Source organism: Rhodococcus sp. 06-1474-1B (genome assembly GCF_002258885.1).
Taxonomy (GTDB): domain Bacteria; phylum Actinomycetota; class Actinomycetes; order Mycobacteriales; family Mycobacteriaceae; genus Rhodococcoides; species Rhodococcoides fascians.
The window spans coordinates 1-57671 of sequence record NZ_NOYR01000027.1 but is presented as its reverse complement, the minus strand read 5'-3'; the positions used below and the strand labels follow the sequence as shown (position 1 = coordinate 57671).

Genomic DNA, 57671 nt, shown 5'->3' with positions numbered 1-57671 from the left:
ACCCGAGACCTGGTGCTCGACGCGGTGCGCGGAACGGCGGAGCCGATGTCGGCCGGAGAAGTCGCTGCAGCCATCGGCATTTCGCGAGCGACGGCCCAGCGGTATCTGGCCACCCTGGTGTCCAAGGGGCGGTTGCGAATGCAACTGCGGTACGGATCGACCGGGCGTCCCGAGCAGGAGTACTCGCTACCGCCGGGTGCGTGACATCGCCACGACCGCAGCTCCGACGAGTGAAATGGCCGCGGTGAGCAGAGCCGCGGTGTTCCACCCCGTGACCAGAGCGGCCGCGGCATGATCGCCGGCCGGCACGGCAACCACAGCAACGACGGTGACGCCGACAGCGGATCCGACGTAGCGCGCGGTGTTGTTGGCCCCGCTGCCCATACCGCCGCGTCCGGGCGGGACGCTGGCCACGGCCTCGCGTCCCAGCGCGGCGTTGAGGACGCCAGTGGCGACGCCCGCCACGAGCAGTCCCGGCAGCAGCCGAGGCCAGCCGGCGTCCGCGGCGAGGCCCGTCAACATCACCATGCCCAATGCCACTCCGATCAGTCCGGCGGCGAGCTGGGTGCGGCCGCTGACGGCGGCCGGGATTCGCCGAGCCAGCAGGGCGGTGACGACCGAGGTCGCAGACCACGCGAACAGCAGAATCGCTGCCCCGAGCGCATCGATGCCCAGAGCGGTGCCCACGAACCCGGCCATGTACGACATCAGTGCGATGATCCCGCCGCCCGTGGCCAGGGCGGCGACCGTGGCGGCGAGAAACGGTGGATGCCGAAACAACATGAGATCGAGCATCGGGCTCGCACTGCGTAATTCGAGCGCGACGAAGGCCAGCAGCAGGAGGGCGGCGAGAACGAACAACACGATGGGAGTCACGGCGGTCCACCCCTGCCGTCCCTCGACCAGCGCGGCCAGCAGTGCGCCGATGCCCGTGGCCAACAGCACCGCACCGAGGGGATCGAGCCCACGCGGGGCGTCGGACATGGATTCTTCGACGCGCAGCTGCGCGACGACGGCGAGCACGAGAGTGGCGATCGCGAGGACCACGTACGCCTCACGCCAGCTGGCCCACCGGTCGAGGAGCGCGGCGAGCAGCGGGCCGAGCGCGATACCGGCCCCCACGCTGGCACCCCAAACTCCGCTGGCCTTGGCGCGCACCGGCCCGGCGGGGTGCGTGTGCGCGATGATGCCGAGGCTCGATGCGACGACCGCCGCGCCGCCGAGGCCCTGCAGGATGCGGGCCAGTACGAAGATGAGGGTGTTGGGAGAGACGGCACAAACGATGGCGCCGACGGCCAGAACGACTGCTCCGAGTACGAACGTGCGGCGACGACCGAAGTCGTCTGCGACGGTCCCGGTGGTGAGCAACGCGGCGGCGAGACCGATGCTCATCGAGCTCAGAATCCAGGTCCGTCCCGCTGCGTCCGACATCAGGTCCAGCGCGGTGCTGTTGATCGTCGCGAGCGGAGCGGTGAACGCCATCAGCGTCAACAAGGTGCCGGATGCGGCGACGGCCAGTGCGCGGGTGCCGTTCGTGGTGCCGGCGGGCGTGGGTGCAGTGTCGGTCATCGTCGTCTCTCTGGTCTGGTGATCGAACTGTAAACGGCCAACTTGGTTCGGTCAACAGACTGTACGATCGGCGCATGGCACTCGGAACCGACTACGCCCGCCAGGACTGCCCCTTGGCCCGCGCGCTCGAACTCGTCGGCGAGCGCTGGACCATGCTCATCGTGCGCGACAGCTTCTTCGGGGTCCGACGCTTCGGCGACTTCCAGGTCCACCTCGACATTTCCAAGGCAGTCCTGGCTCAACGGCTCGGCACCCTGGTCGATGCCGGATTGCTCGACCGGCAAGCCCGAGCCCACGGCGGCGGCCACGACGACTACGTCCCGACGCACGCCCTCGAAGGACTGTGGCCGGCCGTCTACGCCCTGAGCTACTGGGGCGAGGAACAGAACCCGAAGCCCACGGGCACACGTCGCCGATTCCTGCATGCGACCTGCGGGACAGATCTGGGACCGCTCGGACTGTGCCCCGAGTGTGGCGTCGCACCCGGCCCACGCGACATCGATACCGACATCGGACCGGGTTACGACCCGGACAACCGATCCGACGCGGTATCGACGCAGCTACGAACGCGCCGACGGCTGCTGACGCCCCTGCGCTGAGCGAGGCGCATCAGTTAGGGACGTGAGCCTCGTGCCCGAGGTGGCGTAGCGCTGCTCGAAGCTTGTCGGCAGCCTCGTCCTGTGACTCCGCGGACGGGTTCGGATCCGCACCGGAGATATCGAAATTGCCCATGTCGTACGCCGGAAACACGTGCAGATGCAGGTGCGGCACCTCGAGACCGGCGATCAACAGCCCGGCCCTGGGCGCGTCGAACGCCGTCCTGACAGCCTGACCGATGATCTGCGCGACGGCAGTGATCTTGGCGAACACGGCACCGTCGACGTCCTGCCACTGATCGATCTCCTCACGCGGAACCACCAACGTGTGTCCCTGAGTGACGGGGGCAATCGTCAGAAACGCGACGACGTCGTCGTCCTGCCAGACGAACCGTCCGGGAATCTCACCTGCGATGATCTTGCTGAAAATAGAAGCCATGGGAACAGAATGCCCTACGAGCTCGTCTCCCAGGTGATTGCCAGGTTCGTCGCAGCGTGGGTCCAGCTGCGCGCACGAGGGTTGCCTCATGACAACGAACTACCTCGCCCGAGCAGCAGGCCACCGGCCCGGCTCGAACGCAACGGCCACGCTCGAGGTGGTCATCCCGGTGTACAACGAAGAGGCGGATCTCGAGCAGTGCATTCGTCGACTGCACGAGCATCTCGAGGAAAGGATCCCGTTTCGGTCGCGGATCACCATCGCCGACAACGCAAGTACCGACGGCACCCTCACGGTGGCGCATCGGCTCGCCGACGAGATCGACGGAGTTCGGGTTCATCATCTCGACGAGAAGGGACGCGGGCGGGCGCTCAAAGCGGTGTGGCTCGTGTCCGACGCCGACGTCGTTGCCTACATGGATGTCGATCTGTCCACCGACCTCAACGCCCTCATGCCGCTCGTCGCTCCACCGCTGTCGGGTCACTCAGACCTCGCTATCGGCTCTCGGCTGAACCGGTCGTCACGGGTCGTTCGGGGGGTGAAGCGCGAATTCATCTCGCGCAGTTACAATCTCATCCTGCGTACCTCGTTGCGCACCCGCTTCTCCGACGCCCAGTGCGGGTTCAAGGCGATGCGCACCGACGTCGCTCGACAACTGCTCCCTCTCGTCGAAGACACCGGATGGTTCTTCGACACCGAACTGCTCGTCATCGCCGAGAAGGTCGGCCTACGGATTCACGAGGTGCCGGTCGATTGGGTCGACGACCCCGACAGCAGCGTCCACCTCCTCGATACTGCCGTCAAGGATCTGCGGGGATGCTGGCGCGTCGGTCGTGCCCTCGCGACCGGAATGCTCCCCGTCGCCGAACTGCGTCGAAGCCTGGGACGGGAGCCGCTCGTGGCCGGTGTACCGCACGGAATGATCGGCCAGCTGGTGCGATTCGGCATCATCGGTGTCGCGAGCACCGTGGCCTACGCACTGCTGTATCTGGTGCTGCATCCCATGATCGGGGCACAGGCCGCGAACTTCGCCGGACTGCTCATCACCGCGGTACTGAACACAGCGGCCAACCGTGCCTTCACTTTCGGCGTCCGAGGGCCCGCGAGCGCGGGTAAGCACCAGCTGCAGGGTCTGGCGATCTTCGGTGTCGCGCTGCTGATGACCAGCGGCTCGCTCGCGGTACTGCACGCCTGGTCCCCGGACGTGTCGCGGCACATCGAACTCGCCGTTCTCGTCGTCGCCAATCTCGTTGCCACCGTGTGCCGATTCGTCGCACTGCGGTGGGTCTTCCGTAATCCGGAGTCCGATCTTTCGGAGTCCGATCTTTCGGTGTCCGATCCTTTGGGGGAGAACCGATGACCACGACGATCGAACGGCCGTCCGCGGCCGCGCCGACCGAGCCGGCGACCTCCCGGCGGTGGGAACTCCTCGGGTTGACCGCTCTGCTGATCGGCACCGGCGTGGCATACATCTGGGGACTCGGTGCCTCGGGTTGGGCCAACTCCTTCTATTCCGCAGCGATACAAGCAGGTTCGGTGTCGTGGAAGGCCTTCTTCTTCGGATCCTCCGACGCGGCCAACTCCATCACCGTCGACAAGCCGCCGATGTCACTGTGGCTGATGTCGTTGTCGGTGCGGGTGTTCGGGCTCAACACCTGGGCGATGCAGGTGCCGCAGGCGCTCCTCGGAGTCGCGTCCGTTGCGCTGCTGCGAGCCGTCGTCGTCCGCCGATTCGGTGCGTCCGCCGGGCTGCTCGCCGGACTGGTGCTGGCGCTGACTCCCGTTGCCGCACTGATGTTTCGGTTCAACAATCCCGACGCGTTGCTGGTGCTACTGATGATCGCCGCCGTCTGGGCCATGTTGCGAGGCGTCGAATCGGGACAGACCAAGTGGCTGTTGATCACCGGTATGTTCGTCGGATTCGGCTTTCTCACCAAGCAGCTTCAGGTGATGCTCGTCGTACCGCCGCTGGCGTTGACGTACCTGATCGCCGGGCCGCCCAAACTCGGCACTCGAGTGCTGCAACTGTTCGCCGCACTCGGAGCCATGATCGTCTCGGCCGGCTGGTGGTTGCTGATCGTCGAATTCTGGCCGGCATCCTCGCGGCCGTGGGTCGGTGGCTCGCAGAACAACTCGATTCTGGAACTGACTCTCGGCTACAACGGGTTGGGCCGACTCAGCGGCAACGAGACAGGAAGCGTCACCCCGGGCGGTGGTGGTGGCGGGTCGATGTGGGGCGAGACCGGCATCCTCCGCATGTTCGACGCCTCCCAGGGCGGTCAGATCGCCTGGCTCGTACCTGCCGCATTGTTTTTGCTGGTGACGGGGCTGGTGTTGCGAGGCAAAGCCCCTCGCACCGATGCGCAACGCGCGTCGTTGATCGTATGGGGCGCATGGCTGCTCGTCACCGGTCTGACGTTCAGTTTCATGGCCGGCATCTTCCACTCGTATTACACGGTCGCACTCTCGCCTGCCGTCGCTGCGCTCGTGGGTATCGGCAGTGTGATGCTGTGGCGCGAACGACAGCGGTTGTGGGTCCGGATCGCGATGGCGCTCGCGGTGGCGTCGACCGTCGCACTGGCGTGGGTGCTGCTCGGCCGTAGCGCGAGCTTCGTGCCGCGGCTGAAGTGGGCGATCCTGGTCGTCGGTGTGGTGGCGGTGGTGGCTCTGCTGATTCCGGCGCTCACTCGCGGCAGGCTCGCCGTGGTCGCGATTCTCGCGGTGATGTTCGCCGGATTGGCCGGGCCGACGGCGTACGCGGTGGACACGATCGGCACCCCGCACACCGGATCGATCGTGTCCGCCGGGCCGAACACCGGTATGCGCGGATTCGGCGGCATGGGTGAGGGCCGACGCGGGCAGGGTGGTCTGCCGGGTGGAATGCAGCTGCCTCCCGGTGCGCAGATGCCGGCCGGAATGCAGCCACCGGCGGGACTCACGAGTCAGGCCGGCCAGCTGCCGGGCGGCGCCGAGATGGGCGGCATGGGTGGCGGTATGGGTGGCCTGCTCGAGGGCAGTACCCCGACCGCTGCGGTGACCGCGATGCTCGAACAGGACGCCGGTTCGTACACCTGGGTCGCGGCGGCCATCGGTGCCAACACCGCGGCGGGTTATCAACTGGCCACCGAGGATCCCGTCATGCCCGTCGGCGGCTTCAACGGAACCGACCCGTCGCCGACCCTCGCCGAGTTTCAGCAGTACGTGGCCGACGGCCGAATCCACTACTTCATCGGAGGCGGCGGTATGGGTGGCAGGGAGTCGGGTTCCTCGGCCGAAATCTCGGCGTGGGTGACCGAGAACTTCACCGCGACCACCGTCGACAACGTCACGCTGTACGACCTGACACAGTAATCTCGCCATCCCCGACGGGCCCCGCATCACGACAGGTGCGGGGCCCGACGGCGTCGAGCAGATAGTCTGATGCACTGTGCGCGTACTCGTCATAGGTTCCGGTGCTCGTGAGCACGCCCTTCTACTTTCGTTGAAGGCCGACCCGTCGGTCGACAAACTGTTCGTGGCTCCCGGCAATGCGGGCACGGCCACGCTCGCCGAACAGCACGCCGTCGACGTGGCATCCGGTGAGGCGGTGACAGCACTGGCCACGAAGCTCGAGGTGGATCTCGTCGTCATCGGGCCGGAGGTGCCCCTGGTTCTCGGAGTGGCCGATTCTCTGCGCGAGGCCGGCATCGCCACGTTCGGCCCGTCGGCCGACGCCGCACGCATCGAAGGATCCAAGGCGTTCGCCAAAGACGTCATGGCAAAGGCAGGCGTGCGGACCGCACACAGCGAAATAGTCGACTCGCCCGCACTGCTCGATGCCGCCCTCGACCGATTCGGCCCCAACTGGGTCGTCAAGGACGACGGACTCGCAGCAGGCAAAGGCGTCGTCGTCACCACCGACCGCCTCGTCGCCCGCGACCACGCCGCCGAACTCCTCGAAAACGGTCACCCGGTACTGCTCGAGTCGTTCCTCGACGGCCCCGAGGTGTCCCTGTTCTGCCTCGTCGACGGCGAGACCGTGGTTCCGCTGCTGCCCGCGCAGGACCACAAACGCGTCGGCGACGGAGATACCGGCCCCAACACCGGTGGCATGGGCGCGTACACCCCACTCCCGTGGTTGCCCGAAGGTGCCGTCGACGAGATCGTCCGTGACGTGGTGAAACCCGTTGCGGCCGAGATGGTGAAGCGTGGAGTGCCGTTCTCGGGTCTGCTGTACGCCGGCCTCGCGATGGGTGCCGACGGGCCGGCCGTCGTCGAATTCAACTGTCGCTTCGGCGATCCCGAGACACAGGCGGTGCTGGCCTTGCTGGAGTCACCGCTCGGCGAGGCGCTGAACGCGACGGCAACCGGCACGCTGGCGTCACTGGCACCCTTGAGCTGGAAGGACGGCGCGGCCGTCACCGTCGTCATCGCCGCCGAGAACTACCCCGGTCGCCCCCGCACCGGTGACGAGATCCTCGGCTCCGAGGGCGAAGGCGTCCTGCATGCCGGTACTGCTGTGAAGGACGGCGCGGTCGTCTCCGCGGGTGGACGCGTGCTGAGCGTCGTCGGTACAGGATTCGACCTCACCGCCGCCCGAGATGACGCCTATTCGCGTATCGCGGGAATCCGATTGCCGGGCAGTCACTTCCGCACCGACATCGGCCTCGCTGCCGTGGAGGGTCGCATCTCGCTGTAGGTCGATGCACGCGAAGCAGGTGTGCTGAGTGTCCACTGTTTGCCGTCGTGCACGGGATCCCGATCGTCGGGGCTGAAAGTGGACGCTGAGCCCAGTTGCCAGCGGTAGGTGTGTTGAGTGTCCGCTATGTGGCATAGCACACGGGATCCCGATCGCCGGGGCGGAAAGTGGACACTGAGCCCGGTTGTCCACAGGCATTCGCGTTGTCCACATTTCTCGGATCGGGCTCCCGCGAACAGTTCTCGAGCACAAAGCTGTTCGACCATGGGGGTATTCACGAGGCAGCAACTACTCGACAGTGGCGTCAGCGCAGGGGCAATCGACTATCGGGCAAGGGTCGGCACACTGACCCGGCTGTTGCCGGGCGTCTACTGCACTGGAGAGCCGTCGTTCCGCGACCGATGCGTCGCCGCGACGTTATGGCAACCGGATGCAGTGCTCAGCCACCTGACTGCGGCGTGGTGGTGGAACCTGATCGATGACGAACCCGAACAGGTGCACATCACCGTGCCCCGCAGCACGCGAGCGCGGTGCCCTTCGTGGCTGCGCGCGTATCGTCGAACCATTCGGGAGACGAGTTTCGTCGACACCCTCCCTGTCGTGACGATCGAGCAGTGCATCGTCGACGTGTCGGCGTCACTCGGTGGGGCAGCCCTGGAACCGTTCGTCGACGCAGCGCTCAGCGGGTCCGTCAGCAAACGCGGATTGGCGGCGCAATGCGCGAAGTCGGCCGGAATGGCAGGAGTCACCGAAGCGAAGAAGCAGCTGCGACAGTGCTGCCCACGCACGCTCTCCGAACCGGAACGACTGGTGGCCCGCGCACTCACCGCGGCAGGCTACTTTCTCGAGATCAACGCGGCGGTGGGGCAGTACTTCGCCGATCTGTTGGACCGTCGAGCCCGGGTGATCATCGAGATCGACGGCCGTGAATTCCACAGCGCGCCGGGGGTGTTCACCAACGACCGAGTGCGCCAGAACGCACTGCAGCTCAAGGGGTGGCTCGTGCTGCGATACTCGGCCGCGCTGGTGATGACCGACCTCGACGCCGTGGTGCGCCAGATCATCGAGACCGTGCGACGTCGCCGGAAGGCACTGAGCTGAGTGTCCACTATGTGTGGCCGGAGGCGGGATGCCGTGCCTGGCGTGGAATTGTGGACACCCAGCTCACCTGTTCGGCCCGCACGATCCCATGCCTGCCGCGGAATTGTGGACACTCTAGTCAGTAGTGTCGATGGAATGCACAGTGAATCGCAGCGATCGAAGGTCGAGCCGTTCCACGTGATGGATGTGTTCGCCGCGGCGGCCGAGCGGGCGCGTACTCACGGTGATGTGCTGTCGCTTGCCGCAGGTCAGCCGTCGACCAGGGCACCCGAGCCGGTGTTGCGCGCCACCCGAGACGCTTTGGATGCGCATCTGCTCGGGTACACCGAAACGCTGGGCATTCTGCCGCTACGGCAAGCGATCGCGAAGTATCACAGCACGCGGTACGGCATCACCGTCGAGGCCGGCGACGTGGTGATCACCACCGGGTCGTCGGGCGCATTCACGTTGCTGTTCCTCGCGGCGTTCGACGCGGGGGATACCGTCGTCATGGCCAGGCCCGGGTACCCGGCGTATCGAAACACGTTGGCGGCGTTGGGCTGTCGAGTCGTCGAACTGGATTGTGTGGAGGAGACACGGTTCCAGCCCACCGTCGCGATGCTCGAGGAACTACCGAAGCCGCCTGCCGGGCTCATCGTCGCCAGTCCGGCCAATCCCACCGGCACGATCATCGACCCCGACGAGCTGGCCGCCATCGCACGCTGGTGCGACGAGCACGGAACCCTGTTGATTTCCGACGAGATCTATCACGGCATCTCCTACGGCGACGCGCGCACGTCCAGCGCCTGGGAGACGTCGAAGGAATCCGTGGCCATCGGGTCGGTGTCCAAGTACTTCTCGATGACGGGGTGGCGCATGGGCTGGATGCTGCTACCGGCCCGATTGCGCAGGGCCGTCGAAAGATTGGCGTCGAACATGACGGTCTGCCCGCCGGCGATCTCGCAGGTGGCAGCCATTGCGGCGTTCACCGAAGAGTCGCGCCGCGAGCTGGATTCGCATGTCGAGCGGTACGCCGTCAACCGCAGGATCCTGCTCGACGGTTTGCCTGCGTTGGGTATCACCGATCTGGCTCCGGCCGACGGTGCCTTCTACGTCTACGCCGACATCGCGCATCTCACCGACGACTCTCGTAGTTGGTGCGCCCGCGTGCTGGCCGAGACCGGTGTCGCGTTGGCACCCGGCGTCGACTTCGACACCGTCCGCGGGAACCACACGGTGCGATTCTCGTTCGCGGGCACCACCGCGGACGTCGAAGAAGCGTTGGAGCGACTACGTCGCATGTGAATGGAAACTCGTAGCAGGCTACGAGGCATGAGTGGAGCCTGCGGAACGACAGGAAAGCGCTGCGCTCACATGCGGCGCAACCGCTCCAACACCTCGTCGATGTCGGCGGCGGACACGTCGCGATGCGTCACGAAGCGCACCTTGCCGGCGACGGTGACGGCCGCGATTCCCAGATCGGCCAGCTCGGTCACCGTCCGAACAGGATCGGCGACGGCGGCGAGCACGATGTTCGTCTGGGGTTCTGCGACCTCCCAGCCCCGTTCACGAAGGCCGCGTGCCAGCGTCGAGGCATTTGCGTGATCCTTGGCGAGATCGCCGATTCGATCCAGGGCGACGAGCCCCGCCGCAGCGAGCACGCCACCCTGACGCACGCCGCCGCCCAACATCTTTCGCACACGCCGGGCCTCATGGATTCGCGCCGCATCGGAGACGAGCATCGAGCCGACGGGTGCGCCGAGCCCCTTGCTCAGGCATACCTGCACCGTGTCTGCGCCGGTGGTCAACGACGCGATCGGAACATCGAGTGCCACAGCGGCATTCCACAGCCGAGCCCCGTCGAGGTGAATTCTCAATCCCGAGTCACGTCCGGCCGCAACGAGTTCCGCCCACTCGTCCGGTCTCAACACGGCACCGCCGGCGAAATTGTGTGTGTTCTCGAGCGAGAGCAATGTGGTCCGCAGGGCGAAGTACGGCCCGACGCCGCCGGCTGCCGCACGCACCGTCGACGCAAGGGGGCGTCCGGGGCCACCGTCGTGGGGAAGTGCCTCGGGCATTCCGCCCGCCAACCAGGCTGCGGTGCCGAGCTCGGAGCCCAGGACGTGCGCGTGCTCCGGGGCCAGGAATCGATCGCCGCGCTGCAGATGGAGCATCAGCGCGATGATGTTGCCCATCGAACCGGACGGCACCCACAGCGCCGCCTCGAAGCCGAGCAGATCCGCCACTCTTTCCTCGAGCGCCGCCATCGTCGGATCGTGGTCGAGGACGTCGTCACCCACTTCGGCGTCGGCCATTGCTTGTCGCATGATCGAATCTGGTCGGGTGATGGTGTCGGAGCGAAGGTCGATAGGTCGATGAGCCACGAACACTGACAATTCCATAGCGCGAAAGCAGTCCGACGAACGGCTGCGAGCTGGCACGATGACTGGAATGTCCGCAGGTCCGACCGAGTCGCAGCACAAGGTGTCGGGTGCGACTCCGAAGGGAGTGCGCCGCCGCCACGCTCTGGCGTCGGCGGCTGCAGACCTGCTGGTCGAGGGTGGATTCGACGCGGTTCGGCACCGGTCGGTTGCCGCTCGCGCCGGACTGCCGTTGGCGTCGACCACCTACTATTTCGAGTCGCTCGGCGACTTGGTGGCCGCCGCGGTCGACGTCGTCGGGACCCGCGAGATCGACGTCATGCGCGGACGTATCGACGACGAGGGCAAGTGCTCGCAGAAGATGGAGTCGACCGTCGACCTCATCGTCGATCTGCTGATCGGCCCGCAGGGCGGTCACGAGCAACTGGTCGCGAGATACGAGCGGTTCATCGCGTCGGCTCGGCATCCCGAACTGCGCGAGGTGCAGTTGAGGCTGCGCGCCCAGATCGACGACCTGCTCACCGACGTGCTCCGCAGATCCGGCCGAACGGTGCAGGAAGAGCAGTTACGACGACTCGTGGCAGTGGTCGACGGTGCAGTGGTGGGCGCGCTCAGCGAGGTGGATCCCGATCCGCGCGAAATGGCGCGCAGCATGCTGTTGGCCGTCATCGACATCGTGGCACCGGCGGAACAGGTGTCGGCCGATTGACTCAGGCCCCCTCAGGCCGGCGTGTTCAGCCCGAAGTCGTTCTCGCCCGAGTCTGCGTCTCGGATCGGCGGCACCTCGCACACACCGTCCTCGCAGACGGGGCCGCGGTCGTCGCCGACCATTTCCAAAGGGCCGCTCATGCGCCGGCCGCGGCCTTCTGCAGGACGTCGGCGAACACCGACGGTTCCTGCGCGCCCGACACACCGAGGCGACCGTCGATCACGAAGAACGGCACACCACTGATTCCGTAGGCGATGGCCTGCTCCTTATCCGCGCGCACGGCGGGCAGGAACTCCTCGGACTTCAGCGCCTCGACCACCTCGTCACGATCGAGACCGATCTCCGCGGCCAGGTCGGCGAGGTCGTCGACGCGTCCGACGTGGCGGCCCTCCTCGAAGTAGGCCGCCAGCAGCCGTTCCTTCATCTCGACCTGCTTGCCCTTCGACTTGGCGAAGTGCAGGAGTTCGTGCGCCTTGACGGTGTTGGTGTGCTGCACGGCGTCGAAGTCGTACGCGAGCCCCTCGCCTGCGGCCAGCTCGGTCATCTGCCCCAACATCTGCGTGACCTGGGCGGCCGGCATGCCTTTGTGGGAGACGAGGAAGTCGACTTCGGTGCCGTCGAAGTCGACCGGTGTGTCGGGTGCCAGCTCGAACGAGTGGAACTCCACCTCGAGCGCCCCGCCATCGGCGATGAACTCCGCAGCACCTGCCTCGAAACGGCGCTTACCGACGAAGCACCACGGGCACGCGATGTCGGACCAGATGTCGACCTTCACTGTTCGGCTCACGGCGGCTGCAACATCGGAATGCGGTGCGGTTATTCCACGCTGCGGCGATGCTCGGTCCGACGGCCGAATTCGAGTCCGACCTCATCCGAGACCGACAACTGCGCCACGTAAGCTGGATGCTCGTGAGCATCCCGAATGTCCTGGCCACCCGTTACGCAAGCCCCGAACTGGTGGAGCTGTGGTCTCCGGAATACAAGATCACGCTCGAACGGCAACTGTGGATTGCCGTGCTGCGCGCACAGTCCTCGCTCGGAGTGGACGTGCCCAACGCGGCGATCGCCGATTACGAAGCTGTCGCCGACCAGGTCGACCTGGCATCGATCGCCGAGCGGGAACGCGTCACCAGGCACGACGTGAAGGCCCGCATCGAGGAGTTCAACGCCCTCGCCGGTCACGAGCACATCCACAAGGGACTCACCAGCCGCGACCTGACCGAGAACGTCGAGCAGCTGCAGATTCTGCGTTCGCTCGAACACGTCCACACGCACGGTGTCGCCGTGGCGAAGCGGTTGGCCGAACGCGCCGCCGAATACTCCTCCCTCGTCATGGCCGGCCGTAGCCACAACGTCGCCGCCCAGGCCACCACGCTGGGCAAGCGCTTCGCGTCGGCCGCCGACGAGCTGCTGCTCGCACTGTCCCGGCTGCAGGAACTGATCGCGCGTTACCCACTGCGCGGTATCAAGGGCCCGATGGGCACCTCGCAGGACATGCTCGACCTGTTCGGCGGAGACTCGGCGAAGCTCGTCGCACTCGAACGCATCGTCGCCGATCATCTCGGCTTCCGGCACACGCTCACCAGCGTCGGCCAGGTGTATCCACGCTCCCTCGATCACGAGGTCGTGTCCGCGCTGGTCCAGGTGGGTGCCGGGCCGTCGTCGTTCGCACACACCGTCCGCCTGATGGCGGGCCACGAGCTGGTCACCGAGGGCTTCCAGCCCGGCCAGGTCGGGTCGTCGGCGATGCCGCACAAGATGAACACGCGCTCGTGCGAACGCGTCAACGGCCTGCAGGTGGTGCTTCGCGGCTACGGATCTATGGCCGCCGAGCTCGCCGGAGCTCAGTGGAACGAGGGCGACGTCTTCTGTTCCGTCGTGCGTCGCGTCGCGCTGCCCGACGCGTTCTTCGCCATCGACGGTCTCATCGAGACCTTCCTGACCGTGCTCGACGAGTTCGGGGCGTACCCCGCCGTCATCGCCAAGGAACTGGATCGCTACCTGCCGTTCCTCGCGACGACCAAGGTGCTCATGGCCGCCGTACGTGCAGGCGTCGGCCGAGAGACCGCGCACGAGGCGATCAAGGAACACGCCGTCGCCGTCGCGCTGGCCATGCGTGAGCAGGGACTCGAGCCCGACCTGCTGGATCGCCTGGCTGCCGACGACCGCCTACCGCTCGACCGCGCTGCACTCGATGCGGCGCTGGCCGACAAGACGGCCTTCGTCGGTGCAGCGGACGCACAGGTCAGTGCGGTCGTCTCGGCCGTGGAGCGGCTGATCGCGAAGTTCCCAGCCGGTGCGGCCTACAGCCCGTCGCCGATTCTCTGAGTTCTCTGTTGTGAGTGGAAACTCGTAGTGGGCTACGAGTTTCCACTCACATCAGGACGTCGGGCAGGTCTGCGACGGAATCGATCACGTGATCGGGTTCCATCGCGAATTCGTCGGTGATGCGTCGATCGAGCACGTCCTGACGGAACTTTCCGGTGCGCACCAGAACACCGGTCATGCCGACGACCTGGGCGGCGAGGACGTCGTTGTCGAGGTCGTCGCCGACCATGACGACGTCGTCCGGGTCGACGCCCATCCGCTCGGACGCCGTGCGGAAGCCCAGGGGAGCGGGCTTGCCGATGGCTTTCGCGGCGTGTCCGGACGCTTGCTCCATCCCGGCGAGGTACATGCCTGTGTCGATGCGCAACCCGCCACCGGTACTCCACATCAACGATCGATGCATCGCGACGACGGGAATGCCGCGACACAGCCAGTCGTAGACGCGACTGAGCCGCTCGTGCGTGAATTCCGGGCCGGCACCGCCGACGACCACGACATCCGGATCCCCGGACGACTCGTCGACGAATTCGATGCCCGGCATATCGGCCGCGATCTCGCCGTTGTTGATCATGACCACCCGGGCATCCGGGTAGTTCTCGCGTAGATGATCCGCGGTGAGCGACGCGGCGGTGACGATCTCGTCGGAATGGACGTCGAGTCCGACGTCGCGCAATGCCGCCGCTATCTGCTCGCGCGTCTTCGAGGTGGTGTTGGTCAGGAACGCGCGTGCAATGTCGTTGTTGTCCAGGTACTTCAGCGTCGCGGCTGCTCCGGGTACCGCCTGCCACGACGTGACGAGTACGCCGTCGATGTCGAAGAGAACCCCGCCGATGCTCATCGGCAAACAGTAGTCGGGTCGAGTGAGTCGTGCATTTTCAGCGGTCGCGGTGTCGTTCGTGCAGTCTGCGCTCACGCCTAGGCTCGATGCCGTGAACCCCTACACGATTTTCTCCGAGATCATTGCTGGGACCGCCGAGGCGTCGCGCGTCCACGAGGACGACACCGCGATCGCGTTCATGGACATCAGGCCTCTCACCACCGGGCATGTGCTCGTGGTGCCCAAGCAGCAGTATCGGACGCTGGCCGAGTTGCCGCCCGAGATCGGTGCGCATCTGTTCGTTATCGGGCAGAAGGTGGCTGCCGCTGTGCGAGCGAGCAATCCGCGCGTCGCCGGGGTGAACCTGTTCCTCGCCGACGGCACGGTGGCAGGTCAGGAGATCTTTCACGTGCATCTGCACGTCATCCCGCGCATGATCGGCGACGGATTCGGCCTGCGGGCTCGGCCGTCGTCGCCGCATCGATCCGAACTCGACCGACTGGCGGCGGAGATCGCGGCCGCGCTTACTCGGCAGTGACCTTCTGTGCCTTGGACAGTGCATCGGCGTAGACGTTGATGGTGTTGGTGTAGCGGCTGTAGCTCTTGTTGGCGCCGTAGTCCCACAGCACCATCTGCTGCTGCTCGACGGCGGAGATGGTGTCGAAGCCGGGGTAACGGCTCGGGATGTCGGCAAGCTTCACGTCGGATGCGTTGGCAACGTCGTGGTAGACGAACGCGACATCGGCATCGACACTCGAGACGTTCTCCCAGGAGACCTTCTTCCAGTAACCGTCGTCGGTGCCGTCGGGTGTGTACATCTTCAGGCCCCAGCTTTCGTAGTCGCTGAAGTCGGGATCCGCCGACGGGTCGAGTACGTAGGCGACGTCGAGGGGCCAGACTCCCACTCCGGTGAGGTCCTGACGTTCGGACGCAACCTTCTTGAAGTTGGTGACAGCAGCGTCGTAGTCGGACTTGATGTCTGCCAGTTGTGGGGTGTCGAGGTCGACGCCGAGCGACGACGCCAACCCGGCGTAGTTCTCGATGGTCTTCGCGGTCGACGTCGTGTCCAAGGTGACCCCCAGGGTGGGAGCGATCCGATCGATCGTGTCGGCCTTGGACGAATCGGCCGTCGTGGTCAACTTGCCGAACTGGCCGAATCTCGGGTTGAACTCACCGATGACGAGATCCGGGTCCAGGCTGGCGGCTTTCTCGAAATCGAAGGTGCCCCAGGTCTCGCCGACCGATTCGATGCCCGTCAGATCGGAGCAACTCAGAATCGGGCTGGTGCCCATCGGCGTCGTCGACCAGATGGCGATCGGCTTGATTCCGTACGACATCAGCGCAGCGGCGGATTCCTCGTCGGCGATGATTCTGGTCGGTTGTGCATCGAGGGACACGGTCCGTCCGCGGCCGTCGGTGTACGTGAACGGTCCGGACGCTCGGTCGACCGAGTCGACGCGGTCGTTCGCACTGCACGCGGCAGGGTTCGCGTTCAGGTCGACGGCCTGGGTGCCGGCGTCGTCGCTGTCGGTGGTGCCGCTGCTGCACGCGGCAGCAGCGAGAAGCACGAGAACCGCTATGCCTCCGGTGAGGGCGCGGGGTGCGGAGCCGAATCTGCTCGAAGTCGGTGTCACGTGTCTGCTTTCGTCGAGGCCGAGATGGCCGATGTCGAGTGGAGCGCCGTACTTCCTGGTGTCGAGGTAGGGGCCGAGGGCACCCTCCTCGCGGTGGCCCACAGATGCTAGCCTCCTCAGGGTCGACTAAGCGAGGGTAGCCTTTCCTTATGGACGGGCTCTGGATATCGCCTGGTCGCGCGCATACGCAACACAGTCGATCGAAGGGGACTCACCGGATGGATCAGCGGGGAATCGGACGGGACGAACTGCGGGCGGTGGTTGCAGAACTGATCGGTGCGGAACCCGGGGCTGTGGCGATGGACGCGGATCTGTTCGAGCTGGGTCTCGAATCGATCGTTCTGATGCGGTTGGTCGGGAGATTCCGCAAGCAGGGGTCGACGGTGACGTTTGCCGAGCTCGCTGCGCAGCCGAACATTTCTGCCTGGTCCGAACTGATCGGTGGTTCGGCCGAATCGAGTTCCCGAAACCCCGAGCGGCAATCGACTCTGGTCGAACCGGACACGTCGGAGTTCGATCTCGCACTGTTGCAGCACGCCTACTGGATCGGGCGCAGTGCCGAGCAGCGGTTCGGCGGGGTCGCACCGCATCTCTACACCGAATTCGACGGCGAGGCAGTGGATCCCGATCGACTACGTGCGGCGCTCGATGCCGTCGCACAACGGCACGAGATGTTGCGGGCCCGGATTTCGGACAACGGACAGCAGCGCATCGAACCGACCTCGGGGTGGCGCGGGTTGACGGTCCGCGACCTACGATCCGAGTCCGACCCGACCGACCGCCTCGAAGAAACGCGGCTCCGTCTGACCCACCAGATGCTCGATATCGAAGCGGGCGAGATGTTCTCGGCCGATCTGTCGCTCCTGCCGAACGGTCGCACGCGTCTGCACCTGGACATCGACATGATCGCCGGCGACGCAGCGAGTTTTCGTATTCTGGTTGCAGACCTGGCGCGGGCCTACGACGGCGATCCCCTCCGGGCAATCGAGTACAGCTATTCGCGGTACCTTGCCGATCGCCCGCTCGATCGACGCAGCGCCCGTGCTCAGGCCGAACGCTACTGGTCCGAGCGCCTCGACTCACTGCCCGGAGCGCCCACCCTTCCTCTGCTGGAACACGATTCGGGTGCCCCGGTAGCATTGCGTCGGGCATTTCATCTCGACTCCGCGGCATACGGTGATCTCCAGACGCACGCCAGAGCCCACGGAGTCACCCCGGCGGTGGCGGTGGCCACGGCGTTCGCCGAGGTGATCGGTGCCTGGTCCCGCGAACAACGGTTTCTGCTCAACGTGCCCATGTTCGATCGCGCTCCGACGCATCCCGACGTCGAGAATCTCATCGGTGACTTCTCGTCGTCGGTCATGCTGGAAGTCGATCTGAGCGAGCCGCTCTCGTTCGTCGAACGTTCCCGTCGGATCCGGTCCCGACTGCACGAAGACGCCTCGCACGCCGACTATTCCGGGGTCGAGGTGCTGCGCGACCTCGGCCGCCGTCGAGGAGAGCCGGTGCTGGCTCCCGTCGTCTTCACGAGCGCGCTCGGTTTGGGCGAGTTGTTCGACGCTCGCGCGCGGCAGGTCTTCGGTGATCCGGTGTGGATCATGTCGCAGGGGCCGCAGGTGGTTCTCGACGCGCAGATCACCGAACTCGACGGTGGCGTGTTGGTCAACTGGGACATACGCGAGAACGAGTTCCTCCCAGGAGTTCCCGACGCGATGTTCGACGCGTTCGAGACGCTGGTTCGCGCACTCGTGGTCGACGGTGACTCCGTGTGGGCGGAGCCTGTGGGTCAGCTGGTTCCACCGCATCAGCTGATGTCGCGAACTCCGGCAGCCGATGTACCCCGAACGGACGCGTCGCAGTCGGCCGGGAACGAGACTCTGCACCGCGCCTTCTTCGATCGCGCGTCGCAGCATCCCGACGCGCTGGCGCTCGAGTGGGGCGAGAACGAGTCGATGACGTACGGAGACTTACGAGATCGTGCTCTGAAAGTAGCTGCTGCGCTGACCGATCGCGGCGTGGGGGTGGGCGACACGGTGGGCGTGACCTTGCCCAAAGGGCCCGATCAGGTGATCGCGATCCTGGGTGTTCTGGCCGCGGGCGGGGTGTACGTACCGATCGGCGTCGACCAACCGTCGAGCCGTGCTGCGCTGATCGCCCGAAAAGCGGGGTTCACGGTGACGATCGGCGGATCGGGCGACGACGGTCTCGCGGTGTCCCACGCGATCCTGAGTGAGCCGCGGCCCGCCCCGCACCTCGGCCCCGACACCGCGCCCGCATACATGATCTTCACCTCCGGCTCCACGGGTGAACCGAAAGGTGTTGTGGTCTCGCATCGCGCCGCGATGAACACGATCATGGATCTGGTCGAACGTTTCGACCTGAACGAGGGCTACCGTCCATTGTGCCTGTCCGAGTTGGACTTCGACCTGTGCACGTTCGACCTGTTCTCGGTGTTCGCGGCCGGCGGTACGGCCGTGCTAATCCAGGAACACGAGCGCAAGGATCCGCAGCGCTGGGCCGCTCTGATTCGTGCGCACCGCGTCACGGTGATCAGCTGCGTGCCCCCGCTGCTGGACATGATCCTCTCCACCGGTGACGATGTGGGCGGTTCGCTCGAGGTCGTCATGCTCGGCGGCGACAAGGTGGGTATCGACCTTTACCGGCGGCTGACGGCGGCGGTTCCCGGATGTCGGTTCGCCGGACTCGGTGGCGCTACGGAAACCGCGATCCACAACAGCATCTGTGAGGTCGTGGACGTCGATCCGAACTGGCGCACGGTCCCGTTCGGGGTGCCGCTCGCGTCGATGGCGCTTCGGGTGGTCGATGCGCGTGGGAACCAGGTGCCGGACTGGGTGCCCGGTGAGTTGTGGGTCGCGGGCGTCGGTCTCGCCGACGGCTATCTGGGCGATCCCGAGCGTACGAACGAGCGCTTCGTCGAGGCCGACGGCTACCGCTGGTACCGCACCGGAGACCTGGTTCGGTACTGCCCCGGCTCGATGGCCGAGACCGGCTCCATGGTCGAATTCGTGGGCCGTGTGGACAACCAGATCAAGATCAACGGATTTCGGATCGAACTCGGAGAGATCGAAGCGGCTCTCACCGCGGATCACGAGGTGGCCACTGCCGCAGCCGTTGTCGACCGCACCGCAGCTCCGATCCTGCTGTCCGCCGTGGTGCCGACCGATCGAGACGCGGATCCCCGTGAGACGGTAGCGGCCGTGAGGGCCAGGGCCGCCGAGCGTCTCCCAGCGCACATGGTGCCGGAGCAGATCGTGACGGTCTCCGCGCTGCCGCTGACCGTCAACGGCAAGATCGACTCCGCTGCCGTCGTCCGGCTGTGTCGCGCAGCGGGAGAAAGCGAACGGGTCGATGCCCGGATTGCGCCCAGAACTCACCTCGAAAGCGCCCTCGCCCTGATCTGGCAGAAGGTACTCGGGGTCGACGGCATCGGTGTGACGGACACGCTCTTCGCGCTCGGCGGCGATTCCGTCCTGGCGACGACCATCGTCGCCCGCATTCGCGAGTCCTTCGACATCACGTCGGTCACCGTGCGCATGATGTTCGCGGCACCCACCGTGGCCGGGCTCGCGGACCGGATGATCGACGCAGAAGGTGACGCAGAATTCCTCGAAGCCACCGCCGAGATCTTCCTGTCGGTCGAAGCGATGTCGGAGGACGAACTGTCGGCCGCGCTCGAACACCATTCCTGACCCGCTTCGCATTCCCGGAGGACGAGAATCCATGGTGCAGAACATGACCGAACTTGCCGAGCCGGACGCCGACGTCGACGCTTTCGTACCGTTCGGCGACGAGCGTGCCCGCAGGTACCTCGACGCCGGGTTGTGGCGAGGTGAAGCCCTTCCAGAGGTGTTCGCAACGTGGGCGACGCAGTTCGGCCCTTCGAGGGCGGTCGTCGACGATCGCACGGAGCTGACGTACGACGAGCTGCTTCGACGAGTGCGGAGCGTCGCAGCCGGATTCGCCGATCGCGGCATCGAACCGGGCGACCGGGTGGTCGTGCAATTGCCGAACTCCGTGAACTTTGCGGTCGTGCTGTTCGCCTTGCTCGAATGCGGAGCAGTTCCGGTGCTGACGCTGCCTGCACATCGCCGACGTGAGATCACCCATCTCGCCGCCACCGCAGCGGCGGTGGCGTACGTGATCTCCGATCGGGACGGCGACTTCGACTATTGCGAACTCGCCGATGAGGTCCTCGCGTCGGTGACGAGTGTTCGGCACGTCTTCGTCGACAGTTCCGGACCCGAATCGAACGGCGGCGGGTCCCATACCTCTCTGTCCGCGGTGGCCGGGGTGCCCCGACAGTTTCCGCGCGCCCGGCCGACCGATCCTGCCTTACTGCTGGTCTCCGGTGGCACGACGGGATTGCCCAAGCTGATTGCCCGTACGCACAACGATTACGAATACAACGCCAGGGCCAGTGCGGAGGTCTGCGCTCTCGGTCCCGAGGACGTGTATCTCGCCGTTCTCCCTGCCGCACACAACTTTCCGCTCGCATGCCCCGGGCTGCTCGGTGCCCTCGGGGTAGGGGCAACGGTGGTGTTCTCCGGCAGTGCCAGCCCAGACCACGCCTTCGCTCTGATCGAGAGGTATCGCGTGACGATCACGGCGCTGGTTCCGACGTTGACTCATCTGTGGTGCGAGGCAACGGAATGGGAGGATGCAGACCTGTCCAGCTTGCGGTTGCTGCAGGTCGGGGGAGCGAAGCTGGCACCGGAGGTCGCCAAGCTGGTCGAGCCCGCGCTCGGATGCCGGCTGCAGCAGGTGTTCGGCATGGCCGAAGGACTACTGAACTACACCCGAGCCGAGGACGGCGCGGAACTGGTGATCGGAACGCAAGGCAGGCCGTTGTCCCATCTGGACGAGGTGCGCGTCGTCGATGCGGACGGAAACGATGTATCTCCCGGGGAAGTCGGTGAATTGCTGACGCGGGGCCCCTACACCATCAATGGCTATTATTCTGCGGCAGAACATAATACGACTGCCATCACCCCTGATGGGTTCTATCGCAGTGGGGATCAGGTGCGCGAGCTCGAGTCGGGCCATCTCGTCGTCACCGGTCGCATCAAGGACGTGATCACCCGAAACGGCGAGAACGTCGCGGCCGACGAGCTCGAAGACCTGCTGCTCACCCATCCTGCAGTAGCGCGGGTCGCGGTGATCGGGGTGCCCGATGCCGCTGTGGGCGAAAGCGTCTGCGCAGTCGTGGTGCCGAACGGAAGTGGTCCGACCGTCGCCGACGTGCGGGCCTTCCTGACGGCGGCCGGCTGCGCCGGATTCAAACTGCCCGATCGCGTGGTGACACGAACATCGCTGCCCGTCACCGCCATCGGCAAAGTGGACAAGTCCTTGCTCGTCACACAGTGCACGCAACAGCAGCCGACTCGATGAAGGAACCCATGGATCTCGACGACGTCAGACGTAGGTTGGTGCAGGAGCGGTTGCGGCGTGCCCGAGGCGACGAGGCCGCACCCGAGGCGAGCCGCGGCCCACTCGCAGACGTCGAGTCCGCCGAATTCGATTCGTTGAGGGAGCAATTCGGATCCATCGACGACGTCTGGCCACTGTCACCACTGCAGCTCGGGCTCGTCTTCCAGGTAGGTGTCGACGCCGATGCCACCGAGCTGTACACCGTCCGCACCGTCGTCGAGGTCGGCCGCGTCCTCGACGACGACAGGATCAGGCGAGCTCTGCAATCGGTCGTCGATACCACCGCGGCGATGCGGACGGCCTTCGTGACGCCGGACGACACCGCGCCGGCCCAGGTCGTACTCTCTGCGGTGCAGGCACCGTTGACGGTGGTGGATCTCCGTGCGTGCCCGGCGAGCGAGGTGGACGATCGATGGAGCCGGATTCTCGCGGACGACCGGGCGCTCTCGTTCGACATCGCTGCGCCGCCACTGTTTCGGGTCACCCTGGTGCACCTTCCCGGAGGGGTCGACCGACTGTTGACCACCTACTGGTTCGGGTGCTTCGACGGCGGATCCTCGGCACTGCTCGTGGCTCGGGTCCTGGAGCAGCACGACGAGAACGGCACGCCCGTTCCGCCGGACCACGGCTACCGTGAGTATCTGCGTTGGCTGGCTTCTCGCGACCGTGCCGCGTCCGAGCAGGCGTGGCAGCGGTACTTCGGCGATATCGACAGCCCGACCTCGGTGGCCACGGAGGCCACCCGCGGGGACGGTTCACCCCGCAGGATCGAACGCAGAGTGACGGCAGCGGTGTCCGACGCGCTGGATCTGCACGCACGTCGATCCGGTTCGACTCTGTTCACGGTTCTCGCAGCGGCCTGGGCGAGTGTGTTGATGCGTGTGGTGGGGCGGTCCGATGTGGTGTTCGGTACCGCCGTCGCCGGTCGGCCCATGGATGTGGCCGGTTCCGACACCGCGATCGGCGCGTTCATCAGCACGGTGCCGATCCGGGTGACGGCAGGTGGATTCGATTCGGTCACCGATGTGGCTGCGCGCGTGCAGGATCAGCGTCTCGACCTGATGCCGCACGACACCCTCGGTCTCGGTGGAATTCAGCAGGCCATCGGTGCGGGGGCTCTGTTCGACACCCTGCTCGTCCTGCGTAACGCTGCCGGGCCTGCGGGACGACAAGAATCGACGTCGGCGGGGAACGAGCGCCGCGTGCGACACATCTCGACCGTCGATGGGTCCGAGTTCCCGGTGTCCATCGCAGTGGATCCCGGCGATGAACTGAACCTGTCGGTGACGTATCTACCCGATTCTGTGGACGACGAGCGTGCCCGATCGCTGCTCGACTCGTTCGCATCGGCACTCGATACCGTTGCAGCGCAGCCCGATCTGCCGATCTCGCGCTGGCCGTCTGCCCCGGGCGACATGCCGAGTGTCGTCGAGAACGAGTTCGACGGCCGATCGGAACGACTGCAGGACAACACGATCGCCGAATTGCTCGCCGCACGCGCCGCGGCCGTTCCCGACGACATCGCGTTGGTGTTCGGAGACCGGCGGCTGACCTTCGGCGACCTCGACCGGCGGGTGAACGCCTGCACACTGGCGCTGCTTCGCCGGGGTGCCGCTCCCGAACGCATCGTGGCCCTCGCTCTGCCGAGATCGGTGGAGATGGTGGTGGCCCTGTTCGCGGTGCTGCGTACCGGTGCCGCGTACCTGCCCCTCGAACTCGACTATCCGACAGAGCGTCTCGACGTCATGTTGGCCGACGCGCAACCGGCCGTTCTGGTGTCGACGGTGGACACGGAGAGTCGGGGATTGGCCACCACCGCCACACGGATGGTCGTCGACTCCCCTGAGGTCGCAACAGAGTTGGCGTACGACATCGACGCGTCGGAAGTCGAGGCGGCCACAGCGTCGGTCGGTTTTGCGTCCGGCACCGTCGGCCGACTCGAGCACCCCGCCTACGTCATCTACACCTCCGGCTCGACCGGAACACCGAAGGGCGTCGTCACTCCGTATCGCGGTCTGACGAACATGCAGATCAATCACCGGAACGAGATCTTCGCTCCCACCGTCGCCGCGGCAGGAGACCGCACCCTGCGGATCGCACACACGGTGTCGTTCTCCTTCGACATGTCGTGGGAGGAGTTGCTGTGGCTCGTCGAAGGTCACGAGGTACACATCTGCGACGAGGAATTACGCCGCGACGGTGAGGCATTGGCTCACTACTGCGAGCAGAACAGAATCGACGTGGTCAACGTGACGCCCACGTATGCCGGACATCTGCTCGATCTCGGACTGTTGGACGAACGCGACGGACATCGAATTCCCCTGGTCTTGCTGGGTGGTGAGGCGGTACCGGATGCACTGTGGAGTCGGCTCGACGGCATCGGCTACAACCTGTACGGGCCTACCGAGTACACGATCAACGCGCTCGGTACCGGAACAAGGGACAGCGTCGGGCCGTCCATCGGATCACCGATTCTGGGCACACGTGCGTCCGTCCTGGACCAGTGGCTACGGCCGGTCCCGATCGGTTCGGTGGGGGAGTTGTACCTCTCCGGTGTCGGTCTTGCGCGCGGCTATGTGAACCGATTCGGCGACACGGCAACGAGATTCGTAGCCGACCCCTTGACTCCGGGCGGACGGATGTACCGCACCGGTGATCTGGTTCGCATTCGAGCCGACGGTCTGTTCGACTACCTCGGTCGCGCGGACGACCAGGTGAAGATTCGCGGCTATCGAGTGGAGACCGCAGAGGTCGAACGCGCCGTGGCCGCATGCGAGGGTGTGATGGGCGCGGTGGTGCGTACGGTGCAGATCGGGAGTGGTACTCGCGCTTTGGCCGCATACGTCGTTCCTCGCGACGGCGGTACGACCGACACGTCCGTGCTGTTCGGTTCCATTCGAGACCGGCTGGCAGCGACGTTGCCGGAGTACATGGTGCCGACGTTGTTCGCTGCCCTGGAACGCATTCCGATGACGATCAACGGCAAGCTCGATGTGCGGGCTCTTCCGACCGTCGACGCCGTGGGCGGAGGCACGTTCGTACCGGCCCGAACGCCGGTGGAAACGATGTTGTGCGAGATCGTCGCGGCGGTTCTGGGTGTCGGACGCGTGGGGATCGACGACGACTTCTTCGCGCTGGGCGGCGACAGCATCACCTGCCTGGCCGTGGCATCGCGGGCGCGAAAGGCCTCGATTCCGCTGGCACCGCGTGCGGTGATGCGCAAGCGGACGGTGCGAATGTTCGGGGCGGAGCTCACACCGGACGCCGACGCACGCCCCGCTGTCCACGCCGCCGCCACGGTGGAACTGTCCCAGGACGAGCTCGACGAATTCGAAAGCAGTATGTGAGCAGACATGACGACCGATACCGCGGCCACGTCGCAGTCCAAGATCGCCGCCGTACTCCCACTCACCGCACTGCAGGTCGGGATGTACCTGCAATCGACGCTCGCCGAGCGAGCGCAGGATCCGTACCTGTCACAGACGGTGCTCGACCTGTCCGCCGCGGTGGATCGCGGCCGGCTCGATCGTGCCCTCGAACTGCTGTTGGATCGCTACCCGAACATCAGAGCGCTGCTGCGGCAACGCCGTAACGGTGATCTGGTCTGGGTGGTACCGCGCGCGTCGACGCCGGTCGTCACGGCCGTCGACGACGAGTGGGATGATCATCTCCGACGAGACCGCTCGGCCGGGTTCGCGTTCTTCGAGCAGCCGCTGATTCGCTTCTCCTGCTCCACTTCTGCGCGCGCCCCGCGAGTTCTGATCACCTACCATCACGCGCTGATGGACGGGTGGTCCGAGGCCATCTTCGTCAGGGAGCTGATCGCTCTCTACGAATCGGGCGAGGGGGCGCAGTTGCCGCCTGCACCCGACTTCGGCGAATATCTCGCGTGGACAGCGTTGCAGGACAACGACACTGCGCGTCAGCGGTGGGCCGACTACCTCGACGGGTTCGAGTCCGCGACTCTCGTTGCCGGGGACCGAACGAATGGGTCCAGCGCGGGCACGCGCTCGCGCCTGGACGTCGATATCGACGATGCGTTGGCCCAGCGGGTGTCCGAATACGCGCGTCGTACCGGCGTGACCACGAACGTCGTCGTGCAGACAGCCTGGGCGGCGATGCTGTCGGCGAGAACCGGTTCCGACGATGTGGCCTTCGGGATGGCGACGTCGCTGAGGCCGTTCGATCTCGATGGTGCCGAGGCGATGGTGGGTTTGCTGCTCAACACCGTGCCTGTCCGCCTGCGGTGGAACTCGGCTGCAACGGCGACCGAGATGCTCGCACGCGTGCAGGCAGACCACCTCGACCTGGACGAGTATCGGTTCCTCGGGCTGTCCGACATCGCCGGAACAGTCGGCGGCGGAGAGCTGTTCGACACCATAGTCGTATACCAGAACTATCCCGCACCGATACCCGAGACGAGCGGGACCGTCGACGAGATCACGGTGCTGGGTGCGCACATGAGCTTCCCGATGGCGTTGATCGTGGGCCCCGATCCTGCTCTGTGGGCGTTCGTACTGCACGACGAGGCCACTGTCGGCCGGCGGCAGGCCGCCATGTACGCCGAGACGTTCGTCGAGATGCTCGATCGGATGACGACAGTGTCGGACATCGACGTCACTCGACTGGTGGCCGCCCCACATGGCCAGGGGCGCAGCGTCGGACCGGACCGAACCGTGGTGCCGATCGAGACCGCTCTGGCAGCGCGTTTCGAGCAGTCCCGCGATGACGTGGCACTGCTGATCGGCGGCGAGCACATCACGTTCGGGCAGTTGTCCACGCGGGTCGGACGGGTGTCCGCACTGCTGCGTGTGCACCACATCGGTGTCGAAAGCCGCGTCGCTGTTGCGGTGAGCAGAGGTCTCGACATGGTGGCGGCGCTGTTGGCGACCATCGACGTCGGCGCAGCGTTCGTACCCGTCGACATTCGCTACCCGCGTGAGCGGATCGAACTGATCCTGTCCGATTCCGGGCACGACCTGCTGTTGATCGACGATGCGACCCCCGCGGCACTGACGGATATGGAGACTGCGGTCCGTGTCGATACCGTTGTACGACAACAGGACTGGACGCCGCCGTTCGGTCGCAGCGTCCCGGGTGAGTGCGCGGCCTATCTCGTGTACACGTCGGGTTCGACCGGAACGCCCAAGGGTGTGGTCGGCACCAGGAACGCGTTGGCCAACCGGCTGCAGTGGGCGGTGACGCGGTGGGGCAGACCGGGCAGCCGAGTTGCCAAGAGTTCGCTGGCGTTCATCGACGGCGCGACGGAGTTGCTCACCGGCATTCTCGCGGGCCAACGTGTGGTACTCGCGCAGGATCACCAGTACGGCGATTCGGGTGCCGTGGCCTCGCTCATCGGACGGTCCGGTGCCGAACAGGTCACCGCCATCGGTTCTCTGGCTGCCGCGCTGGCCGCTGCGGCGCCGTCGGCCTGCGCTTCGGTGACCGGTTGGATACTCAGCGGAGAACCGTTGACCGACCACATGATCGACGTGATCCGAGCGGTGACGCCGGACGCCACGATCGACAATTCCTACGGATCCTCCGAAGTCGCAGGCGACGTCGCCGTCCAGCGGGTCGACGGCGACCCTGCGGTCATCGGAACCTCGGTGGACAACACCACACTGCGGCTGCTCGACTCTCGGCTACGCCCGGTTCGGAACGCCGTTCCTGCCGACCTGTACGTGTCGGGCGTGCAGCTCGCCCGCGGATACTCCGGGAAACCGGCCGAGACCGCGACTCGCTTCGTCGCAGATCCCGGCGGCGATGGCGCGCGAATGTACCGCACCGGGGACCGTGCCCGTCTCGTCGACGGCGTCCTGGTATTTCTGGGTCGAGACGATCGTCAGGTCAAGATCAGAGGCCATCGCGTCGAACTGGGTGAGGTCGAAAGTTGGACGGCCAGTGACCCTTCGGTCGACGAGTGCGCCGTGGTCGCTGTGTCCGACGGTGACGGCGTCGGTGTGCTGGTGGCCTACGTGACTCCCGACTCGGTCGACACCGCGTCGGTGCGGGAGGCGCTTCGTCGCCGGGTTCCCGACTATCTGGTGCCCGCATTCTGGGTGGCCGTCGACAGTATTCCCAGAACCCCCAACGGCAAGGCCGATCGAAAAGTTCTGCAGGAGCGCGGAATACCCGACGGTGGTCCCAGCCGATCGCGACCGGCTGCATCCGAGGACGAGCGAGCGCTCGCGGCGCTGTTCGCAGACACCACCCGTGCGGAGAGCGCCCAGTCCATCGGCGTCGACGACGACTTCTTCTCGCTCGGCGGCGACAGCATCACCGCCATCACCCTCGTCCATCACGCGCGCACCGCCGGACTTCCGATCACCACCGCAGACGTCTTCGAGTGTCGAACGGTCGCAGGGCTGGTGGAGCGGGGCCGAAGCGCCCGGGCCGTTGCGATCGTCGACCGGCCCGACAGTTCGGTAGCGCTGCTGACCGATGCCGATGTAGCCGAATTGCGCTCTCGTGGAATCGATCCAGAGGCAGCTCGCCCGGCCACTCCGCTGCAGCGGGGTTTGGCATTCCAGTCCGTAGCCTCGGGCGACGGAGTGGAGGAAATCTACGTCATCGCCACCGAATTCGAGGTGCAGGGGCTGCTGGATCCGCGACGTCTCGAGGGCGCACTCGATGCGCTCCTCGACCGTCATCCAGCGCTGCGCTCGCGCTTTCTGACGTTGAGCACCGGGGCGACCGTCGCGATCCGCGATACGGGTCGAGTCGTACTCCGTCGTCATGTCGTCGACGATCCGACATCGCCTACCGCCCGTGACCTGATCGACCAGGACAGGCGTGCGTTCGACATAGAGCAGGACTCGCTCGTCCGAATTCTGCTGCTGGACTGCGGGAACGATCGTCACCGGGTGGTGCTGACCGTCCACCATCTTCTCGTGGACGGGTGGTCCATGGGCACTGTGGGTACCGAGCTGTTCAAGCTCTACCGAGGCCTGGCACTGCCGGAACCTGCGCGGTTCGACGACTACCTGCGGTGGCTCGCGGGCCGCGACGACTCGTCCGTCGACGCGTGGCGTCGCGCGCTCGGCGCGGACGTGGCACCGACGATGGTGGCAGCGTCGGCATCGGCATCGTCGTCGGCATCGGCATCGTCGCTGGTACGTTCCGAGGCGCACGAGATCGACCTCGAGTGGAGTGCGCAGGACACCGCTCGGCTCATCGAGTCGGCGCGTCGTCGATCGTCGACGCTGAGCGAACTGGTCGATGCAGCATGGGCCGTGGTGCTCTCGGCATTCACGGATTCCCCGTCGGTCGTGTTCGGCTCGACGGTCTCGGGGCGTCCCACCGACCTCGATCGCGTCGCAGACATGGTCGGACTGTTCATCAACACCGTTCCCGTCCGTGTCGACGTCGGACCCGATGCACGTCTGTCGACCGTGCTCGCTGGTCTGCGGGACTTCTCGATCGCCGTGGCTCCGCATCATCACGTGGGCCTGGCAGACATTCAGAAGGCCGTCGGGCGGGGAACGCTGTTCGACACACTCGTGGTGTTCGAGAACTTCGCTGCTGCAGACACTTCGGGTGTCGATGCCGAGAACTTCTCGGTGTCGGTCGCCGAATTCCACACAGTGACGCACTACCCGCTCGTGTTGACGGTCCATCCGGGCGAACGGATGCGGCTGGTGGTCGAATACCGCAGCGACTCGGTGCCCGTGGCTCGCGCCCGCGCAGTGGCGTCCGCACTGACCTCGGTGTTGGGTGCGTTCGCCGACGAAGGCGACCCGCCGATCGCCGCACTGTCTCTCGTCGACGAGACGACGACTCGGATTCTCCGCACCGAGTACGCCGGCTCGCAGCGTCGGTATCCGGACGGGACGATGGTGGACCTGTTCGCCGACCGCGTCGCGTTGCAACCGGACACCGTTGCTGTTGCAGACGCCGCCACGGCTCTGACGTTCGCCGAGCTCGATCGCGTCTCCAATCGAATTGCGCGATGGCTCCTCGGTTTCGGTGTCGGCGCGGAAGATATCGTGGCCGTCCAGGCCCCACGAACCGTGACGACGATGGCGACGATCCTCGGGGTCATGAAGTCCGGGGCCGCCTACCTCCCGATCGACCCGAACTGGCCCACCGAACGCGCGCGGCAGATTCTCGACGATGCGCAGCCGGTGATCACGGTGACGGCATCGGCGGTCGAGGCCCTGACGCCGTCGTCGATGGACAGGATTGCCGTCACCGATTCCGAGCGTCGGTCCGCATTGCATCCCGACCACCCGGTGTACTTCATCTACACCTCCGGTACGACCGGTGTGCCCAAGGGAGTCTCGGTACCGCACCGAGGACTGGCGAATCTCTATCACTCCCATCGCGAGAGCGTGCATCTGCCGACGGCGGCGCGCGCGGGCACGGACACTCTGAACGTGGCGCATGCCTGGTCGATGGCCTTCGACGCATCCTGGCAACCGCAGTTGTGGATGTTCGGCGGGCACACAGTACATCTCATCGATCCCGAGGTCGTTCTCGATCCGAGAGAACTCACCGAGCGACTGCGAACGCTGTCGGTGGATTTCATCGAGGTCGTACCCTCGTTGCTCGAACAGATGATGCGGTCGGGATCGATCGACACACTCACGTCGGTCGGGGTCGGCGGCGAGGCGGTATCGGTCGACTTGTGGAGCAGGTTGCGCGCGAACGAATCTGTGGTCGCCTACAACTTCTACGGACCCACCGAGGCCACCGTCGATGCGGTGTTCACATCGACGGATCTGTCGCCCGAGCCCGTGATCGGTAGGCCGGTGACCAACCTGAAGGCATACGTGTTGGACGCCTGTCTTCGGCTCGCGCCTCCCGGGGCGCTCGGCGAGCTCTATCTGGCCGGGCCGGGCGTGGTGCGCGGGTATCGCAACGCGCCGGGGCGCACCGCGCACCGCTTCGTTGCCGATCCCTTCGCCGCGGACGGTACTCGGCTCTATCGGACCGGGGATCTCGTGTCGTGGACCGAATCCGGCACATTGAGGTATGCCGGTCGCGCGGACGACCAGGTCAAGATCCGCGGGCATCGCGTCGAAGTGGGGGAAGTCGAAAGTCGATTGCGAGAGATCGATGCCGTCGCAGACGCGCGGGTGCTGGTGCATACGTCGGGTATCGCTACCGGGCAGGCGACCCTCGCTGGATACGTCGTTGCTGCGCCGGGACGGACGATCGACGTGAGCGCCGTGCGCGCGGGTCTGGGCGAACTCCTTCCGTCGTACATGGTTCCATCGTCGGTGACCGTGCTCGATGCGTTCCCTGTGCTGCCGAACGGAAAGCTCGACGCGGCCGCGTTACCCGACCCCGTCCTGACTCTCGGTTCCGGGCGCGCGCCGCGCACCGACGTCGAGCGGGAGATATGCCGCGCAGTAGCCGCCGTGCTGCATGTGCCGGAGGTCTCCGCGGACGACGACTTCTTCGATCTCGGGGGCGACAGCATCATGGCCATGGAGTTGTCGGCGCGGCTGCGGACGGTGGGCATGGCGGTCTCGCCCCGTCACATCGTCGCTCGGCGCACGCCGGAAGCACTTGCTCAGCAAGCGGAGTCGGCGCAACCGATGGCCTCCGGCGTCGAGGAACTGTCGCCGTACGGAGAAGTCCCGTTGACACCGATCCTCCGCTGGATGGACAGCCTCGATGGGTCCGTCGACGAGATCTCGCAGGCGGTGTTGCTGGAGGCTCCCGCCGATCTGACCGAGAACTCGCTGATCGAGCTTCTCGATCTCGTGGTGGCCAGGCACCCCATCCTGCATTCGAGTTTCGAGCGTCGTCCCGGCTCCGAGTCCGTGTTCACCGTGTTGCCGGACGGTACTGCCGACGTGGCCGAGTGGGTCCGTACCGAGTATGTGGACGGGCTCACCGAATCGCTGCTCGCAGAACGTGTTGCCGCCCAGTCACGCGCGGCACGTGGTCGGCTCGATCCCCGGATCGGCCGGATGGTCGATGTGGTGTGGCTGCGCCACCACGGTGACACCGACTCCTCGGGTGAGCTCCTGATCACGCTGCATCACCTCGTGGTCGACGGGGTCAGCTGGCGAATACTGCTGCCGGACATCACGACTGCGTGGCAGCAGCGGTTGTCGGCGGATCGCGGCCCGATCGGGCCCTCCATGCGGCAGTGGGCGCACGAGATCCACCGCCTCGCCGGCTCTGCCGAGGTGCTCGCCGATCTGGAGTACTGGACACGCGTCGGCGACGGGGCTGGACGGGTTCCGTTGGTGCGTCCGGTCGATCCGTCGGTCGATACCGGTGCAGGCGTACGCACCACCACGTTCGCGCTCTCCCCTCAGGAAAGCGCGCGGATTCTCGCCGCAGCCCGCCCGCGGCTCGGGGTGTCCGTCGAACATCTGTTGTTGGGAACGTTCGCGGCCGCGACAGTCGAATGGATGGACAGCGGTGCGGCGGGTCCGCAGTCGTTCGTCGTCGACGTGGAGGGGCACGGGCGGTCCGGAATCGCGTCCGATCGGGTGGACGGCTCTTCCGTGGTCGGATGGCTCACGGCTGTGTTCCCGCTCCGCCTGACCGCTGACGCGACCGACCGTCGAGCCCTGATGTCGCACCGGTCCGATCCTGTTGCCGCAGAATCGGTTCTGCGTACGATCGCGACGGACGCGGCTAGGTCGAGGGATTCGGTGCCGGGAGACGGGTCGACGTACGGCATGCTGCGGTGGTGCAGCGGCGAGGCGGGTGCGGTGCTGCGGCACATGCCCACGGCCGACATCGAATTCAATTATCTGGGCCGTTTCGACACCGCGGCAGGCGGTCCGTTCGGGGCCAGCCGACTGCGTAGCAGTCTCGACACCACGCCCGGCACCGAGACGCCCTGCGGCTATGCGTTGGTCGTCGACAGCTACGTGCACGAACAGGACGGGGCGTCGGTACTCGGTGTGACGTACACGTGGCCGGCAGGAGTGCTCGACGGTGTGGAGGAACTGGCCGGGCTCTGGCGGGAGGCCCTGTCGGCCGCGTGTCGAATCGTGGAGGACAGGGAGTCCGAGGACGGGCTAATGAGGCAAGGGTAACCTCATTAGTGCTACCTTGTCAGTCGCCTCGCCCGGTCGGGTGTGGACGCAGTCAGTGCGTGGTCGAGTCGAGAGGTTCCGAGGAACGATGAAGGTTCGTACGAAGTGGATGAGGAGCGCCGCGTCGATCGCGCTCGCCGGAGGGCTGACCATCGCCCTCGCCGCCGGATGCAGCAGCGACACCGAGGAGACGCCTGCCGCCGACTCCACGACGTCTGCGCAGGAGTCCGCATTTCCGGTCACGATCGACTCGGCACTCGGATCCGCGACGATCCCCGAGGCACCGAAGCGGATCGCGACCTGGGGATGGTCGAACCAGGACGCGATTCTCGCCCTCGGAGTCGTACCCGTTGCGATGCCTACATTCGACGGTGCCCAGTACGGTGCGGACGAACGCGGCGTTCTGCCGTGGGATGCGGAGGCTCTCGCCGACCTGGGCGGCGACGCGCCGACACTGCTCTCCGGTGACGGCACCGGAGCGGTTCCGGTCGAGCAGTTCGCTGCCGCCGCACCGGATCTGATCTTCGCGCCGTACTCGGGGTTGAGCCAGGAGGAGTTCGACAAGCTCTCCGACATCGCGCCCGTCGTCGCGTACCCGGACAAGCAGTGGACCACGTCGTGGGAGGACCAGCTGACCATCGCGGGCAAGGCGCTGGGCAAGGAGAAGGAGGCCGCCGACCTGGTTTCCGGAGTCGAGGGCTCGATTGCCGATGCGGCGACGAAGTACTCTGCGCTGCAAGGCAAGACGGTCACCGTCGCGCTGCCCAACGCACCCGGCACTTTCGCCGTCAGCAAGGACAACGACGTACGAGTCGAGTTCCTCGAGCAGCTCGGTCTCGTCAACGAGCCCACCATCCAACAGGCCGACCCGGCCAAGGACCCCGACGCCGTGTACTTCGAGCTCAGCCTCGAACAGGCGTCGTTGCTGAAGTCCGACGTGCTGTTCGTCGTGGCGTACGACAAGGAATCTCTCGCCGGGTTCCTGGCCGAACCCGCCGTGGCCTCGCAGCCCGTACTTTCGCAGGGGCGTACCGCCTCCACCGAGGCCCTCAGCGCCGACAAGAACTTCGCGTTCGGTGGCCTGACGGTGCTGACGATCCCGTACATCCTCGACGACGTGGCCTCGGCGCTGAACACTGCCGCCGAGAACGTTCAGGGCTGACAACACTCGGGCGGCCCACTCGACGCGAGCACAGGCGTATTCACTTTCGACGACAGGAGCGTGTTCCACCGTGGCAAGGTCCCATCGACTTCAGGTCGTCTTTCCCGAAGTCCTGCGCACGGCAACGGTGATCGAAACACGTCAGCTGGGTTCGGGTATGCGCCGAATCGTGTTGGGTGGGCCGCAGCTGCGCGAGTTCTCGCGCGGCGACTACCGGTTCCCGGCGTTGCGCAGCGAAGGATTCGACGACTTCGTTCGGTTGTTCTTCCCGGCGGAGACCGACGGCACGGTGGTGCTTCCGATCCAGCACGAGCGCACCGTCGAATGGCCGCGTGATCCGCGTCCGGTGACCCGCAACTACACCGTGCGCAGCGTCGATCCCGAGACCGCGCAGGTGACTCTCGACTTCGTCACCCACGACACCGGCATCGCGTCGACGTGGGGTCGGCGTTGCCGCGTCGGCGATTCCATCACCCTGCTCGGACCGGTGCGGTCGGGCCATGCTCCGGCCGATGTCGACTGGGTGTTGCTCGTCGGCGACGAGACCGCGTTACCTGCCATCGCTCGGTATCTCGAAGAGGCATTGCCGGGCCGGCGAATTCGGGTGTTCGTCGAGGTCGCCGACGTCGAGCGAGAGTTGCCGTTGCCGACGGCCGCCGACGCCGAGATCACGTGGGTCCACCGTGACGGCGTCACCGCCGGCACCGGCGACTTGCTCGACAGTGCGGTGCGGGCGGCACCCTGGTGGGACGGAACGGTGTTTGCCTGGGTGGCAGGGGAAGCGACCGCTCTCAAGGGAATCCGTCGGTATCTGCGCGAGGACCGCGGCCTGCCGCCGGAGATGGTCGACGTAACCGGGTACTGGCGTCGCGCCGAGGTTCTGACCCGCGCCGACGATCCCGAGGTGCCCGACCTCAGCGGCGGTGAGTCCGAGCCGTTCGACAGGCTCGCCGAACGTGCGGAAATACTGTCGCCCTTCGCTTTCAGGGCGGCCAACACGTTACGTATCCCGTTGCACGTGTCCCGAGGGGCGTGCTCCGTCGAATCGCTGGCGGAAGCCACCGAGACGGACGCGCGCGCCCTCGCGAAATTCGTGCGCTATCTGCGTGCCGTCGACGTCCTCGCCGAGAACTCCACCGGTGATCTGATTCTCGGCGATATCGGTGAGGCGATGCTCGGCGACGACTGGATCTCGCACTGGCTGGACCTGGACGGGATCGAGGCACGGGTGGAACTGTCGATCACAGGTCTGGTGGACAGCCTGCGGACCGGTACCGCCAGCGCGAGCCTGCTGACCGGCAACACGTTGACCGAAGACCTCGAGGCGTCCCCGCGGCTCGCCGAACTGCATCACAACCACATCGCCGACGAGGCCGCGTTCCTGGGTCCTGCTCTGGTGCAGGACTATTCGTTCGACGGGGTCTCGACCCTGTTGGTGGCGGGGGCAGGATCCGGAGTGGTGCTCGGTTCCGTTCTCTCCCGGTACGACGGAGTATCGGCGGGTGTGCTCGGGTTGCCCAGCGAACTCGACCTGATTCGACGCGACCTCGGGAAATGGCCCGAACTCGACGGGCGAGTGGTGAATCACCCGCAGAGCGTGATGTCCGAGCCGCATGTGGAGCACGGGAACGGATTCGACGCGTATCTGTTGCTCGAGGTCACCGGACACTATCGAGACGACGATCTCGCACTGCTGTTGCGCAACGCGGCAACAGGATTGGCCGACAACGGAAAATTGGTGGTCGTCGAGCGACTGTCCAACGACGGGTCGTTCAACGAGGACCAGTCGGAATTCGATCTGCTGATGCTCTGCATGCACGGCAGCGGTGTACGAACGAAAGCCGAATTTGCCTGCGTAGCAGCCGATGCCGGCCTCAAGGTCGCGGCGTCGACGCTGGTCGGCTGGGGTATCTCGGTGCTCGATCTACGCCGTGTTCGCTGACACCGAGGAAGCCGTTGTGCTGCCGAGTCGGTTAGGTTAGCGTTCCCTATCGAAGGCGCGCGCCGATGCCGACCGCAGACGTTGCGCGCAATGCGCGGTCACGGACCGATTCACCGTCAGGAGTGCACACACAATGACCGTTGTCGAAGAAACGACGATGGACACGGCCGAGGGGACCGAACTGCAGCGGGGACTGCGTACGGTCGTCGCGTTGGCGGAGTCCGGATTGTTCGACGAGTACGTCGTGTACGAGGACCGGGGACGCTGGGTGTTCGCGGGCGGCGTGGTCGCTCGCATCGTGCTTCGGCCCCACCTCGTGACCACCACCTGGGGGGCCGGAGAACCGACCGAGCGGAGCTGGTCCGGTAACCCGGCAGCGGCTCTGAGCGAGGCGTGCACGGGCCTGACCCGAGAACAGTGGAACGCTTACGGATTCGTCGGTTTCGGGTTCGCGGAGCACCTGCACGACGTCGATCGGTCCACTGCCGCCGGGCGCGACGCCGACGACATCCTCGCGCACCTGGTGGTGCCCCGCGTCGAGGTCCGCTTCGGCCGCGAACACGATGCCGTCGAGGTGACCGGCAGCGACGAGGACCGCGCCTCGGTACTGGCCGCGCTCGACGCGATCGGCGGCGACGAGCTGCCGACCGTGCACGCTCTCGACGTCGGCGGAGATCTCGACGACTACCGCGGCCGCGTCGAACAGGCCGTAACGGAAATCCGACGGGGCGACTACGCCAAGGTCATTCTGTCCCGGAGCGTGCGTATCCCATTCGATCTCGACATGCCGGGCACCTACCGCGCCGGGCGTACGGCGAACACTCCGGCCCGCTCTTTTCTGCTGCATCTCGGCGATCTGCGTGCCGCAGGCTTCAGCCCGGAATTGGTCGCCTCCGTCGACGCACACGGGATCGTCACCACCGAGCCGCTCGCGGGAACGAGAGCGTTCGGACTCGGTTCCGATGCCGACTCGGCAGCGAAGTCCGATCTCGAACAGGATCCGAAAGAGATCACCGAACACGCTGTGTCCGTGCGTACCTCGTTCGAGGAACTCGAATCGATCGCCAGCCCAGGGTCGACGGCCGTCTCGGACTTCATGAGCGTGCGCGAACGGGGAAGTGTCCAACATCTCGCGTCCACCGTGCGCGCACGCCTGCGCGAGGACCTGTCCTGTTGGGATGCCTTCGGTGCCCTGTTTCCGGCCGTCACGGCGTCGGGGATCCCGAAGAAGGAGGCCATCGACGCCATCGGTCGGCTCGACGACTCACCGCGCGGCCTGTACTCCGGTGCCGTCGTGAAGGCATCGTCCACGGGAGAATTCGAAGCAGCACTCGTGCTGCGCGCCGTCTACGAGCAGCAGGGTTCCGCATGGCTGCGTGCCGGAGCCGGCATCGTCGGCCAGTCCAAGCCCGAACGTGAATTCGACGAGACCTGCGAGAAGCTCGCCAGCGTTGCCCCATATCTCGTCCGCAAGAAGGAGAACGACGCCTGATGCACCGCACCATGCTGGGTGGAAAGATCCACCGTGCCACTGTCACTCACGCCGATCTGCACTACGTCGGGTCCATCACGATCGATTCGACTCTGATGCAGGCGGCCGATCTGATCGAGGGCGAACAGGTCCACGTCGTCGACATCACCAACGGCGCTCGCTTGGTCACCTACGTGATCGAAGGCCATCCGGGATCCGGCGTGATCGGAATCAACGGGGCCGCGGCCCATCTGGTGTCTCCGGGTGATCTGGTGATCATCATGTCGTTCCGTCAGGTCGAGAACGCCGAGCTGCCCACACACAGTCCCTCCGTGGTGCACGTCGACTCGGACAACAGCATCGTTGCCCTCGGAGTGGACCCTGCCGAACCGGTCCCCGGTGCGCTCGATCAGATGTCGGGGGCGAGCATCCGATGAGCCCGAGCGACGACTACAGCGGCGACCTCGACGGCGAATACGACATCGTCGGGGTCGGCTTCGGGCCCTCCAACCTCGGCTTGGCCATCGCGATCGAGGAACACAATCGACAGTGTGCTCCGGCCGAGCGCCTGACCTCGTGCTTCGTCGAGTCGAAGGACGAGTTCGCCTGGCACCCCGGAATGTTGCTGCCGGGAACCACGATGCAGATCTCCTTCCTCAAAGACCTTGCCACCCAGCGCAATGCGAGCAGCGAGTACACGTTTCTGTCGTATCTCGCCGAACGGGGCCGGCTCAACCACTTCATCAATCTGCAGACGTTCTTCCCCAGCCGGCTCGAGTTTCACGACTACCTGTCCTGGGCTGCAGGCAAAGTCGACGCCGCGGTGCACTACGGCACGCGGGCGTCCGCGGTCGTCGACACCGGTGACGGTTACGGCGTCCGCACCGAGGGGCGACGCACCGGGACCGTCCGCGGCCGCAACATCGTGCTCGCCGGCGGCCTGACCGCGGCCCTACCGGACGGGGTCACGGCGTCGGCGCGGCAATTCCACAATCACGACCTGCTCGGCCACCTCGACCGGCTGCCGTCGCGGAACCACCGCACGTTCGTCGTCGTCGGTGCCGGGCAGAGCGCAGCCGAAGTGGTCGACTACCTGCATTCGACCTATCCGGACGCGTCCGTGCATGCGGTACTGCGCAAGTACGGGTACAGCCCGGCCGACGACAGCCCCTACGCCAACCGCATCTTCGATCCGACCGCCGTCGACGACTTCTACTCGTCCTCGCATTCTCTGCGCGATCAGCTGCTGCACTATCACCGCGGAACCAATTACTCCGCCGTCGACCTGCCCCTGATCGAGGAGTTGTACGCGCGCGAGTACGCGGAGCGGGTCAGTGGACAGCGCCGGCTGTTCGTGCACGGAGCCTCCCGACTGGCCGATGTCACGGAGGAGGCGTCGGGCGTGCGGGCATCGGTAGAACACGGGCCGACAGGACTGGCCGAGGACGTGCTGTGCGACGCTGTCGTCTATGCCACCGGCTTCACGTCCCTCGATCTGCCCGACATCCTCGGGCCGTTGTTCGACGCCGTCGAATTCGATGCGCACGGTCCGCGCGTGACGCGGGACTACCGGCTCGTCACGCGTGGATCGACAGCGGGTTCGATCTACCTGCAGGGCGGCACCGAGCACACCCACGGTCTGACGTCCTCTCTGCTGTCCAACATCGCTGTGCGCAGCGGTGAGATCGTCAAATCCGCGGTGGGTGCGAGGGTGCGTTCGGTGGTGTGAAACGGCGGGGTATCACTGCGGGCGACGAGCCGGAACAGAGCGATGTTCCGGCTCTCGTCGGTGGTCTGGCCCGAACCGATGCCGGCAGGACCGCCGGTCTGATTCTCGTCGTCGTCGTCCTCGCGATTCTGTGCCTGGTGAGTATCGCTGTGGGAGCCGAGAACATCGCTGTCGGTGACGTGTGGCACGCACTGTGGTCTTCGAACGGTTCCACCGACGCGGTGATCGTCCGCGAGCTCCGAGTTCCACGAACCGTGCTCGGTGTGCTCGTCGGTACCGCGCTCGGCGTCGCGGGCGCGCTGATCCAGGCGATGACGCGCAACCCGTTGGCCGACCCGGGCATTCTGGGCGTCAATGCCGGAGCGGCACTCTTCGTCGCCTTCGCAGTCGGGGTGTTGGGCGTGACCGACGTTCGGTTCTATGTGTGGTTCGCGTTCGTCGGTGCCGTTCTCGCCACCGTCGCGGTGTACGCGCTGGGTTCGGTGGGACGAGCGGGTGCCACTCCGATTCGCTTGACGCTCTCCGGTATTGCCCTCGGTGCGGTGCTCGGCGGCGTCACCTCCGGGATGCTGCTGCTGGACCCGGACGCCTTCGCCAGGATGCGGTTCTGGGGCGCAGGCTCGTTGGCGGGTCGAGGCCTCGACATCGCGGCGGCGACCGGCCCGTTCGTCGTACTCGGACTGTGTCTTGCGGCGCTCGTCGCGCGTCCGCTCAATGCGATCGCACTGGGCGACGAGCTGGCCCGGTCGTTGGGAGCCAATGCGCTTCGGACGCGGACCGTCGGGGTCGTTGCGGTGACCCTGTTGGCCGGAGCAGCGACTGCGGCGGCGGGACCGGTCGGGTTCGTGGGGCTGATGGTGCCGCACATGGTGCGCTGGTTCGTCGGGCCGGACCAGCGTTGGATTCTGATCCACACCGTGTTCGCGGCACCGGCACTGCTGTTGTTCGCCGACGTCGTCGGCCGAATCGTCATCGAGCCGGGGGAGTTGCAGGTCGGTATCGTCACCGCTTTCGTCGGGGCCCCCGTCCTGATCCTGTTGGTCCGCCGAAAGAAGGCGAGCGGGCTGTGATCCGGGCACCGCGCGCCGGGAACATCGACTTCGGCAGAAAGGTGTGGATCGTTCGCACAGTCCTGGGCGCACGAATCGACGTTCGTACGGTCCTCGTCTGCGCGGCCCTGCTGTTGCTGACAGCGGTTGTCGCCGTCCTCGCGATCGGCACCGGCGATTACCACGTTCCACCGGGCCAGGTGCTCGCAGCGGTGTTCGGCGACGCCCCGCGCATCACCGAGATCGTCGTCATGCAGTCGCGGTTCCCCCGGGTTGCGCTGGCATTCCTGTTCGGAGCTGCCCTGGGGGTGTCGGGTGCGATCTTTCAGTCGTTGACGCGAAATCCGTTGGGCAGCCCGGACATCATCGGCTTCTCGACCGGCGCGTACACCGGCGCTCTCGTCGTCATCCTGACGCTCGGCGGCGGTTACTATCGGACCGGAGCGGGCGCGCTCGTCGGCGGACTGGTGGCCGCCGCCGTGGTGTACGTGCTCGCCTACAAGCGCGGCGTGCAGGGCTTTCGATTGATCATCGTCGGTATCGCGGTCAGTGCCGTCCTGGCGTCCGTCAATACCTGGCTCGTGGTGAAAGCCGATGTCTCCGAGGCAATCGCAGCCGCCGTCTGGGGCGCGGGCACACTCAACGGGTTGGGGTGGCCGCAGGTGGTTCCCGTTCTCGTGGCCCTGGCTGTCGTCACCCCCGTGGCGGCGGCGCTGTCGACACGGCTACCGGTACTCGAGATGGGTGACGACGCGGCGAGAGCGCTCGGAATCCGCGTCGAGCCGACGCGTCTGATGCTGGTGATTCTCGGGGTCGCCCTCACGGCACTGGTCACGGCCGCAGCGGGGCCCATTTCGTTCGTTGCGCTCGCCGCGCCGCAGTTGGCTCGGCGGCTCACCGGTACCTCGTCGGTGGCGATGGTGCCGGCAGCATGCATGGGTGCTCTGCTCCTGATCGTCAGTGACGTTGCAGCGCAACGAGTGTTCGCGCCCACTCAACTTCCGGTCGGCGTGGTGACGGTCTGTGTGGGCGGCGCGTACTTCGTCTGGTTGTTGGCACGAGAAGGGCGGAAGCAATGACGACGAGGCCACGCCTGTACGCGGACGGCATCACCGTCGGATACGACAAACGAATCATCAGCGAGAAGTTGACCGTCGACATTCCCGACGGCAAGTTCACCGTGATCGTCGGGCCGAACGCCTGCGGTAAATCGACACTGTTGCGCGCGTTGTCGCGGCTGCTGAAGCCGACCGGCGGCACGGTATTGCTCGACGGCAAGTCCATCTCGTCGTACCCGGCGAAGGAGGTCGCCCGCCGACTCGGGCTCCTGCCGCAAACCTCCATCGCGCCGGACGGCATCTCGGTGGCCGATCTGGTTGCGCGAGGCCGCTATCCGCATCAGAAGTTGATTCGGCAATGGTCCGTCGCGGACGAGGCCGCGGTGGTGGAGGCCATGACTGCGACCGGAGTGACGTCGCTGTCGGCCCGTCCGGTCGACGAGCTGTCCGGTGGACAGCGGCAAAGAGTGTGGGTGGCAATGGTTCTCGCGCAACAGACACCGCTGTTGCTCTTGGACGAGCCGACGACCTTTCTCGACATCGCGCACCAGATCGAACTTCTCGACCTGCTGGCCACGTTGAATCGGGACAACGGCAACACCCTCGTCGCGGTGTTGCACGATCTCAACCACGCATGTCGATACGCCGACCACATCATCGCGATGAAGGACGGCGCGGTGGTCACCGAGGGCCCACCGGCGGAGATCGTCACCGCCGACTTGGTGGAGGCGGTGTTCGGACTGCAGTGCCGCATCATCGACGATCCCGAATCGCACACTCCGTTGGTGATACCCAAGGTGGCCGCTGGCAGGCTAGGCAAGGCTTAGTTTAGAATCGAACAGAATTGCCGCCGAGTTAGCCTGAGGGTTCTCGCACAGTCGGACGAGAGATGTATCGAGGACGAAGATGACCGATCAGCAGCGTGGTTTCCACTACGCCGACGTCGTTGCGGTGGAGCAGCTCACCGTGCACATGGTGCGCGTCACCTTCGGCGGCGAGCACGTCGCCGGTTACCGCACGCTCGGGGCACCCGACGAGTGCGTCGGGGTCTACTTTCCGCGTGAAGGCGAGTCGGCACCGCCGCCGATGACCGAGGTCGACGGCCTGTGGTGGTTCCACGGCCTCGAGAACGCGCCGGAGGGCCGGAACTACACGATCCGACGCGTCGATCCCGACCGCGGCCAGTTGACCATCGACTTCTTCGCACACGAGGGTGGCGTCGCGGCCACCTGGGCCCAGCAGGCCGCCCCCGGTCAGACGGTGCTCTTCACCCGTCCGCGGTCGTGGTACTCACCGCCCGCCGATGTCGATTGGCTGCTGCTGGTGGCCGATATGACCGGAGTTCCAGCACTGGGTCGACTGGTCGAACAGTTGCCCGCAGGCACCCGCGCACACGCGATTGTGGAGGTACTCGAACGCGGTGACATCCAGACGTTCGAGACAGCCGCCGACGTGACATTCGATTGGCGTATCGGATCCGGAAACGGTGACAGCGCAAGCGTTCTCGACGACGCGGTGCTCGCATACCCGCTACCCGAGGGACGCGGCTACGTGTGGTTCGCCGGTGAGGCGTCGTCCTCGCGTCGAGTACGCAAGTACTTCCGTAAGGACTTGGGCTACGAGAACAAGTATTTCGACATCATCGGGTACTGGCGCGCAGACTCGGAGAAGTGGCTCGAAAAGTACAAGCAGTACCAGGAGGAGGCGCTCGCTGTGTACAACGGCGTCATCGAATCCGGCCGCACCGAGCAGGAAGCCAGCGAGGCGTTCGACGCGCTGCTCGAGCGGGTCGGGCTCTAACGCCGAAATTCGTAGTCGGGCAATTCCAGCGTCGCCGCGTCGGGACCCAGGAATCTGCTCGTGACCGCCTGGACCGGCTTCGATCCGGCCAGACGCAGCACGGTGCGAAAAACAGCTACTCCCACAGTCGTTTTCGGATGCGCGACGCGAGGAACCCCCGGCGGCAGCTTCTGGGCCTGCTCGACGAACGGCCGCATCCGCGTCTCGAAGGCCTCGAACCCGGTGCGATGATCGCGCGCTCGGGCGAGTTCCCCGGCGAGCACGTAGGCCCCGGTGACCGACAACGTGGTGCCCATCCCGCTCAATGGTGTTGCGCACCAAGCAGCGTCGCCCAGTATGCCGATTCTGCCGTTCGACCAGCGTGGGGCCTGCACCTGGGCCAGATAGTCGACGTAGAGCTCCGAACCCGGTCCGAGCGAATTCAAGATTCTGGGCACTTCCCAGCCGACGTCGGCGAACGTCGCTCGCAGGGCGGCAACGACTTCTTCGGTAGACGCGGTTTCGTACCCGCCATCGTCGGACACCCAGGACAGGCTGAAACGCGTCGTGCCGAGGTTGTCCGGGCGCAGATTGGCGACCCTGGATCCGGCGGCGTTGTACCACCGCCACCAGCCGTCGTCACTCGGTCCCTTCGGCACAACCCCGTAGGCGGTGTACAGGCCGACCGGCGTGGTCTCCGCCTCGGCAGGAAACGCCAGTTCTCTGCTACTGGAACGGATCCCGTCGGCGAACACGACGAGGTCGAACCTCTCCGCTGCGTTCGACGCGAACGTGACATCGACGCCGTCGGCATCCTGAGCCACGTCGACGACGCGATCGCCGTACCGGTACTCGGTTCGCGGACCGGCCGATTCGACGAGAATTCGCGCGAACTCGCCGCGCAGAATCTCCATCTCCGCCGTCGGTCCGTCGTGTGATCCGTCTCCGGCCGGAAAGGCCGCGATGGTGGCGTCGGAATCGTCGACGAATCTGGTGCCCTTCTCGGTGGTGCCGTTGGCCAGCAGGGTCTGCTCCAGGCCCATGCGCCGCAGCACCTCGCGTCCACCACCGCGGACGTCGATGTTCTGGCCGCCCAGACGCAGCTGCGGACTGCGCTCGACGACGACGACGTCGTATCCCGCTCTGTCGAGCCAGTAGGCGACGGTGGGGCCGGCGATGCTGGCACCGGTGACGAGCACGCGTTCGGTCATCGGGCGGGAATGCCCGGGCTGCCGGTCGTTCAATCCGGGGGGGAAAGTAGCTGAGCCTCACCTTGGTGGTGTACTTTCTCGAATTGTCCGTTTGACCCGTTTTCGTCAGGAGAACCGTGTTCACCGTTCGCCGTCTGGCGCTGCTCTCGTGCAGTGCAACCCTTGCCCTCGGTTTGGTCGCCTGCAGCTCTTCGGACTCCGGTGACACCACCTCCACCTCCGAGTCCGCCACCGCAGAGTCCGCCCTGGTGGTGTACTCCGGCCGCGGCGAAGAACTCGTCGACCCCCTGATCGAACGCATCGGCGGCGGCATCGAGGTCGACTACTCGGGCAACACCAACGCCCAGGCCGCGAAGATCCTCGAAGAGGGCGACGCGACGCCGGCAGACGTCTTCTACGGCCAGGATGCAGGTGCACTGGGGGCCCTCGACGAAGCAGGGGCGCTCGCACCGCTCCCCGAGGACATCCTCGCGCTCGTCCCCGAGCAGTACCGCGGCACCGACGGCACCTGGGTCGCCACGTCCGCACGGGCCCGCGTGCTGGCCTACAACTCCGATTCGGTGCAGGCAGCAGACCTGCCCACCGGTATCGACGGACTGCTCGACCCACGCTGGCGCGGACAGATCGGCTACGCACCCACCAACGCGTCGTTCCAGGCGTTCGTCACCGCATTGCGCTTGCAGCGCGGCGAGGAGGGTGCGCGCACCTGGCTCGAAGGATTCGTCGCCAACGAGCCGGTCGCGTTCGAGGGCAACGGTCCGCTGCTGACCGCCGTCAACGACGGGCAGGTCGCCACGGGACTGCTCAACCACTACTACTGGTACCCGTTCAAGGACGAGAACGGTGCCGACGCTCCCGTCGAGCTGCACTACTTCGAGCCCGGCGACCCCGGCGCATTGATCAACGTCGCCGGTGCCGGTGTGCTGGCGGCGTCGGACAACCAGGAAGCGGCATTCGATTTCGTGCGCGAGCTGCTCTCGACCGAATCGCAGACGTACTTCGCCAACGAGACCGCCGAATACCCCGTCATCGACGGCGTCACGTCCGACTACGACCTGCCGCCGCTGTCGGACCTGGGTTCGACCGACCTCGACCTGGGCCGACTCTCGTCCCTCGAGGAGACCCAGACCCTGCTCACCGACGTCGGAATCATCTAGTCGGTGTTCGTGTCCGCACTCCAGCCGCTTCTGCGGCGCCACTTCGGCGGTCGTCCCGTTCTCGGGACGACCGCGTTGTGCGTGGGAGCGCTGACGCTGACACCCTTGGTGTACCTGTTCGTTCGAGCGTTCGACGGCGGAACCGAGAAAGTACTGCGGCTGCTCCTGCGGCAACGCACCCTCGACCTCGTTGTCCGGACGGCCACGCTCGCGCTCACCGTGGTGGTCGCCTCCGTCGTGGTGGGCACGCTGCTCGCCTGGTTGACCGTCCGAACCGATCTACCGGGTCGACGCATCTTCTCGATGATCCTCGCGGCACCGCTGGCCATCCCGTCGTACGTGTCCGGTTATCTGTGGATCGCTGAATTTCCCTCCCTTGCAGGATTTTCCGGTGCTGCGCTGGTGCTCACGTTGTCGTGCTTCCCGCTGGTGATGTTGCCGGTGTCCGCGGCGTTCGCCACCGCGGACCCGTCGTTGGCCGAAGTGTCCCGCACCCTCGGCCGCGGGGCGGTACGCACCGCACTGACCGTCGAGTGCCGTCGCGTCGTTCCGGCTGCGGCAGCAGGCGCGTTGTTGGTGGCGCTGTACGCCATCAGTGACTTTGGGGCGGTTGCACTGATGCGGTACGACGCCTTCACTCTTGGCATCTACAGCGCCTACCGCGGCGGGCTCGATCGCACCGCGGCCGCTGTTCTCGGGTTGGTCCTCGTGGTGGGCGCGTTGGTGTTGACCCTCCTCGAACGGCGTGCTCGACGCGGGGCCACGGCGCGGGTGGGATCGGGAACCGACCGGATGGCCGAGCCTGTGGTTCTCGGCCGGTGGCGCGTGCCTGCTCTGGCCGTTATCGTTGCAGCCCTCGGTGTTTCGGTGCTGGTACCGATTCTGGCCCTGGCGCGATGGCTCACTCGATCGCTGCGCTTCACCGTCGACTGGTCGGACGTGCTGGCTGTCAGCGCAAAGACGGTCCAGTACTCGGCGACTGCTGCTCTGGTGGTCGCCGTGCTTGCGTTGCCGGTGGCGTTGTTCGCGGCCCGGTCCACGTCCCGCAGTGCGCGCACCGCCGAGTTGTCCACGTACATTGCGCACGGTCTCCCGGGTATCACCGTGGGACTGGCGACGGTGTTTCTCGGAATCAGATTTCTGCCGTCGTTCTATCAGACCGCGGTGCTGCTGGTGCTGGCGTACGTGGTGCTGTTCCTGCCGTTGGCCGTCGGCAGCACCCGATCGGTCGTCGACGCCACTCCGGTTGTGCTCGAGGATGTTTCACGGACCCTCGGTGCCGGGCGAGTGCGCACCGACCTGCGGGTGACGATTCCTGTCGCCGCGCCCGGCATCGCGGCCGGAGCCGCCCTGGTGTTCCTGACCGTCGCCAAGGAATTACCGGCGACGTTGATGCTGCGTCCCCGCGGTGTGGACACGCTCGCGACCACGCTGTGGTCCACCACCGAGGCATTCCGCTACGGCGAGGCAGCCCCTTACGCCCTCGCGTTGATCCTGATCTCTGTGGTCCCGACGATCGTCCTGACTCGGGCGCTGCGGCGTACGACGCGAAAGCGAGTGACACTGTCATGAGCATGGTGATGTCCGATCTCGTTGCCTCGTACGGCAGTACGACGGTGCTGCACGGAATCGATCTCGACCTCGGCGACGGTGAGATGCTCGCCGTTCTCGGACCCTCCGGCTGCGGCAAGACGACTCTGTTGCGATCGATCGCAGGCCTGCACCGTATCGACGCGGGCCGCATCACCGCCGACGGGCGCGACCTCTCCGTCGCCGGGCGTGTTCAGGTGCCACCGGAGAAGCGGGGGGTGGGCCTGATGCCGCAGGAAGGTGGACTGTTTCCACATCTGACGGTGCGCCGGAACATCGAATTCGGTTTGCGCACAGGGTTCGTGCGGCCGTACCTGTCCGGCCGAGCCGAACGGGCCCGACGCGTCGACGAGATGCTCGAGCTCGTCGGACTGCCCGACGCCGGTGCGGTTCGACCCAGCGAACTCTCGGGCGGGCAGCAGCAGCGGATCGCGTTGGCGCGCGCGTTGGCCCCGGCTCCCTCGGTGGTGTTGATGGACGAGCCGTTCGCTGCTCTCGATGCAGGTCTGCGGACCTCGATTCGGCAGGACGTGCGAGAGTTGTTGCTCACCAGCAAGACCGCGTCGATTCTCGTCACCCACGATCGGGCCGAGGCTCTGGGCACCGCGGATCGGGTTGCGGTCCTGCTGGGTGGGCGCTGCGCGCAGGTCGATACGCCGCGTGCACTGTACGAGCGGCCCACCACGCCGGCTGTGGCGAGCTTCGTCGGCGACGCCTATTACGTCGACGCTGCCGCGCGCGACGGTTGGGTCGACACCGTTCTCGGGCGTCTCGAATCCACCACCAGGGCAACGGGTATGGGGCAGGTCTTGCTCCGGCCCGAACAGTTGCTGGTCTCGGAGCGCGAGGACGGCGAATTTCTCGTCGAACACGAAGTGTTCACCGGCCCCGAATGCTCGGTCACTGTGCGACACCGCGATACCGGGCTCCGGCTGCGTGTCGTCGCTCGGGCCTGCGACCGATTCGCTCCCGGTACAGCCGTGAACGTCTCGGTGACCTCGCCGGTGCACTGGTTTCCGCGTTCGGTGCGTTGATGCCGTGACGCAGGGTTCCGGTCGCGGTACCCTGCGCAGTGGGCGAGTTATCGGGCCGTGCGCTTGGGCATGAACACCGCAGCGACAGTCATCAGGACGGCGGCGACCAGCACTCCGATGAAGACCAGATGGATGGCGTCGGACAGTTGTTCGGGTTCTGGATCTCCGGACACACGGGCGTTGACGATGGCACCGAACACCGCGACGCCGACGGCGCTACCGAGTGAACGGGCGAACATGTTGGTGGAGGTGACGACGCCGCGTTCGGCCCACTCGACGCTCGACTGTGCGGCGATCAATGTGGGGCTCGCGATCAACCCCATGCCGAGGCCGATGACGAAGCACATCGCCGCGACGTGCCAGATCTGCGAATCGGCGTCGAGCAGAGTCGTCAGTGCCGTACCCACGATCCCGATCGAACCGCCGACCACTGCCGTCGTGCGGAAGCCGAAGCGCAGGTACACCCGCCCGGACTGGGATGCCGCGATCGGCCAGCCGAGGGTCAGCGTGGACAGCGAGAAGCCGGCGATGATGGCTCCGGTGCCGAACACGCCCTGTACGAAGGTCGGGACGTAGGACGTCAGTCCCAGGATCAATGCGCCGACGAGCAACGAGATGAAGCTGCTGACGACCAGCACCCGCCGGGTGAACACCCACAGCGGCAGGATCGGCTCCTCGGCGCGGGACTCGACCCATGCGAACACCGCCAGCAGCAGGAAGCCCACGACGAAGATCGCGATGCTGATCGGCGAACCCCACGCCCAGGACTGGCCGCCTTCGAGCAGGCCGAGGAGCACCATCGTCGCGCCGACCGTGAGCAGAGCGGCACCGAGGTAATCGATCTTCGGCTTGGTGCGTTCGACAGCGCCTTCCTCGAACTTGCGCAGCAACATGAACGCCGCCACCGCGCACAGCGGAATGTTGATGAAAAAGATCCACCGCCACGACAGGTACTCGGAGAAGACGCCACCGAGGGCGGGGCCGAGAACCGAGGAAATCGCCCACACGCTGGCCAGATAGCCCTGCACCTTGGCGCGCTCGGGCAGCGTGTAGATGTCGCCTGCGATGGTGATGGACATCGGCTGGACGGCACCCGCGCCGAGTCCCTGAATCGCGCGGAAAGCAATCAGAGCAGGCATGCTCCACGCCAGGCCGCACAGAATCGAGCCCAGGCAGAACACCGCGATGCCGAACACCATGATCTTCTTGCGCCCGAACAGATCGGACAATTTGCCGTAGAGCGGCACCGAGACAGCCTGTGCCAGCAGGTAGATCGAGAACAACCACGGGAACTGCGCAAACCCGCCGAGGTCGCCGACGATGGTGAGCACCGCAGTGGCGATGATCGTCGCGTCCAGCGCAACCAGCGACGAGCTGAGCATCAGCGCGATCAGGATGGGACCGCGTTCGGAGCGGAATCCGACATCCGACGTCGTGTTTTTCGTTGCCACGGCTATCAGTCTGATGCCTGCCGGCACCCCCGCGGCCACCGGCCCAGATAGTGTTGAGCACCGTGCGACCATCATTGAGTAGCTACGAGCATCTGGCCGGCGGCAAGGTCCGCGATCTGTACACCATCGACGACGCGCATCTGCTGCTCGTCGCGAGCGACCGCATCTCGGCGTACGACCATATCCTCGACACCCCGATCCCGGACAAGGGACGGGTGTTGACGGCGATGAGCGTGTTCTTCTTCGAGGAGCTCGGCGGCGTCAACCACCTGGCCGGTGATCCGCTCGACGAACGCATCCCCGCCGAACTGCTCGGCCGCGCCCTGGTGGTGAAGAAGCTGAACATGGTGCCGATCGAGTGCGTTGCTCGTGGCTATCTCACCGGATCCGGGTTGGCGGACTACAACGCGACCGGAAAGGTGTGCGGCGTCGAACTGCCGTCCGGCCTGATCGAATCGAGCAAACTCGACGAGGTCATCTTCACTCCTGCCGCCAAGGCCGAACTGGGCGAGCACGACGAGAACATCACCTTCGACCAGGCCGTCGAACTGGTCGGTGCCGAGCTGGCCTTCAAGCTCCGCGAAGACACTATCGAGATCTATTCGCGTGCAGCCAACTTCGCTCTGGAACGCGGAATCATCCTCGCGGACACCAAGTTCGAGTTCGGGACCGATGCCGACGGCAACCTCGTCCTAGCCGACGAGGTGCTCACCCCCGATTCCTCACGATACTGGCCTGCTGACTCGTACGAAGAAGGTCGCGTTCAGCCCAGTTTCGACAAGCAGTTCGTTCGCGACTGGCTGACCGGCGAATCCGGCTGGGACCGAGCGTCCGACACCCCACCGCCACCGTTGCCCGACGACGTCGTCGCCGCAACGCGCAGCCGCTACATCGAGGCCTACGAGCGCATCTCGGGCCTGAACTTCGACGATTGGGTCACGCCATGACGATCACCCCTCCCATTGCCAAGAAGGTGCCGCAGGAGCGCACCCATCACGGCGACACGTTCATCGACAACTACGAGTGGTTGCGCGCCAAGGAAGACCCCGAGGTGATCGCCTACCTCGAAGCCGAGAACGCCTACACCGAGCAGCAGACGGCCGGTCTGGAAGCACTCCGCGGCAAGATCTTCGACGAGATCAAATCGCGCACCCAGGAGACCGACCTGTCCGTGCCGACGCGCATGGGCCAGTGGTGGTACTACTCGCGCACCGTCGAGGGAAAGTCGTACGGCCTCCAATGCCGTTGCCCCGTCGACTCTCCCGACGACTGGACACCGCCGACGCTGTCTTCCGATGTGGACGTGCCGGGGGAGCAGATCCTGCTCGACGCCAACGTCGAAGCCGAGGGTCACGACTTCTTCTCGCTCGGTGCATTCTCGATCAGCCTCGACGGCACGTTGCTGGCGTACTCCACCGACACCGAGGGCGACGAGCGGTACACGCTGCGTTTCAAGAACCTCGAGACCGGTGAACTGCTCGCCGACACCATCGAGAACGTCGCGCCGGGTGCCACCTGGACCGCCGACGCCACGCATGTCTTCTACCTGACGGTCGACGAGTCCTGGCGTCCCGACACCGTCTGGCGGCACACGCTCGGTAAGGCCGAGGACGTCAAGGTCTTCCACGAGCCCGACGAGAGCTACTGGGTCGGATTCGGTTCCACCCGTAGCGAGAAGTACCTGATGATCTGGGTCGGCTCGAAGATCACCTCCGAGTGCCTCGTCCTGGAATCCACCGATCCCGAGGGCGAATTCCGCGTCGTGCTGCCACGCACGGACGGCATCGAGTACAGCATCGAACACGCCGTCGTGGCCGGTGAGGATCGCTTCCTGATCACCCACAACGGCTCGGTCAACGGCTGGGGCACCGAGGGGGAGAAGGCCGAGAACTTCCTGCTCGCCGAGGCCCCGGTCAGCGATCCGCTCGATCAGCGCATTCTGGTTCCGCATCAGGGCGACGTCCGAGTCGAGGACATCGACGCCTTCGCGAGCCACCTGATCTTCACCTACCGCCGAGAAGCGTTGACCCGCATGGCGATCTGGCCGCTGACCGACGAGGGATACGGCGAGTACCGCGAGCTGGAGTTCGACGAGGAGCTCTACTCTGTCGGTGCGGGCTCGAACCCGGAATGGGATCAGCCCCTGCTGAGGATGGTCTACACCTCCTTCATCACGCCCGGTCAGGTGTACGACCTCGACATCGCCAGTGGCGAACTGCTGCTCCGCAAATCGCAGCCGGTTCTCGGTGAGTTCGATGCCGGCGACTATGTGCAGCACCGAGAGTGGGCGACCGCGCCGGACGGAACACAGATTCCGCTGTCGGTCATAGCTCGCAAGGACGTCCCCGAGGGTCCTGCTCCCACGCTGCTGTACGGCTACGGATCGTACGAGGCATCGATGGACCCGTCGTTCTCGGTGGCGCGTCTGTCTCTACTCGACCGCGGCATCGTCTTCGTCGTCGCACACGTGCGCGGCGGCGGTGAGATGGGTAGGCACTGGTACGACCAGGGCAAGACGCTGCAGAAGAAGAACACCTTCACCGACTTCATCGCTGCGGCACAGCATCTGATCGACACCGGCCGTACCTCACCGAAGCATCTGGTCGCCGACGGCGGCAGCGCAGGCGGACTGCTGATGGGTGCGGTGGCCAACCTCGCACCCGAGCTGTTCAATGGCATCCTGGCCAACGTTCCGTTCGTCGACCCACTCACCTCCATCCTCGACCCGTCGCTGCCGCTGACGGTGATCGAATGGGACGAGTGGGGGAACCCGTTGGCGGACAAGGAGGTGTACGAGTACATGAAGTCGTACAGCCCCTACGAGAACGTCGAGGCCAAGGACTACCCGTCGATCCTCGCGATCACGTCCATCAACGACACCCGCGTCCTGTACGTCGAACCGGCCAAATGGGTTGCGGCCCTGCGTGCTACGAAGACCGGTGACTCGGACCTGCTGCTCAAGACCGAAATGAGCGCCGGTCACGGCGGAGTCAGCGGGCGTTACGAGAAGTGGAAGGAAGCGGCTTTCGAGTACGCGTGGATCGTGAGTGCGGCTGGCGCCGCAGTGGAGTGATCAAGCGCCCCAGGGGGCACTCAACCACACCACTGGCGCGTCAGCGCCACACATAGCGGACCTGCGGTCGCCCGGCTTTGCCGTATTCGGTGTGCCGGGTGACCAGGCCGTCGTCGGCCAGTCGTTCGAGGTAGCGCCAGGCCGTCACCCGGGATACGCCGACAACCTTGGCCGCCTCGGAGGCGTTGAGGCCGTCGACGGATTGCTTGACGCTGGCGGTGATGCCGTCCATCGTCTGTGGGGCAATGCCTTTGGGGGTGGAGACGCGTTCGTCGGCCGTGCGTAGATGCGCCATCGCACGGTCGATGTCTCGCTGACTGGACGCGTTCTCGCCGGCGGGTAATGCATCGTGGAATTCGCGATAGCGCTCGAGCTTGTCGCGGAACGCAGCGAACGTGAACGGTTTGAGCAGATACAGCACGATGCCGTGCGCCACTGCCGAACGCACCACCGACAGATCACGTTCGGAGGTGATGGCAATGACGTCGGGGCTCGGACGTAGACCGCCGAGCGCCGCAGCGACGTCGATGCCACTGGCGTCGGGCAGGCCGATGTCCAGCAACACCAGATCGACGGGTTCGGTGCTGGCGAATCGCATGGCCGCAGCGCCGGTGTGTGCGACGCCGGCCACGTCGAAACCGGGCGTCCGCTCGACGTACGTCTTGTGTGCCTCGGCGATGAGCGGTTCGTCGTCGACGATCAGTACGCGGATCACGACGTCGCTCCCGGAATGGTCGCAACCAACACCGACCCGTACGTCACTTCCGAGGTCAACGTGCCACCGTGCCGCGTGATCACCTGCGTCACGAGCGCGAGGCCGAGTCCGCGAGATCCCGATTTGGTCGAGTATCCCCGCCGGAGAGCAGCTTTCAAGGTTTCCGGTGGCATGCCGGGACCACTGTCGGCCACCCGGACGACGAGTTCACCGTCGGCGTCGCGGACCGTCACTTCGACCCACGGCTGGTCGGATTCTTTCGAGGCATCGATCGCATTGTCTATCAGATTGCCTACCAGCGTCACCAATTCGCGAGCAGTCAGAACCCCTTCGTGTTCCATCGCCGTGTCGTCGGTGATCGTCAGCTCGACGCCCTGTTCGGCAGCCTGGCTGACCTTGCCGAGCAACAGCGCCGCGAGCGCAGGCTCGCCGACCGCGTTCATCAACCGGTCGATGAGCGTCTGCGAGAGTTCGAGGTCGGCCGTCGCGAATTCGACGGCTTCTTCGGGCCGACCGAGTTCGACCATCGTGATGACCGTGTGCAACCGATTCGCCGCCTCGTGCGCCTGCGAGCGCAGTGACTCCGCGAAACTGCGCACCGAATCCAATTCGCCCATCAACGAACGCAACTCGGTCTGATCGCGAATCGTCAGGACGTTACCCAGGCGTTTGCCCTCCCACATGACCGGATCCTGGTTGACGACGAGTACACGATCTTTCGTCAGATGCAGCTCACCGCGGACGATCCCGGTGTCCATCTGTTGCATCGACTCCGGCAACGACGTCAGCGATACCGGCCCGTCCGGTAGGTCGAGAAGGCGTCGGGCCTCGTCGTTGACCAACTCCGCCTCGTCGCTGCGTCCGAACACCAACAGGCCCTCGCCGATGGAATGCAGAACGGCGTCGTGATGCTCGTACATCGTCCGCAATTCGGCCGGAGCCATTCCCAATGTCTGACGCCGTAGCCGGCGGCTGAGCAGCGTCGAACCGGCCGCAGCGACGACGAAGGCCGCGAGCACGACGGCGAGGATCAACGGCAGGCCTTGCAGGAACTGATCGCTGATCTTCTGGCGGGTGACTCCAGCGGACACGAGACCGACGATCTCGCCGTCGGTATCGGTGACGGGTGTGACCGCCCTGATGGACGGGCCGAGAGAGCCCACGTACGTCTCGGTGAACGTCTCACCGAGCAGTGCGCGATCGATGTTGCCGCTGAACGGTTTACCGATCAGGTCGACGGTGGTGTGCGTGAAGCGGGTGCGATCGGGAGCCATGACGACGATGAAGTCGACCCCGGTGACCTGCCTGATCTTCTCCGTTTCCGGCTGCAGACGAGACGTCGGGTCTTCGGATTCGATGGCCAGCGGCGTCGACGGTTCGTTGGCGATACTCACCGCGATCGCCGTCACCTCACGTCGGGTGGCGTCGTCGCTGTTGGACCTCTCGTTGAGGATCGTCAGTATCCCGCCGGCGAGAACGACGACGGCCATGACGACCAGTTGCAGGACCAAAACCTGGCCCGCCACGCTCAGCGGCCGCTTCGAGGACAACACATTCCTTTCGGACAAGAAACATCGATGTGAACAGAATGAACGTATAGGTGACTCCAGTCACTGGGTGCAGCAACATCATCTCTCAGCAGGGGTGACCCACCTCACTCCACTCCGGCGATCACGAAGCCACCAGCCACATTCACGCACCACCGGAACACTAAGGAACGTCCATGACTATCAGCACCGACGCTGAGCGGAACGACAATCCGTCGTCCGAGCCGAAGAAGAAGCGCGACAGAACGCACTGGCTCTACATCGCGGTGATCATCGCCGTCATCGCCGGCATCATCGTCGGGTTGGTGGCCAAGGATTTCGCGTCCGACCTGTCGATCCTCGGCACGCTCTTCGTCAGCCTGATCAAGATGATGATCAGCCCGGTCATCTTCTGCACCATCGTCCTCGGCATCGGGTCGGTACGCGCCGCAGCCAGCGTCGGCCGAGTCGGCGGCCTGGCGCTCGCTTACTTCATCGGCATGTCGACCATCGCCCTCGGTATCGGCATGGTTGTCGGCAACCTCATCAAGCCCGGTGACGGACTGAACATCACGCCGAACGACGCCGGACTCAAGCTCGCCGACACCGCCCACGAGGCCGGCGGGACGATGGACTTCATCGCAGGCATCATTCCGACATCGCTGCTTTCGTCGCTGACGGCCGGTTCTGTTCTGCAGACGCTGTTCGTCGCCATCCTCGTCGGTTTCGCACTGCAGGCCATGGGCAAGCAGGGTGAAGGCATCCTCAAGGGCATCGGCGCAGTACAGAAGCTCGTCTTCCGCATCCTGACGATGATCCTGTGGCTCGCCCCGATCGGTGCCTTCGGTGCCATCGCCGGTGTCGTCGGCAAGACCGGCTTCGACGCAGTGATTCAGCTCGGCACTCTGATGCTGGCCTTCTACATCACCTGCTTCATCTTCGTCTTCTTCTTCCTCGGCCTGATTCTCAAGTTCGTCTCCGGCTTCTCGATCTTCAAGCTGGTCAAGTACCTGGCCCGGGAGTACCTGCTCATCGTTGCCACGTCGTCCTCCGAATCGGCCCTGCCGCGTCTGATCGCCAAGATGGAGCACGTCGGAGTCGAGCGCACCACCGTCGGCATCGTCGTCCCCACCGGTTACTCGTTCAACCTCGACGGCACCGCGATCTACCTGACCATGGCCTCGATCTTCATCGCCGACGCCATGAACATGCCGCTCTCCATCGGGGAGCAGTTCTCGCTGCTGCTGTTCATGATCATCGCCTCCAAGGGCGCAGCCGGAGTGTCCGGAGCAGGCCTGGCGACTCTCGCCGGCGGCCTGTCGAGCCACCGCCCGGAACTGCTCGACGGTGTTCAGCTCATCGTCGGAATCGACCGCTTCATGTCCGAAGCCCGCGCCGTCACCAACTTCTCGGGTAACGCCGTTGCCACCTTGCTGGTCGGCACCTGGACCAAGACGATCGATAAGGATCGGGTCAACACGGTGCTCGACGGCAACCTGCCGTTCGACGAGGAGACCATGGTCGACGACCACCTCCCCGAGGACGAGCGACCCGCCGACAAGCAGGTCATCATCGAAAAGAACGCCGCCAAGGCATAAGAACCTGCCGGGCGACGCGCATCCCCCCGTCGCCCGGTTCGGAAGAACGCAAGTACGGCCCTGCCACCAGCGGGGTCGTACTTGCTTTTGTGCGTCGGTTCCATTCTGTCGGTACTCACAGGTAAGTTCGGGTGATGACTGAAGTTCAGAACATCGGCATCAACACGCTGGGTGGTGCGCCCACCTCGCTCGACGAGTACGCCGGACGGGCCGTCCTCGTGGTCAATGTCGCATCCAAGTGCGGACTGACCCCGCAGTACGAAAAGCTGGAGAAGCTCGCCAACGAGTACTCCGCTAGCGGCCTGTCGGTCGTCGGGGTGCCGTGTAACCAGTTCGGTGGCCAAGAGCCCGGCACCGCCGAAGAAATCGAAACTTTCTGCTCCACCACGTACGGCGTCACGTTCGCGATGACCGAGAAGGTCGACGTCAACGGTGACAACCGGCACCCCCTCTACGCCGAACTGACCAAGACCGAGGACGCCGACGGCACCGCCGGAGACGTTCAGTGGAACTTCGAGAAGTTCCTGATCTCCCCGGATGGCGTCGTCACCAACCGGTTCCGCCCGCGCACCGAGCCGGACGCACCCGAGGTGCTCGCCGCGATCGACAAGATCCTGCCGAAGGAAACGATCGCCGTTTAGCTTCTGTCTGCATCGACGTCGAGCCTCGTTCACGCTGGTGTGCGAGGCTCGAGTCATGTCTGGACGCCTGATCGTGTCGGTGAGCGGAATCAAGAACGACACCTACGAGCACGCCGCCGAGTTCGCGCGAGAACTCGACGGACGGGGCGTCCCGCTGTCGCTGCTCGTCGCACCGCGGCTGAAAGACAAATACCGGCTCGCAGCCGACGTGCCCACCCAGGAATGGCTGCGGACGCGACGCGACGGAGGCGACGCCATCGTTCTGCACGGCTACGACCAGGCCGCGACGAAGCGTCGACGCTCCGAATTCTCTGCACTGCCGCGTCACGAAGCTCGACTGCGCTTGATGGCCGCCGACCGCGTCATGGAACAGACCGGCCTGCGTACCCGAGTGTTCGCCGCTCCGCGCTGGATCGCCTCACCCGGAGCCATCGAGGCGCTCCCGGATGCAGGATTCCGAATGATCGCCTCACTCAACGGTATTCACGACCTCGACCGCGACGGCACCATCCGCGCCCGGGTCTGGGGAATCGGCGAAGGCTTCAAGGCCGAACCCTGGTGGTTCAAAGCACTCGTACTCGGGGCCGGTCGCACCGCCCGACGCGGGGGAGTGGTGCGCCTGGCCATCAGCGCCAAGCAACTCGGACGCCCCGCGCCGCGACAGGCAATCCTCGATGCCATCGACCTCTCCCTGCACCACAACGCCGCAGCCGGAGTCTACGAATGGATCCCGCGCACCAAAACTCGCGTGGCCTGACTCCTCGCTGCCTCACCCCCGCCCCGCCCCAACCTCCGCC

The 57671-nt window shown here is 65.7% G+C and carries 42 protein-coding genes (1 of these 42 running past the window's edge); 31 read left to right on the top strand and 11 right to left on the bottom strand.

Annotated elements, in window-relative coordinates:
- Positions 1 to 204 carry the final stretch of a response regulator gene (locus CH266_RS15475; RefSeq protein WP_094715658.1) on the top strand. Its footprint begins 453 nt before the window's first position, so the window shows 204 of its 657 coding nt (coding positions 454–657); its start codon lies off the left edge, out of view; the stop codon is at positions 202 to 204.
- Here CH266_RS15475 and CH266_RS15470 read toward each other — a convergent pair.
- Positions 187 to 1569, bottom strand: a complete 1383-nt coding sequence (locus CH266_RS15470; RefSeq protein WP_094715657.1) for an MFS transporter — start codon at positions 1567 to 1569, stop codon at positions 187 to 189. The two genes, CH266_RS15475 and CH266_RS15470, sit on opposite strands and share 18 nt — an antisense overlap.
- Before the next feature lie 74 nt (positions 1570 to 1643).
- Here CH266_RS15470 and CH266_RS15465 point away from each other — a divergent pair, with 74 nt between their 5' ends.
- Complete coding sequence (locus CH266_RS15465; RefSeq protein ID WP_032400093.1) at positions 1644 to 2168, top strand: winged helix-turn-helix transcriptional regulator; 525 nt, start codon at positions 1644 to 1646, stop codon at positions 2166 to 2168.
- Positions 2169 to 2178: 10 nt separating this feature from the next.
- On the opposite strand, the gene CH266_RS15460 is transcribed toward CH266_RS15465, so the two are convergent.
- Positions 2179 to 2604, bottom strand: coding sequence for an HIT family protein (locus CH266_RS15460; protein ID WP_032367529.1), 426 nt, complete (start codon positions 2602 to 2604; stop codon positions 2179 to 2181).
- A gap of 88 nt (positions 2605 to 2692) precedes the next feature.
- Here CH266_RS15460 and CH266_RS15455 point away from each other — a divergent pair, with 88 nt between their 5' ends.
- The 5 genes from CH266_RS15455 (at position 2693) to CH266_RS15435 (ending at position 9667) form a co-directional block, all read left to right on the top strand.
- Complete coding sequence (locus CH266_RS15455; protein ID WP_094715656.1) at positions 2693 to 3964, top strand: bifunctional glycosyltransferase family 2/GtrA family protein; 1272 nt, start codon at positions 2693 to 2695, stop codon at positions 3962 to 3964.
- Positions 3961 to 5955 carry a glycosyltransferase family 39 protein gene (locus tag CH266_RS15450; protein WP_094715655.1) on the top strand — a complete coding sequence of 665 codons (1995 nt, stop codon included), beginning with the start codon at positions 3961 to 3963 and terminating at the stop codon, positions 5953 to 5955. Before CH266_RS15455 ends, CH266_RS15450 begins: the two co-directional genes overlap by 4 nt.
- Positions 5956 to 6031: 76 nt before the next feature.
- Positions 6032 to 7282 carry a phosphoribosylamine--glycine ligase gene (purD, locus tag CH266_RS15445; protein ID WP_094715654.1) on the top strand — a complete coding sequence of 417 codons (1251 nt, stop codon included), beginning with the start codon at positions 6032 to 6034 and terminating at the stop codon, positions 7280 to 7282.
- 264 nt (positions 7283 to 7546) lie between these two features.
- Entirely contained in the window at positions 7547 to 8383 is an 837-nt protein-coding gene (locus CH266_RS15440; RefSeq protein WP_032381611.1) for a DUF559 domain-containing protein, read from the top strand.
- Positions 8384 to 8518: 135 nt separating this feature from the next.
- A complete protein-coding gene (locus tag CH266_RS15435; RefSeq protein WP_032381612.1) occupies positions 8519 to 9667 on the top strand; it encodes a pyridoxal phosphate-dependent aminotransferase in 1149 nt (382 codons plus the stop codon).
- A 65-nt stretch (positions 9668 to 9732) separates the two neighbouring features.
- Here CH266_RS15435 and CH266_RS15430 read toward each other — a convergent pair whose 3' ends face one another.
- Positions 9733 to 10746, bottom strand: coding sequence for a GntG family PLP-dependent aldolase (locus tag CH266_RS15430; protein ID WP_230591511.1), 1014 nt, complete (start codon positions 10744 to 10746; stop codon positions 9733 to 9735).
- 58 nt (positions 10747 to 10804) lie between these two features.
- Here CH266_RS15430 and CH266_RS15425 point away from each other — a divergent pair, with 58 nt between their 5' ends.
- Positions 10805 to 11452 carry a TetR/AcrR family transcriptional regulator gene (locus CH266_RS15425; protein ID WP_032367536.1) on the top strand — a complete coding sequence of 216 codons (648 nt, stop codon included), beginning with the start codon at positions 10805 to 10807 and terminating at the stop codon, positions 11450 to 11452.
- 11 nt (positions 11453 to 11463) lie between these two features.
- Here CH266_RS15425 and CH266_RS25885 read toward each other — a convergent pair whose 3' ends face one another.
- Positions 11464 to 11592 (bottom strand): hypothetical protein, encoded by a 129-nt coding sequence (locus CH266_RS25885; protein ID WP_255175931.1) that lies wholly within the window; start codon positions 11590 to 11592, stop codon positions 11464 to 11466.
- Positions 11589 to 12239, bottom strand: coding sequence for a DsbA family oxidoreductase (locus CH266_RS15420; RefSeq protein WP_032386385.1), 651 nt, complete (start codon positions 12237 to 12239; stop codon positions 11589 to 11591). Before CH266_RS15420 ends, CH266_RS25885 begins: the two co-directional genes overlap by 4 nt.
- Positions 12240 to 12355: 116 nt before the next feature.
- On the opposite strand from CH266_RS15420, the gene purB reads away from it, so the two are divergent.
- Positions 12356 to 13780 carry an adenylosuccinate lyase gene (gene purB / locus CH266_RS15415; RefSeq protein ID WP_032367933.1) on the top strand — a complete coding sequence of 475 codons (1425 nt, stop codon included), beginning with the start codon at positions 12356 to 12358 and terminating at the stop codon, positions 13778 to 13780.
- A 46-nt stretch (positions 13781 to 13826) separates the two neighbouring features.
- On the opposite strand, the gene CH266_RS15410 is transcribed toward purB, so the two are convergent.
- The gene (locus CH266_RS15410) at positions 13827 to 14618 is read right to left on the bottom strand and encodes an HAD-IIA family hydrolase (RefSeq protein WP_032381794.1); all 792 of its coding nucleotides are present in this window, start codon (positions 14616 to 14618) and stop codon (positions 13827 to 13829) included.
- A 91-nt stretch (positions 14619 to 14709) separates the two neighbouring features.
- Between CH266_RS15410 and CH266_RS15405 the strand changes: the two genes are divergently transcribed.
- Positions 14710 to 15135, top strand: a complete 426-nt coding sequence (locus CH266_RS15405; protein ID WP_094621587.1) for an HIT family protein — start codon at positions 14710 to 14712, stop codon at positions 15133 to 15135.
- On the opposite strand, the gene CH266_RS15400 is transcribed toward CH266_RS15405, so the two are convergent.
- Complete coding sequence (locus tag CH266_RS15400; protein ID WP_094715653.1) at positions 15122 to 16333, bottom strand: ABC transporter substrate-binding protein; 1212 nt, start codon at positions 16331 to 16333, stop codon at positions 15122 to 15124. The two genes, CH266_RS15405 and CH266_RS15400, sit on opposite strands and share 14 nt — an antisense overlap.
- A 116-nt stretch (positions 16334 to 16449) precedes the next feature.
- Between CH266_RS15400 and CH266_RS15395 the strand changes: the two genes are divergently transcribed.
- The 13 genes from CH266_RS15395 to CH266_RS15335 all read left to right on the top strand — a co-directional run bounded on the left by CH266_RS15395 (position 16450) and on the right by CH266_RS15335 (position 42899).
- On the top strand, positions 16450 to 19941 hold the full coding sequence (locus tag CH266_RS15395; RefSeq protein WP_094715652.1) for a non-ribosomal peptide synthetase: 3492 nt from the start codon (positions 16450 to 16452) through the stop codon (positions 19939 to 19941).
- A 43-nt stretch (positions 19942 to 19984) separates the two neighbouring features.
- Positions 19985 to 21640, top strand: coding sequence for a (2,3-dihydroxybenzoyl)adenylate synthase (locus tag CH266_RS15390; RefSeq protein ID WP_094715782.1), 1656 nt, complete (start codon positions 19985 to 19987; stop codon positions 21638 to 21640).
- Positions 21637 to 25026 (top strand): non-ribosomal peptide synthetase, encoded by a 3390-nt coding sequence (locus CH266_RS15385; protein ID WP_094736074.1) that lies wholly within the window; start codon positions 21637 to 21639, stop codon positions 25024 to 25026. Before CH266_RS15390 ends, CH266_RS15385 begins: the two co-directional genes overlap by 4 nt.
- A 6-nt stretch (positions 25027 to 25032) precedes the next feature.
- Complete coding sequence (locus CH266_RS15380) at positions 25033 to 32688, top strand: non-ribosomal peptide synthetase (protein WP_094715650.1); 7656 nt, start codon at positions 25033 to 25035, stop codon at positions 32686 to 32688.
- Positions 32689 to 32776: 88 nt separating this feature from the next.
- Positions 32777 to 33850, top strand: a complete 1074-nt coding sequence (locus tag CH266_RS15375; protein WP_255175930.1) for an ABC transporter substrate-binding protein — start codon at positions 32777 to 32779, stop codon at positions 33848 to 33850.
- Between the two features lie 70 nt (positions 33851 to 33920).
- Positions 33921 to 35792, top strand: a complete 1872-nt coding sequence (locus tag CH266_RS15370) for a siderophore-interacting protein (protein WP_094715649.1) — start codon at positions 33921 to 33923, stop codon at positions 35790 to 35792.
- Positions 35793 to 35925: 133 nt separating this feature from the next.
- The gene (locus tag CH266_RS15365; protein WP_027495816.1) at positions 35926 to 37284 is read left to right on the top strand and encodes a salicylate synthase; all 1359 of its coding nucleotides are present in this window, start codon (positions 35926 to 35928) and stop codon (positions 37282 to 37284) included.
- On the top strand, positions 37284 to 37700 hold the full coding sequence (gene panD / locus CH266_RS15360) for an aspartate 1-decarboxylase (protein ID WP_027495817.1): 417 nt from the start codon (positions 37284 to 37286) through the stop codon (positions 37698 to 37700). The genes CH266_RS15365 and panD overlap by 1 nt, the downstream gene beginning before the upstream one ends.
- On the top strand, positions 37697 to 38992 hold the full coding sequence (locus CH266_RS15355; protein ID WP_094715648.1) for a lysine N(6)-hydroxylase/L-ornithine N(5)-oxygenase family protein: 1296 nt from the start codon (positions 37697 to 37699) through the stop codon (positions 38990 to 38992). The genes panD and CH266_RS15355 overlap by 4 nt, the downstream gene beginning before the upstream one ends.
- Before the next feature lie 11 nt (positions 38993 to 39003).
- Positions 39004 to 40062, top strand: coding sequence for a FecCD family ABC transporter permease (locus CH266_RS15350; protein WP_032367936.1), 1059 nt, complete (start codon positions 39004 to 39006; stop codon positions 40060 to 40062).
- On the top strand, positions 40059 to 41120 hold the full coding sequence (locus tag CH266_RS15345; protein ID WP_027495820.1) for a FecCD family ABC transporter permease: 1062 nt from the start codon (positions 40059 to 40061) through the stop codon (positions 41118 to 41120). The genes CH266_RS15350 and CH266_RS15345 overlap by 4 nt, the downstream gene beginning before the upstream one ends.
- The gene (locus tag CH266_RS15340) at positions 41117 to 41926 is read left to right on the top strand and encodes an ABC transporter ATP-binding protein (RefSeq protein ID WP_027495821.1); all 810 of its coding nucleotides are present in this window, start codon (positions 41117 to 41119) and stop codon (positions 41924 to 41926) included. The genes CH266_RS15345 and CH266_RS15340 overlap by 4 nt, the downstream gene beginning before the upstream one ends.
- A gap of 79 nt (positions 41927 to 42005) precedes the next feature.
- Positions 42006 to 42899: a siderophore-interacting protein gene (locus CH266_RS15335; RefSeq protein ID WP_094715646.1), complete on the top strand. Its 894-nt coding sequence runs from the start codon at positions 42006 to 42008 to the stop codon at positions 42897 to 42899.
- Here the strand turns inward: CH266_RS15335 and CH266_RS15330 are convergent.
- On the bottom strand, positions 42896 to 44089 hold the full coding sequence (locus CH266_RS15330) for an FAD-dependent monooxygenase (RefSeq protein ID WP_094715645.1): 1194 nt from the start codon (positions 44087 to 44089) through the stop codon (positions 42896 to 42898). The two genes, CH266_RS15335 and CH266_RS15330, sit on opposite strands and share 4 nt — an antisense overlap.
- Before the next feature lie 116 nt (positions 44090 to 44205).
- Here CH266_RS15330 and CH266_RS15325 point away from each other — a divergent pair, with 116 nt between their 5' ends.
- Genes CH266_RS15325 through CH266_RS15315 form a run of 3 tightly spaced genes read left to right on the top strand, consistent with a single transcriptional unit; the run spans position 44206 to position 47870 of the window.
- Positions 44206 to 45246 (top strand): iron ABC transporter substrate-binding protein, encoded by a 1041-nt coding sequence (locus CH266_RS15325; protein ID WP_094715644.1) that lies wholly within the window; start codon positions 44206 to 44208, stop codon positions 45244 to 45246.
- Positions 45247 to 45255: 9 nt separating this feature from the next.
- Positions 45256 to 46818 (top strand): ABC transporter permease, encoded by a 1563-nt coding sequence (locus CH266_RS15320; protein WP_255175929.1) that lies wholly within the window; start codon positions 45256 to 45258, stop codon positions 46816 to 46818.
- A gap of 2 nt (positions 46819 to 46820) precedes the next feature.
- Positions 46821 to 47870, top strand: a complete 1050-nt coding sequence (locus CH266_RS15315; RefSeq protein ID WP_255175928.1) for an ABC transporter ATP-binding protein — start codon at positions 46821 to 46823, stop codon at positions 47868 to 47870.
- Between the two features lie 47 nt (positions 47871 to 47917).
- Here the strand turns inward: CH266_RS15315 and CH266_RS15310 are convergent, their stop codons facing one another.
- Positions 47918 to 49321, bottom strand: a complete 1404-nt coding sequence (locus CH266_RS15310; protein WP_094715779.1) for an MDR family MFS transporter — start codon at positions 49319 to 49321, stop codon at positions 47918 to 47920.
- 62 nt (positions 49322 to 49383) lie between these two features.
- Between CH266_RS15310 and CH266_RS15305 the strand changes: the two genes are divergently transcribed.
- Positions 49384 to 50268 carry a phosphoribosylaminoimidazolesuccinocarboxamide synthase gene (locus CH266_RS15305; protein WP_094715778.1) on the top strand — a complete coding sequence of 295 codons (885 nt, stop codon included), beginning with the start codon at positions 49384 to 49386 and terminating at the stop codon, positions 50266 to 50268.
- The gene (locus tag CH266_RS15300) at positions 50265 to 52394 is read left to right on the top strand and encodes a S9 family peptidase (RefSeq protein ID WP_094715642.1); all 2130 of its coding nucleotides are present in this window, start codon (positions 50265 to 50267) and stop codon (positions 52392 to 52394) included. The genes CH266_RS15305 and CH266_RS15300 overlap by 4 nt, the downstream gene beginning before the upstream one ends.
- 40 nt (positions 52395 to 52434) lie before the next feature.
- Here CH266_RS15300 and CH266_RS15295 read toward each other — a convergent pair whose 3' ends face one another.
- Both CH266_RS15295 and CH266_RS15290 read right to left on the bottom strand, forming a co-directional pair.
- Positions 52435 to 53109, bottom strand: coding sequence for a response regulator (locus CH266_RS15295; RefSeq protein WP_027495830.1), 675 nt, complete (start codon positions 53107 to 53109; stop codon positions 52435 to 52437).
- A complete protein-coding gene (locus CH266_RS15290) occupies positions 53106 to 54599 on the bottom strand; it encodes a sensor histidine kinase (protein WP_230073743.1) in 1494 nt (497 codons plus the stop codon). Before CH266_RS15290 ends, CH266_RS15295 begins: the two co-directional genes overlap by 4 nt.
- Before the next feature lie 233 nt (positions 54600 to 54832).
- Here CH266_RS15290 and CH266_RS15285 point away from each other — a divergent pair, with 233 nt between their 5' ends.
- From CH266_RS15285 to CH266_RS15275, 3 genes are all read left to right on the top strand, one after another.
- The gene (locus CH266_RS15285; protein ID WP_032367551.1) at positions 54833 to 56233 is read left to right on the top strand and encodes a cation:dicarboxylate symporter family transporter; all 1401 of its coding nucleotides are present in this window, start codon (positions 54833 to 54835) and stop codon (positions 56231 to 56233) included.
- 131 nt (positions 56234 to 56364) lie between these two features.
- Complete coding sequence (locus CH266_RS15280) at positions 56365 to 56874, top strand: glutathione peroxidase (RefSeq protein WP_027495833.1); 510 nt, start codon at positions 56365 to 56367, stop codon at positions 56872 to 56874.
- 55 nt (positions 56875 to 56929) lie between these two features.
- Complete coding sequence (locus CH266_RS15275; RefSeq protein WP_032367942.1) at positions 56930 to 57631, top strand: DUF2334 domain-containing protein; 702 nt, start codon at positions 56930 to 56932, stop codon at positions 57629 to 57631.
- The last annotated feature ends 40 nt before the right edge of the window (positions 57632 to 57671 follow it).

Coding starts and splice junctions, on each gene's coding strand:
- CH266_RS15470 (WP_094715657.1), bottom strand. CDS start 1,569: ATGACCGACACTGCACCCACGCCCGCCGGCACCACGAACGGCACCCGC.
- CH266_RS15465 (WP_032400093.1), top strand. CDS start 1,644: ATGGCACTCGGAACCGACTACGCCCGCCAGGACTGCCCCTTGGCCCGC.
- CH266_RS15460 (WP_032367529.1), bottom strand. CDS start 2,604: ATGGCTTCTATTTTCAGCAAGATCATCGCAGGTGAGATTCCCGGACGG.
- CH266_RS15455 (WP_094715656.1), top strand. CDS start 2,693: ATGACAACGAACTACCTCGCCCGAGCAGCAGGCCACCGGCCCGGCTCG.
- CH266_RS15450 (WP_094715655.1), top strand. CDS start 3,961: ATGACCACGACGATCGAACGGCCGTCCGCGGCCGCGCCGACCGAGCCG.
- CH266_RS15440 (WP_032381611.1), top strand. CDS start 7,547: ATGGGGGTATTCACGAGGCAGCAACTACTCGACAGTGGCGTCAGCGCA.
- CH266_RS15435 (WP_032381612.1), top strand. CDS start 8,519: ATGCACAGTGAATCGCAGCGATCGAAGGTCGAGCCGTTCCACGTGATG.
- CH266_RS15425 (WP_032367536.1), top strand. CDS start 10,805: ATGACTGGAATGTCCGCAGGTCCGACCGAGTCGCAGCACAAGGTGTCG.
- CH266_RS25885 (WP_255175931.1), bottom strand. CDS start 11,592: ATGAGCGGCCCTTTGGAAATGGTCGGCGACGACCGCGGCCCCGTCTGC.
- purB (WP_032367933.1), top strand. CDS start 12,356: ATGCTCGTGAGCATCCCGAATGTCCTGGCCACCCGTTACGCAAGCCCC.
- CH266_RS15410 (WP_032381794.1), bottom strand. CDS start 14,618: ATGAGCATCGGCGGGGTTCTCTTCGACATCGACGGCGTACTCGTCACG.
- CH266_RS15395 (WP_094715652.1), top strand. CDS start 16,450: ATGGATCAGCGGGGAATCGGACGGGACGAACTGCGGGCGGTGGTTGCA.
- CH266_RS15390 (WP_094715782.1), top strand. CDS start 19,985: ATGACCGAACTTGCCGAGCCGGACGCCGACGTCGACGCTTTCGTACCG.
- CH266_RS15385 (WP_094736074.1), top strand. CDS start 21,637: ATGAAGGAACCCATGGATCTCGACGACGTCAGACGTAGGTTGGTGCAG.
- CH266_RS15380 (WP_094715650.1), top strand. CDS start 25,033: ATGACGACCGATACCGCGGCCACGTCGCAGTCCAAGATCGCCGCCGTA.
- CH266_RS15375 (WP_255175930.1), top strand. CDS start 32,777: ATGAAGGTTCGTACGAAGTGGATGAGGAGCGCCGCGTCGATCGCGCTC.
- CH266_RS15365 (WP_027495816.1), top strand. CDS start 35,926: ATGACCGTTGTCGAAGAAACGACGATGGACACGGCCGAGGGGACCGAA.
- panD (WP_027495817.1), top strand. CDS start 37,284: ATGCACCGCACCATGCTGGGTGGAAAGATCCACCGTGCCACTGTCACT.
- CH266_RS15355 (WP_094715648.1), top strand. CDS start 37,697: ATGAGCCCGAGCGACGACTACAGCGGCGACCTCGACGGCGAATACGAC.
- CH266_RS15340 (WP_027495821.1), top strand. CDS start 41,117: ATGACGACGAGGCCACGCCTGTACGCGGACGGCATCACCGTCGGATAC.
- CH266_RS15335 (WP_094715646.1), top strand. CDS start 42,006: ATGACCGATCAGCAGCGTGGTTTCCACTACGCCGACGTCGTTGCGGTG.
- CH266_RS15330 (WP_094715645.1), bottom strand. CDS start 44,089: ATGACCGAACGCGTGCTCGTCACCGGTGCCAGCATCGCCGGCCCCACC.
- CH266_RS15315 (WP_255175928.1), top strand. CDS start 46,821: ATGGTGATGTCCGATCTCGTTGCCTCGTACGGCAGTACGACGGTGCTG.
- CH266_RS15300 (WP_094715642.1), top strand. CDS start 50,265: ATGACGATCACCCCTCCCATTGCCAAGAAGGTGCCGCAGGAGCGCACC.
- CH266_RS15290 (WP_230073743.1), bottom strand. CDS start 54,599: ATGGCCGTCGTCGTTCTCGCCGGCGGGATACTGACGATCCTCAACGAG.
- CH266_RS15285 (WP_032367551.1), top strand. CDS start 54,833: ATGACTATCAGCACCGACGCTGAGCGGAACGACAATCCGTCGTCCGAG.
- CH266_RS15275 (WP_032367942.1), top strand. CDS start 56,930: ATGTCTGGACGCCTGATCGTGTCGGTGAGCGGAATCAAGAACGACACC.